This window comes from Haematobacter sp. (assembly GCF_032102465.1).
GTDB lineage: Bacteria > Pseudomonadota > Alphaproteobacteria > Rhodobacterales > Rhodobacteraceae > Haematobacter.
Genome location: NZ_DAMDHB010000009.1, coordinates 1 through 57,367, shown reverse-complemented (window position 1 = coordinate 57,367; position 57,367 = coordinate 1). Strand labels below are relative to the sequence as shown.

General features: G+C 62.1%; 55 protein-coding genes (1 of these 55 cut by a window edge). 23 read left to right on the top strand and 32 right to left on the bottom strand.

Translation table 11 applies throughout. From position 1 onward, the window contains the following. The 5 genes in view from RT513_RS08210 to RT513_RS08190 are tightly spaced (at most 13 nt apart) and all read left to right on the top strand, a layout consistent with a single transcriptional unit that may run on beyond the window. Positions 1-2,535 carry the end of a DEAD/DEAH box helicase gene (locus RT513_RS08210; RefSeq protein ID WP_290685181.1) on the top strand. Its footprint begins 2,646 nt before the window's first position, so 2,535 of the gene's 5,181 nt are visible here — the last part of the coding sequence; its start codon lies off the left edge, out of view; the stop codon is at positions 2,533-2,535. Then, positions 2,532-5,297 (top strand): DEAD/DEAH box helicase, encoded by a 2,766-nt coding sequence (locus RT513_RS08205; RefSeq protein ID WP_290685180.1) that lies wholly within the window; start codon positions 2,532-2,534, stop codon positions 5,295-5,297. The genes RT513_RS08210 and RT513_RS08205 overlap by 4 nt, the downstream gene beginning before the upstream one ends. Positions 5,298-5,300: 3 nt before the next feature. Further along, positions 5,301-9,740, top strand: coding sequence for an Eco57I restriction-modification methylase domain-containing protein (locus RT513_RS08200; protein WP_290685178.1), 4,440 nt, complete (start codon positions 5,301-5,303; stop codon positions 9,738-9,740). Next, positions 9,724-11,703: a hypothetical protein gene (locus RT513_RS08195; protein ID WP_290685265.1), complete on the top strand. Its 1,980-nt coding sequence runs from the start codon at positions 9,724-9,726 to the stop codon at positions 11,701-11,703. Before RT513_RS08200 ends, RT513_RS08195 begins: the two co-directional genes overlap by 17 nt. Positions 11,704-11,716: 13 nt before the next feature. After that, positions 11,717-12,496: an HNH endonuclease gene (locus RT513_RS08190; RefSeq protein ID WP_290685176.1), complete on the top strand. Its 780-nt coding sequence runs from the start codon at positions 11,717-11,719 to the stop codon at positions 12,494-12,496. Between the two features lie 92 nt (positions 12,497-12,588). On the opposite strand, the gene RT513_RS08185 is transcribed toward RT513_RS08190, so the two are convergent. Next, positions 12,589-13,443: a nucleotidyl transferase AbiEii/AbiGii toxin family protein gene (locus tag RT513_RS08185; protein ID WP_290685174.1), complete on the bottom strand. Its 855-nt coding sequence runs from the start codon at positions 13,441-13,443 to the stop codon at positions 12,589-12,591. A gap of 724 nt (positions 13,444-14,167) precedes the next feature. On the opposite strand from RT513_RS08185, the gene RT513_RS08180 reads away from it, so the two are divergent. After that, positions 14,168-14,440 carry a hypothetical protein gene (locus RT513_RS08180; protein ID WP_290685172.1) on the top strand — a complete coding sequence of 91 codons (273 nt, stop codon included), beginning with the start codon at positions 14,168-14,170 and terminating at the stop codon, positions 14,438-14,440. A gap of 18 nt (positions 14,441-14,458) precedes the next feature. On the opposite strand, the gene RT513_RS08175 is transcribed toward RT513_RS08180, so the two are convergent. After that, positions 14,459-15,235: a 2-keto-4-pentenoate hydratase gene (locus RT513_RS08175; RefSeq protein ID WP_290685170.1), complete on the bottom strand. Its 777-nt coding sequence runs from the start codon at positions 15,233-15,235 to the stop codon at positions 14,459-14,461. Between the two features lie 194 nt (positions 15,236-15,429). Here RT513_RS08175 and RT513_RS08170 point away from each other — a divergent pair, with 194 nt between their 5' ends. Next, a complete protein-coding gene (locus tag RT513_RS08170) occupies positions 15,430-16,701 on the top strand; it encodes a porin (RefSeq protein WP_313533871.1) in 1,272 nt (423 codons plus the stop codon). A 289-nt stretch (positions 16,702-16,990) separates the two neighbouring features. Here the strand turns inward: RT513_RS08170 and RT513_RS08165 are convergent, their stop codons facing one another. Then, positions 16,991-17,653, bottom strand: a complete 663-nt coding sequence (locus RT513_RS08165) for a hypothetical protein (protein WP_313533870.1) — start codon at positions 17,651-17,653, stop codon at positions 16,991-16,993. Between the two features lie 227 nt (positions 17,654-17,880). On the opposite strand from RT513_RS08165, the gene dapA reads away from it, so the two are divergent. The 11 genes from dapA (at position 17,881) to RT513_RS08110 (ending at position 29,818) form a co-directional block, all read left to right on the top strand. After that, positions 17,881-18,789 (top strand): 4-hydroxy-tetrahydrodipicolinate synthase, encoded by a 909-nt coding sequence (dapA, locus tag RT513_RS08160; protein WP_290685164.1) that lies wholly within the window; start codon positions 17,881-17,883, stop codon positions 18,787-18,789. Positions 18,790-18,962: 173 nt separating this feature from the next. Next, positions 18,963-19,166, top strand: coding sequence for a hypothetical protein (locus RT513_RS08155; protein ID WP_290685162.1), 204 nt, complete (start codon positions 18,963-18,965; stop codon positions 19,164-19,166). Between the two features lie 54 nt (positions 19,167-19,220). Then, complete coding sequence (locus RT513_RS08150) at positions 19,221-19,469, top strand: hypothetical protein (RefSeq protein ID WP_010395163.1); 249 nt, start codon at positions 19,221-19,223, stop codon at positions 19,467-19,469. Positions 19,470-19,951: 482 nt separating this feature from the next. Then, positions 19,952-20,041: a K(+)-transporting ATPase subunit F gene (gene kdpF, locus RT513_RS08145; RefSeq protein WP_067179871.1), complete on the top strand. Its 90-nt coding sequence runs from the start codon at positions 19,952-19,954 to the stop codon at positions 20,039-20,041. Positions 20,042-20,071: 30 nt separating this feature from the next. Beyond that, positions 20,072-21,775 carry a potassium-transporting ATPase subunit KdpA gene (kdpA, locus tag RT513_RS08140; RefSeq protein WP_290685157.1) on the top strand — a complete coding sequence of 568 codons (1,704 nt, stop codon included), beginning with the start codon at positions 20,072-20,074 and terminating at the stop codon, positions 21,773-21,775. A 227-nt stretch (positions 21,776-22,002) separates the two neighbouring features. Next, the gene (gene kdpB / locus RT513_RS08135) at positions 22,003-24,072 is read left to right on the top strand and encodes a potassium-transporting ATPase subunit KdpB (RefSeq protein WP_290685155.1); all 2,070 of its coding nucleotides are present in this window, start codon (positions 22,003-22,005) and stop codon (positions 24,070-24,072) included. Between the two features lie 72 nt (positions 24,073-24,144). Continuing rightward, a complete protein-coding gene (kdpC, locus tag RT513_RS08130) occupies positions 24,145-24,717 on the top strand; it encodes a potassium-transporting ATPase subunit KdpC (protein WP_003168929.1) in 573 nt (190 codons plus the stop codon). 57 nt (positions 24,718-24,774) lie between these two features. Continuing rightward, the gene (locus RT513_RS08125; RefSeq protein ID WP_290685150.1) at positions 24,775-27,480 is read left to right on the top strand and encodes a sensor histidine kinase KdpD; all 2,706 of its coding nucleotides are present in this window, start codon (positions 24,775-24,777) and stop codon (positions 27,478-27,480) included. Further along, positions 27,477-28,172, top strand: coding sequence for a response regulator transcription factor (locus tag RT513_RS08120; protein ID WP_003168927.1), 696 nt, complete (start codon positions 27,477-27,479; stop codon positions 28,170-28,172). The genes RT513_RS08125 and RT513_RS08120 overlap by 4 nt, the downstream gene beginning before the upstream one ends. Before the next feature lie 46 nt (positions 28,173-28,218). Next, positions 28,219-28,671: a PTS sugar transporter subunit IIA gene (locus tag RT513_RS08115; RefSeq protein ID WP_003168926.1), complete on the top strand. Its 453-nt coding sequence runs from the start codon at positions 28,219-28,221 to the stop codon at positions 28,669-28,671. A 103-nt stretch (positions 28,672-28,774) separates the two neighbouring features. Continuing rightward, entirely contained in the window at positions 28,775-29,818 is a 1,044-nt protein-coding gene (locus RT513_RS08110; RefSeq protein WP_010395146.1) for a LysR family transcriptional regulator, read from the top strand. 28 nt (positions 29,819-29,846) lie between these two features. Here RT513_RS08110 and RT513_RS08105 read toward each other — a convergent pair whose 3' ends face one another. From RT513_RS08105 to trbB, 11 genes are all read right to left on the bottom strand, one after another. Further along, entirely contained in the window at positions 29,847-30,068 is a 222-nt protein-coding gene (locus tag RT513_RS08105) for a DUF2274 domain-containing protein (protein ID WP_290685143.1), read from the bottom strand. Beyond that, on the bottom strand, positions 30,065-31,189 hold the full coding sequence (locus tag RT513_RS08100) for a TrbI/VirB10 family protein (protein ID WP_290685258.1): 1,125 nt from the start codon (positions 31,187-31,189) through the stop codon (positions 30,065-30,067). The genes RT513_RS08105 and RT513_RS08100 overlap by 4 nt, the downstream gene beginning before the upstream one ends. Before the next feature lie 68 nt (positions 31,190-31,257). Continuing rightward, positions 31,258-32,241 (bottom strand): P-type conjugative transfer protein TrbG, encoded by a 984-nt coding sequence (gene trbG / locus RT513_RS08095; RefSeq protein ID WP_010395141.1) that lies wholly within the window; start codon positions 32,239-32,241, stop codon positions 31,258-31,260. Further along, positions 32,238-32,927 (bottom strand): conjugal transfer protein TrbF, encoded by a 690-nt coding sequence (trbF, locus tag RT513_RS08090; protein ID WP_290685140.1) that lies wholly within the window; start codon positions 32,925-32,927, stop codon positions 32,238-32,240. The genes trbG and trbF overlap by 4 nt, the downstream gene beginning before the upstream one ends. Then, entirely contained in the window at positions 32,924-34,282 is a 1,359-nt protein-coding gene (gene trbL, locus RT513_RS08085) for a P-type conjugative transfer protein TrbL (protein ID WP_010395136.1), read from the bottom strand. The genes trbF and trbL overlap by 4 nt, the downstream gene beginning before the upstream one ends. Positions 34,283-34,285: 3 nt before the next feature. Continuing rightward, positions 34,286-34,573 (bottom strand): putative entry exclusion protein TrbK-alt, encoded by a 288-nt coding sequence (gene trbK-alt / locus RT513_RS08080; RefSeq protein WP_010395132.1) that lies wholly within the window; start codon positions 34,571-34,573, stop codon positions 34,286-34,288. 10 nt (positions 34,574-34,583) lie between these two features. Next, positions 34,584-35,363 carry a P-type conjugative transfer protein TrbJ gene (gene trbJ / locus RT513_RS08075; RefSeq protein WP_313533867.1) on the bottom strand — a complete coding sequence of 260 codons (780 nt, stop codon included), beginning with the start codon at positions 35,361-35,363 and terminating at the stop codon, positions 34,584-34,586. Beyond that, positions 35,360-37,816, bottom strand: coding sequence for a conjugal transfer protein TrbE (trbE, locus tag RT513_RS08070; RefSeq protein WP_313533866.1), 2,457 nt, complete (start codon positions 37,814-37,816; stop codon positions 35,360-35,362). Before trbE ends, trbJ begins: the two co-directional genes overlap by 4 nt. A gap of 13 nt (positions 37,817-37,829) precedes the next feature. Beyond that, positions 37,830-38,111, bottom strand: coding sequence for a VirB3 family type IV secretion system protein (locus tag RT513_RS08065; RefSeq protein ID WP_003170524.1), 282 nt, complete (start codon positions 38,109-38,111; stop codon positions 37,830-37,832). Next, positions 38,111-38,443 carry a TrbC/VirB2 family protein gene (locus tag RT513_RS08060; protein ID WP_003170525.1) on the bottom strand — a complete coding sequence of 111 codons (333 nt, stop codon included), beginning with the start codon at positions 38,441-38,443 and terminating at the stop codon, positions 38,111-38,113. The genes RT513_RS08065 and RT513_RS08060 overlap by 1 nt, the downstream gene beginning before the upstream one ends. Continuing rightward, a complete protein-coding gene (gene trbB, locus RT513_RS08055) occupies positions 38,440-39,429 on the bottom strand; it encodes a P-type conjugative transfer ATPase TrbB (RefSeq protein WP_313533864.1) in 990 nt (329 codons plus the stop codon). Before trbB ends, RT513_RS08060 begins: the two co-directional genes overlap by 4 nt. A gap of 331 nt (positions 39,430-39,760) precedes the next feature. On the opposite strand from trbB, the gene RT513_RS08050 reads away from it, so the two are divergent. The 5 genes from RT513_RS08050 to RT513_RS08030 all read left to right on the top strand — a co-directional run bounded on the left by RT513_RS08050 (position 39,761) and on the right by RT513_RS08030 (position 43,540). Then, a complete protein-coding gene (locus tag RT513_RS08050; RefSeq protein WP_313533863.1) occupies positions 39,761-40,210 on the top strand; it encodes a Na+/H+ antiporter NhaA in 450 nt (149 codons plus the stop codon). Positions 40,211-40,271: 61 nt separating this feature from the next. Next, entirely contained in the window at positions 40,272-40,622 is a 351-nt protein-coding gene (locus RT513_RS08045; RefSeq protein WP_313533862.1) for a transposase, read from the top strand. After that, entirely contained in the window at positions 40,571-41,419 is an 849-nt protein-coding gene (locus RT513_RS08040; RefSeq protein WP_313533885.1) for an IS3 family transposase, read from the top strand. Before RT513_RS08045 ends, RT513_RS08040 begins: the two co-directional genes overlap by 52 nt. A 30-nt stretch (positions 41,420-41,449) precedes the next feature. Next, the gene (nhaA, locus tag RT513_RS08035; protein WP_313533861.1) at positions 41,450-42,250 is read left to right on the top strand and encodes a Na+/H+ antiporter NhaA; all 801 of its coding nucleotides are present in this window, start codon (positions 41,450-41,452) and stop codon (positions 42,248-42,250) included. Between the two features lie 45 nt (positions 42,251-42,295). Continuing rightward, entirely contained in the window at positions 42,296-43,540 is a 1,245-nt protein-coding gene (locus RT513_RS08030) for a glycosyltransferase (RefSeq protein WP_313533859.1), read from the top strand. Positions 43,541-43,582: 42 nt separating this feature from the next. On the opposite strand, the gene RT513_RS08025 is transcribed toward RT513_RS08030, so the two are convergent. The 18 genes from RT513_RS08025 to RT513_RS07940 form a co-directional block, all read right to left on the bottom strand. Further along, entirely contained in the window at positions 43,583-44,005 is a 423-nt protein-coding gene (locus RT513_RS08025) for a CopG family transcriptional regulator (RefSeq protein ID WP_313533858.1), read from the bottom strand. A gap of 3 nt (positions 44,006-44,008) precedes the next feature. Continuing rightward, positions 44,009-46,000 carry a conjugal transfer protein TraG gene (locus RT513_RS08020; protein WP_313533857.1) on the bottom strand — a complete coding sequence of 664 codons (1,992 nt, stop codon included), beginning with the start codon at positions 45,998-46,000 and terminating at the stop codon, positions 44,009-44,011. Between the two features lie 29 nt (positions 46,001-46,029). Next, positions 46,030-47,793, bottom strand: coding sequence for a DUF3363 domain-containing protein (locus tag RT513_RS08015; protein WP_313533856.1), 1,764 nt, complete (start codon positions 47,791-47,793; stop codon positions 46,030-46,032). A gap of 250 nt (positions 47,794-48,043) precedes the next feature. Continuing rightward, complete coding sequence (locus RT513_RS08010) at positions 48,044-48,829, bottom strand: lytic transglycosylase domain-containing protein (RefSeq protein ID WP_313533854.1); 786 nt, start codon at positions 48,827-48,829, stop codon at positions 48,044-48,046. Positions 48,830-48,832: 3 nt separating this feature from the next. Continuing rightward, complete coding sequence (locus RT513_RS08005) at positions 48,833-49,171, bottom strand: DUF736 domain-containing protein (RefSeq protein WP_313533853.1); 339 nt, start codon at positions 49,169-49,171, stop codon at positions 48,833-48,835. 68 nt (positions 49,172-49,239) lie between these two features. Then, positions 49,240-49,785: a S26 family signal peptidase gene (locus RT513_RS08000; protein ID WP_137388810.1), complete on the bottom strand. Its 546-nt coding sequence runs from the start codon at positions 49,783-49,785 to the stop codon at positions 49,240-49,242. Then, complete coding sequence (locus RT513_RS07995) at positions 49,782-50,303, bottom strand: DUF2840 domain-containing protein (RefSeq protein WP_003167735.1); 522 nt, start codon at positions 50,301-50,303, stop codon at positions 49,782-49,784. The genes RT513_RS08000 and RT513_RS07995 overlap by 4 nt, the downstream gene beginning before the upstream one ends. Further along, positions 50,300-50,554, bottom strand: a complete 255-nt coding sequence (locus tag RT513_RS07990; protein WP_137388809.1) for a hypothetical protein — start codon at positions 50,552-50,554, stop codon at positions 50,300-50,302. Before RT513_RS07990 ends, RT513_RS07995 begins: the two co-directional genes overlap by 4 nt. After that, positions 50,551-51,189, bottom strand: coding sequence for a ParA family partition ATPase (gene parA, locus RT513_RS07985; protein ID WP_313533852.1), 639 nt, complete (start codon positions 51,187-51,189; stop codon positions 50,551-50,553). Before parA ends, RT513_RS07990 begins: the two co-directional genes overlap by 4 nt. Beyond that, positions 51,186-52,346: a replication initiator protein A gene (locus tag RT513_RS07980; RefSeq protein WP_313533851.1), complete on the bottom strand. Its 1,161-nt coding sequence runs from the start codon at positions 52,344-52,346 to the stop codon at positions 51,186-51,188. Before RT513_RS07980 ends, parA begins: the two co-directional genes overlap by 4 nt. A 17-nt stretch (positions 52,347-52,363) precedes the next feature. Further along, positions 52,364-52,645 carry a helix-turn-helix transcriptional regulator gene (locus RT513_RS07975; RefSeq protein WP_003167739.1) on the bottom strand — a complete coding sequence of 94 codons (282 nt, stop codon included), beginning with the start codon at positions 52,643-52,645 and terminating at the stop codon, positions 52,364-52,366. Positions 52,646-52,780: 135 nt separating this feature from the next. Further along, positions 52,781-53,398, bottom strand: coding sequence for a DUF2285 domain-containing protein (locus RT513_RS07970; protein ID WP_313533849.1), 618 nt, complete (start codon positions 53,396-53,398; stop codon positions 52,781-52,783). Further along, on the bottom strand, positions 53,298-53,552 hold the full coding sequence (locus RT513_RS07965; protein ID WP_313533848.1) for a transcriptional regulator domain-containing protein: 255 nt from the start codon (positions 53,550-53,552) through the stop codon (positions 53,298-53,300). Before RT513_RS07965 ends, RT513_RS07970 begins: the two co-directional genes overlap by 101 nt. A 112-nt stretch (positions 53,553-53,664) precedes the next feature. Further along, complete coding sequence (locus RT513_RS07960) at positions 53,665-53,892, bottom strand: DNA -binding domain-containing protein (RefSeq protein WP_062068710.1); 228 nt, start codon at positions 53,890-53,892, stop codon at positions 53,665-53,667. Between the two features lie 130 nt (positions 53,893-54,022). Then, positions 54,023-54,283, bottom strand: coding sequence for a helix-turn-helix domain-containing protein (locus tag RT513_RS07955; protein ID WP_029371814.1), 261 nt, complete (start codon positions 54,281-54,283; stop codon positions 54,023-54,025). Between the two features lie 283 nt (positions 54,284-54,566). After that, a complete protein-coding gene (locus RT513_RS07950; RefSeq protein ID WP_313533847.1) occupies positions 54,567-54,968 on the bottom strand; it encodes a single-stranded DNA-binding protein in 402 nt (133 codons plus the stop codon). A 705-nt stretch (positions 54,969-55,673) separates the two neighbouring features. After that, on the bottom strand, positions 55,674-56,090 hold the full coding sequence (locus tag RT513_RS07945; protein ID WP_010395074.1) for a hypothetical protein: 417 nt from the start codon (positions 56,088-56,090) through the stop codon (positions 55,674-55,676). Positions 56,091-56,254: 164 nt separating this feature from the next. Continuing rightward, the gene (locus RT513_RS07940) at positions 56,255-57,187 is read right to left on the bottom strand and encodes a DUF2493 domain-containing protein (RefSeq protein ID WP_313533880.1); all 933 of its coding nucleotides are present in this window, start codon (positions 57,185-57,187) and stop codon (positions 56,255-56,257) included. Between the last annotated feature and the right edge of the window lie 180 nt (positions 57,188-57,367).

Below are 57,367 nucleotides of genomic sequence, written 5' to 3'. Positions count from 1 at the left end.
GAGCTCCTCGCCCGCGAGGGATTGGTGTCGCGCATCGACATAGAGGCAGACCTGCAGGGGTGGCGCTTGTCCCCGTCAGCCGTTCGTATCGTGCCTGGCAAAGCCGTCCGGGCCGGCACGGCTCTGGGCAACCGCTACTTTCACGACCTTTATAACGAGATCGCGGCCGATCTGAAGGCCGGGAAAAGCAGCTTCTGGGGGCTCGAGGGCCGCGAGCATACGGCCCAAGTGTCCCAGAAACAGCGCGAGTGGCGCGAATGGCGTTTTCGCTTCGAGAAAGAAGATCGAGAGAACCTCGCTACCAATATCTCCGATCTGAAGGCGGTCGGAGAATCCGAGCAGTTCCTGCCTGCCCTGTTCTGTTCGCCAACCATGGAGCTCGGCGTCGACATCTCGGCGCTCAATGCTGTCTATCTGCGAAACGTGCCGCCAACTCCGGCGAACTATGCCCAGCGCGCTGGTCGTGCTGGCCGCTCCGGACAGGCAGCCGTCATCGTGACCTACTGCGCGGCGCAATCGCCGCACGACCAGTATTTCTTCGAACGGCGCAACGAGATGGTGGCTGGTGTTGTCCGACCGCCAGCGCTCGACATCACCAATGAAGAACTCGTCCGCTCGCATCTGCATGCTGTGTGGCTCGCGGAAACGAAGCTCGCTTTGTCCCCCGATATCCCGGATATTCTCGACCTAACGCAGCCGGGCTATCCGTTGAAGCCGGAAATCCACGACGTCATCGACCGGCCAGAACTCGCGATCGCGGCGCATGGCCCGATGAAGCGCATTCTCGATCAAATCCTCGCTTCCGTGGAAGACCGGAACCCGGTCTGGATGACCGGTCCGGATGAGTTCGTTACTCAGGTGGCTCAACGCGCGCCTCTTGAATTCCATCGGTCGTTCGATCGCTGGCGAGAGCTCTACAACTCAGCCCGTACGCAGCTGATGGAGGCCAATGCCCGTTCGGAGATCGCGGGTCTATCAGGTGCGGACCGTCGCCGGATCAAGGCTGCGCAGATGCAGGCGAGCGACCAGATCACCATTCTCGAACAGGGAAAGGCCTCGAACGGCTCGGATTTCTATTCCTACCGCTATCTTGCAACGGAAGGATTCCTCCCCGGCTACAATTTCCCGCGGCTGCCGCTCTACGCCTTCATACCTGGCGAAGGAAAATCCGGCTCATTCCTCCAGCGCGCCCGCTTCTTGGCCATTTCGGAGTTCGGACCGCGCAGCCTGATCTACCATGAAGGCCGCGCCTACCGGGTGATGAAGGCGAAGCTGCCACCAGAGGTTCGGACCGGAGACGGGTCGGAACTCGCTACTAGGGACATCTACATCTGCTCGAACTGCGGCGCCTGTCATGACAGCGAGGTTGAGCGCTGCCATGCCTGCACCAGCCCGATGGCAGGCGAAGTCCCGGTCCAGCGGACACTCCGAATCGACAACGTTGAGGCCGCGCCGGCGGAGCGGATCACGGCCAATGACGAAGAACGCGTCCGGCAAGGCTTCGACATTCAGACCGTATTCTCCTGGCCGAGGCGGGATGGCCGCGCACAGATAACGGAAGCCGACTTTCGTTGCGACGACACCTCACTTTTCAATCTGCAATATGCCAACAGCGCCGAGATCAGCCGCATCAACAAAGGCCTGAAGCGGCGAGCAAATCAGACCGTTTTCGGCTTCCACATCGATCCGCGTAGTGGCTATTGGGCCAAGTCGGACGATGAAGATCCCGATGTCGATTTGCCGCCCGACGTGGTGAGACCGGTTCGGATCGTCCCGATTGTCCGCGACCACAAGAACGCGCTGCTTCTCCGTTTCAGCGAGCCTGAAGCCTATGCGCCGGAGACGATCGCGACGGTTCAGCACGCCCTCATGAGGGGCATCGAGGTAGTCTTCCAGCTGGAAGAGGGTGAAATTCTCGGCGAGCCGCTGCCAGCACGCGATAATCGCCGCGCCATACTGGCTTATGAGGCGACCGAAGGCGGCGCCGGCGTGCTGAACCGCTTGATCGAGGATCCGCGGGCGATCGGTAAGATCGCGCGCGAGGCGCTGGCTCTGATGCACTTCGACCAAGTCGATAACGCGATCGCTAGAGGTGATGCGAATCTGCTCGTCAGCCGCGAAGGCGAGGCCTGCGTTCGCGGATGCTATCGCTGCCTACTATCCTACTTCAATCAGCCCGATCACGAGCTGATCGACCGGACGCGGGAAGAAGCGAAGCAGTTGCTGATCGATCTGGCGCGCGGACAGGTGGTGCTTGCTTCAGCGCCCGGCGGGTCCGCCGAGGCTGGAGGATGGGAGAGCGCCTTCAAGGATGCGGGGATTCCACGTCCCGATGGGGCCCCCGTCCGCTTTTCCGGCCAGCAGATGAGCCTCGCCTGGCGCAGTCACTTCGTGGCCGCCAGCATCTCCCCGATAGGCGACGCGGCGCGCGAGGAAGCCGAGGCCAAAGGTTGGACTGTTTTCGAGCTGCCGGAAACGCCCTCGGGGGGTGTGCCGAATGAGATGGCCTCGATGTTCGGGGGAACGTCCCGATGACGGTCAACTTTGCCCCCGGAGATCTGGTCCGCGCCCGCGGGCGCGAGTGGGTCGCCCTGCCAGCCCCGCAGGATGGCATTTTGGCACTTCGTCCTCTCTCCGGCAGCGAGAACGACACGGTGATCCTCGATCCAGGGCTCGAGATCCTGCCGGTGCAGCCCGCCCGTTTCGATCTGCCAGTCGACGCCGTGCCGACAGTCCAGGCAAAGGCGGCGCTGCTTGCGGATGCGATGCGCCTGACGCTGCGCCGCGGTGCGGGTCCATTCCGGTCCGCCGCCCAGCTTGCTTTCGAGCCGCGCACTTATCAGCTCGTGCCTTTGCTCATGGCGCTTCGCATGCCGGTGCCCCGCCTGCTCATCGCAGACGATGTAGGCATCGGCAAGACGATCGAAGCAGGGCTCATCCTGCGCGAGCTGATGGACCGTGGTGAAGTAGACGCGTTCTCTGTGCTCTGCCCGCCGCATCTGGTGGAGCAATGGGTCGGAGAGTTGAAGGCGCGCTTCGGGATCGACGCGGTTCCGGTCACGTCGGGCACCGCGAGCCGATTGGAGCGTGGTCTGCCACTCGCGCAGACTCTGTTCGACGCATACCCATTCACGGTCGTCAGCCTCGACTACATCAAAGCTGAGCGGCGGCGCGATGGTTTCGCACGCGCCTGTCCGGATTTCATCATCGTTGATGAAGCACATGCCTGTGTCGGTACGCACCAGGGGCGGCAGCAGCGCTTCGAGCTTCTATCCGGACTGGCTGGGAACAGCGACCGGCGGATGATCCTTCTGACCGCGACTCCGCATTCCGGCGATCAGGAGGCCTTCGCGCGCCTCCTGTCTGTCGTCGACCCGTCTTTTGCGTCCATGGATTTTGATGATGCTCGGTACCGCGAGCGTCTGGCCCGGCATTTCGTACAGCGCCGCAGGATCGATCTCATCTCGGGAGATTGGGACGAAGATCGCGCCTTCCCGAAGCATGAGACGAAGGAAGTCCCCTATCCGCTGTCTGAAGCCCATCGCGAATTTCAGGAAGCTGTAATCGACTACTGCGTCGGCATCGTGTCCCGGGCAGGCTCGGGGCAGCGGGAGCGACGTCTCGCCTTTTGGGGCACCCTGGCCCTGATGCGTTGCGTCGGCTCGTCGCCGGCCGCGGCATTGAGTGCGCTGCGAAATCGCATGTCGAGTGAGAGCGATCGCCTCGAACCCCAGGTTTATGATGATGACGGGGATGACGAGGACGCGGTCGATCTTGAACCGGGCACGGCCTTTGATGTCGATCCGGACCTGCTCGGTTTGGTGACACGCGCCGAGGAATTGGTCGCCAAGCCCGATCCGAAGCTGGCGGCGCTGGTCGAGGCGCTGACGCCCCTCATCAAAAAGGACGCCAATCCCGTCGTCTTCTGCCGTTATCTGGCGACGGCGGAACATGTACGTGATGGCTTGCGCAAGGCCTTTCCGAAACTGACCATCGAAGCTGTGACGGGCGTTCTCACGCCGGACGAACGCCGCGATCGGGTTGCGGATATGGCGACCGCGGAAGATGAGAAACCGATCCAGCGCATTCTGGTCGCGACCGACTGCCTTTCAGAAGGCATCAATCTGCAGCAGCTCTTCGATACGGTCGTCCATTACGACCTGTCGTGGAATCCGACCCGGCACCAGCAACGCGAAGGACGGGTCGATCGCTTCGGCCAGCCGGCCGAGCTTGTCCGCTCGATCATGATGTTCTCGCCGGACAGCGCCATCGATGGCGCGGTGCTCGAGGTCATCTTGCGCAAGGCAGAGGAAATCCGCGAGGCGACGGGTGTGACCGTCCCGCTCCCCGAGGACCGGGGACCGGTTACTGACGCGCTGATGGCCTCGATGATGTTGCGCCGTGGCGTTTCCCGTCAGCTCACGCTCGACCTCCGCCTTGATGACGGGGCCAAGGTCATGGAAGCGCGGTGGCGCGATGCCGCGGAAAACGAGAAACGATCCCGGGCGCGTTTCGCCCAGAACGCGATGAAGCCCCAAGAAGTCGCGCCGGAATGGGAAAAGGTCCGCGCGCTGCTAGGCTCCCCCGCAGATGCACGCCTCTTCGTCGAACGGGCGATGGCGCGCTTCGGCATACCCCTAGAGCCCAGAAAGGCCGTGCTTCTGGCGCATGTCGACGCCCTGGAGGCCGGGCTGCGCCAGCGTTTGGCTGAGCGCGATCTGAAAGGATCGGTGCGCTTGGCGACGACGGAACCCGCACCGTCAGGCACGGCGCTGCTCACCCGAACGCACCCTCTGACGGCGACACTTGCCGAAGCCTTGGCCGAGGCGTCCCTCGATCCTGAGTCCTTGTCGGGTTTGGGCATCGGTCGCGTCGGCTCTTGGCCCACAAATGCTGTCCAGCAAGTCACCCGAGTGGCGCTCCTGCGCCTCCGTTTCAAGCTGACCATTCATGCCCGCAAAGAACGGCTGCTGTTGGCGGAAGAAGCGGCGCTCGTAGCGCTTCAGGGCGACCGCGTCGTGGCGGTCGGCGAGAACGCCCGCGAATGGCTCAATATACCGGCCACGTCCGACCTGGCGCCTGTCGCGCGCGACAGGTTCATCACGAAGGCGCAGGAGGAGTTGCCGAGCCTGCTCGATGGGCCGATCGCCGACTTCGTTCGATCGCGCGCGCATGAACTCATGCAAGACCATGCCCGCCTCCGGATAGCGTCGGGCTCGGCCTCACGCGTCACGGTGGAGGCCGTGCTGCCGCCGGACGCGATCGGCCTGTTCGTGCTGATGCCGGGAGAGGCCTGAGCCATGGCGCGCAAACCCGTCACCGACATGTCGGCCTGGCCATCGCTGACCTTGGAGGGCAATCTCATCGCTCCGGCGATGGTCGCCAGCATCGACCGTCGGCAAGCCCCCGAACAGACCGAGGAGGACTACCGGATCCGCAAGGGGCTGACGATCCGCGAGGAGATCTCGACGGCCTTCCGTGTCGGTCAGTCCCATTTCGACGCCTTCGCGAAAGTTCAGAACCCCTCAGTCGACGCCGCGCGGCGCTTTGTGAGAGCCTTCCTGGCCGAAACCTTCGGGTTCGACGATCTCGCTCCGACCGACGGCGCGATCTCTTTTCTTGCCGGGGGCCGTGTCCCTATCGTCGTCGTGCCGCCCTCCGAGGAAAGGCTTGATCGGCGCAGTCCAACGCTCTCGATAGACCGTTCGCGGTCTCCGGCTTTCGCGCTTCAGGACTATCTCAACGACAACGATAACGCGCTTTGGGGCCTGGCTACGAACGGGGTCGTGATCCGCCTTCTGCGCGATAACGCCTCGCTGACTCGGCCGGCCTATATCGAAGCCGACCTAGCAGCCATCTTCACCAACGACGATGCGGCCTCCTTCGCCGTCCTCTGGTCGCTGATTCATCGGACCCGGTTCGGGGCCGCCGGCACGCCCGTGACGGATTGCGCGCTCGAACGCTGGCGCGAGGCCGGTTCACGCGAAGGTGAGGCTGCACGCAACCGACTGGCAGCTCAGGTCGAAACCGCGCTGAAGGTGCTGGGCTCAGGTTTCCTCGAAGCAAATCCTGACCTCGCCGCGCGCCTGAAATCCGGCGAGGTCAATCTCACCGAGTGGTTCAACGAGCTTCTGCGTCTCATCTACCGTCTCATCTTCCTAATGGTAGCCGAAGACCGAAACCTGCTTCATCCTGAGACTGCAAAGCCGGACGCTCGAAGGCTTTATGCGGAAGGCTATAGTCTTGCCGCGCTTCGGGCGCAGGCGGCGCGCGCCGCGTCATGGGACAAGCACCAAGACCGCTACGAGGGTATCAAGGTCGTCTTCCGCGCCCTTGCTCATGGGCAGGCGGCGCTTGGGCTGCCGGCGCTCGGCGGCCTTTTCAGCGCCGACAAGCTCCCGCATCTCGAAACTGCTCAGCTGCGCAACCACGCCTTCATGGAGGCGCTGTTCCGCCTATCATGGCTCTCTGACAGAACTGGCATCGTGCCGGTGAACTGGCGAGCGATGGAGACGGAAGAGCTAGGTTCTGTTTACGAATCCCTGCTCGAACTCCAACCACAGCTTGGTGACGACGGCAGAACGCTCGTCTTCGCCTCGGAGGCTGCAGAGCAAAAGGGCAACCAGCGCAAGATCACTGGCTCCTACTACACGCCGGACAGCCTCGTGCAGGCGCTCCTCGATACCGCGCTCGACCCGGTTCTCGACAAGGCGGAGGCGAAGGCCGCCGATCCGGCTCAGGCCTTGCTGAAGCTCAGCGTCATCGATCCGGCTTGCGGATCGGGCCATTTCCTTCTGGCAGCTGCCCGCCGCATTGCCACACGCCTTGCCCGCATTCGCGCCGAAGGCACACCCTCGCTGGCCGACTTCCGGCGCGCGCTACGCGACGCTGCCCGCTGCTGCATCTATGGGGTAGATCGCAACCCGATGGCGGTTGAGCTGACCAAGGTTGCTCTCTGGATCGAGACGGTGGACCCTGGGTTTCCGCTCGGCTTCTTCGATGCACAGATCCGATGCGGCGACTCGCTCCTGGGTGTGTTCAATTTGAAGATGCTGGAAGAGGGAGTTCCCGACGCCGCCTACAAACCGCTAACGGGCGACGAGAAGGCGGTGGCGCGGCACTACGCTCAGAAGAATCGGCGAGAGCGAGACGAGAAAGAGCGGATCGCGCAAGGTTTCGGATTCAGCCAGGCACGCGACCTGTTGCGTGACTTTGAGGCACTCCGGGCGATGCCCGAAAATACAGTGGAGCAAATTGAGGCCAAGGCGGAACGTCTAAGAATACTCACTGTAGAAGGTGCATCCGCTTGGCAATTGGAGACAGCATGCGACCTCTACGTCTCGGCGTTTCTGCTACCCAAGCCAAAAGGGACATCTGCGGGACAGGACGGCCTGCCTCGACGCGGGGCCGAGACAGTGCCCACCAGTGGCACCATCTTTGAATGGCTGCGCGGCGTACGCCCCAGCACCTCGATGCTCGATGCGGCACGCGGCGCGGCACGGGCCACGGGTGCCTTTCACTGGCCGTTGGAGTTTCCCGATGTGATGCAAGGCGGCGGCTTCGATGTAGTAATCGGAAACCCGCCTTGGGAGGTTATTCAGTTCAGTGATGAAGAGTTCTTCTCAAACCTTGCGCCTCATATCGCCAATCTCGCGGGAGCTAAGCGAAAAAACGCTATCGCTCAGCTGGAAAATACCAACAAAAATTTGTGGGATAGCTACAGGTCAATAGTTAGGAATGTCGAAGGAACAAAGGAGTTTGTGAAGTCATCAGGGCGTTTTGCGCTCACTGCCTTTGGCAAGCTCAATTTGTATGCGTTGTTTGCAGAGCTAGCTCTAAAAATTGGCAACGCTTCCGGTCGTTCTGGTGTAATTGTTCAAAGCGGCATTGCAACCGACGAAGGCAACAAGCACTTTTTCGAGCACCTTGTTTCAAACAACTTACTTGTCTGCCTATATGATTTTGAAAACAGGGAGAAACTGTTCCCAATTGATAGTCGAATGAAGTTCGCAATTCTCACGGTGGGAAGGAATGTTCCTCAAGCGGATTTCGTATTCTTTGCAACGAACACAGGTCATATCGCCGATCCACGGCGCCGCTTTAAGCTCTCATCGGCAGACATTGACCTCCTCAACCCCAACACCAAGACCTGTCCCGTATTTAGATCGAACGCGGATGCCGAGTTAACAAAATCTATCTATACCCGCTCCGGATCGTTCATAGACAAGAGCTCTGCCGATAAGAGCGGATGGCGCGTTGAGCTAATTCGCATTCTAAATCTTACTGACGACAGTCACTTGTTTAAGACCCAAGAGGATTTTGCTGGGTTAGAGGCAAAGCTTCAAGGCAACATGTGGGTCACAAAGGACGGCCCTGATTTCCTTCCTTTGTACGAACCAAAGATGATCCACCACTACGATCATCGTTGGGCTTCGTACAATGCGCAAAGCGAGACGTTCTCAGACGTCTCGGAAGCTGATCACATATCTCCAGATTATTGCGCGCAGCCGCGCTGGTGGGTTGAAAGCAGTCATATCCATAAGTGGCTTGCCGATCGACAATGGACGGCCGAATGGCTATTCGGCTGGCGTGATACAACAAACGCTACAAACGAAAGAACCGCAATTGCCACGGCTTTTCCCGTGTGCGCAGTCGGGAACAACCTCCCTTTAATAATTCTGAACAAGCAGCACCAACCAAGAGATTATGCTGTTCTGATCGCAAATCTCTCGTCGCTGCCGTTCGACTATGCGTCCAGGCAGAAAGTTGGCGGCACGCACCTGAATTATTTCTTGATGGAGCAGCTTCCAGTTTTACCGCCATCATTTTACGGCGCTGGGGAATTTGCCTTCATCGTCCCTCGAGTGCTTGAGCTCATATACACTAGCCATGCTATGGCTCCTTTCGCACGCGATCTAGGTCACGACGGCCCGCCGTTTGAATGGAATGAGGAGCGCCGAGCACGTTTACGTGCTGAACTTGATGCTTTCTACGCCCATGCTTACGAACTCAGGCGCGACGCGCTCCGCTACATCTTGGATCCAGCCGACGTGAAAGGACCGGACTATCCGTCCGAAACATTCCGCGTGCTGAAGGAAAAGGAAATCCGCCAGTTTGGCGAATACCGTACCCGTCGCCTTGTGCTCGAGGCCTGGGACCGGATGGAGGCGGACGGGACATTCGTCGCTGTCGGACTTGGGGCGGGCCAGGTCGCGGCTACAACGCTCGTCGTTGCAAAGCCCACGCTCGCCATTTTGGCCGATGCAGCCTGGGCGCGCGCAGCGCAGCAACCGAACGATGCCGGGGCCGCCCTGACCGCGATCCTTAAGGCGATCGACAGGCCGATGCCGAGCCGGACCGTCCGCCTAGCCGCCGCGATGATGCTGGAGCCTCACCTTCTGACCGCACTGCTCCAGGAACCACAAGCGCGGGAGTGGCGGCGGTTAGTCCAACAGGAGGCTGAACTGCGCACTGGCAATGTCATTGGCTTCGCGGCCCGCACCAATCAGGGCTGGGGCACGGCCGTTTCCAACCATCGTGGCAATGGCCGTCTGATCGAAAATCTGTCGGCGGGGACGTGGGCGCCGGGGCCTGGCCTCGATGCGTTCGACACTACTGGCTGGCCTGATGGACGAGCGGGATTTGTGCTGGAAGCACTGGCTGCGCTCGACCTGAATACGACCGTCACCGCCATGCCGGACGAGGTTCGGGACTGGATCACGCATGCCGCAGCAGCATGAGATGTTCGATTCCCCAAAACTCAACCTGACCGTTCCGGCAGGCCTGAAAGAGCCGCGCCTCTGGGTGCGGCGCCTGGCGATCTGGGAAGCGCCCGGCGGCCAGAAAATCCGCGACATCGCGCTTCGACCGGGACTGAACATCATCTGGTCGCCGGACGGTTTCGACGACGATAGCGGTGGCGGTGTTCGCGCCATTGGTCACGGTAGCGGCAAGACCCTGTTCTGCCGTCTGCTGCGCTACTGTCTCGGCGAGCAGCGCTTCGCCGATGAAACGCAGCGGGAACGGATTGCGGTCGCCTTTCCGAATGGAATCGTCGGCGCGGAGGTGATGCTCGATGGCGTATGCTGGACCGTTGTGCGGCCATTGGGCATCCGGCGCCGGCATGTCGCCATCGCCAACGGCAACCTCGACGAGATCGCCGGCGGCGATGGCGCGACGACCAGCATCGACCCGCTGATCGAGGCCATTGAACAGAGCATTGTGACGCCAGGTGTCGCGGATCTGGCCCGCCTTCAGCCTAGCCAAAAGGCGTGGCCGGTAGCGCTCGCATGGCTCACACGCGATCAGGAGTGCCGCTTCGACGACGTTCTCGATTGGCGCTCCCCAGCATCCGGGTCCGATGCGCCGCTACCGGCAAGCGGGCGTGAAATTGGGCCTCGGCGCGAGGCGCTTCGGGCGTTCCTCACGGCAATCACCGAAGAGGAGCAGCAGGCTCGACGCACCGAGGAAGCGCTGCGAACAGATGTCGCGAATGTTGAGCGAGAAATATCCTACCTCGATTGGGATCGCGGCCGACGCCACGCGCGATTGATCGATCAACTCGGCCTTGCCGAGCAAACCTTGCCGGAAATGCCCTTGCTCTTGGAAGTGTTTCGGAAGGCCGCCGACGAGCAGCTCGCCGCTGCGGTCCAGCTCCCGACCGGCGACTTGGCTGAATTGGGCCAAGCTAGGAAGGCATCGCAGGACGCTCGAGAGCAACTGAGGCGCACCGATGAAGAGCGCATCCGGTTGGAGGGACAGGTGCCAGCCGAAAAAGAAGTCCTCAGGTTGCTCTCCAGCGAAATACCAAGCCTGTCATTCGCCGCGGAGAATGCGGCAAGTCAGGTTTGCCCAATTTGCGAGGTGCCGATCGAAAAGGCATTGGCCGAAAAATGCGGTCTATCCCACAAGCTGCACGACGAGACGGAATGCCGAGCCCGGCTGGCCACCAAACGTCAGGAAATCGGTGAACAGAAGCAAAAGATCGACGGCCTCGAAGCTCGACTGAAAGAACTTCAGCCCGCCGGTGCTCTCGGGCGCCAACAGGTCGATCAGGCGGAAAGGCGGGTTCAGGCCATCGAAAGCGTCCGCGATGCGCGCGCGTCTGCCTGGCAGGCGGCGACACGACTCAAGGAAGGAGTCGGGCGCTTTGCCGAGCTGTCGACCGAGCGAGATGAGGCGCAAAAGCGGCTGCGCGGCTTCGAAGATAAGCTGACCAAGGAACGGGAAAGGCTCGCGGCTTTCCGCGACAAGCAAGGTCTGACGTTCGGCAGGATAACGGAGAAATTCTCGGCCATCATTCGTCGCCTGGTTAACGAGAATGCGAAGGGGGCGGTGACGCTGAGCGGGGATAGGCTGCAATTAACCGTCGACGTTGATGGAGATCGCCGCACGGCCGCCATCGAGTCCCTAAAGGTTCTGGCGTTCGACCTTGCTTGCCTTTGCCTAAGTATTGAGGGTGCGACCCGCGTTCCCGCATTTCTTGTTCACGACAGTCCCCGCGAGGCCGATCTCGGCCTTTCCATCTACGATGAGCTGTTCCGCCTGATGCGCGAGCTTGAAGAGCTGACGGAAACCACGACCTTTCAGTACATCGTGACGACGACTACCCGCCCCCCTGACGATCTCCGTCGCGATCCCTGGCTGAGACTGACCCTGAAGGGGGCACCCGGCTCAGAGCGATTGCTGGCACGCGATCTGTAGGGAGAAATGGACAGTGCTCGAAGCGCCACAATCCTTTGTCGTCCGCGAGGAATGCCAGAAGGCCGCGTCGCAGAACGGCTTTCGCCGCATCTTGGGGGAAGATGCGGGTTGGGCGGGTTTCGGCTCGACCACCGCGCACGGCACGATTCGTCTCGCCGCGGGCGGACCACAGGGTCCATGGTTTCTTGCACTCGACCATCCAGGCGTCGTCGAAGAATTAGGCCTTCCCAAAGCCGCCGTTTCTGGACCCGGTTGCGCCCGGTTCGCCTTCGACACCCTGGGCGCGCTCTATGCGAGCTTGCGTCGGGCCTACGAGCTGGGCGCAAGCTTGCCCAACGCCCCTTTGCGGGAGTTTGAGCAGCGAATCGCAGGTTTACCACGCAAGACGGAGGCTGAACGGCTGATCGTGCAGAGGATCGGACAGGATGTCTTCCGCAGCCGTTTGATGGATTATTGGCAGGGGTGCTGTCCCCTGACTGGGATCGCCGATCCGGCCCTGCTGCGCGCCTCGCATATCATTCCATGGGCCGGGTGTGCCGACGATGCTGAGCGGCTTGACGTGCACAATGGCCTACTGCTGTCGGCGCTGTGGGATGCCGCTTTCGACCGCGCGCTCGTCACCTTTGACGACCACGGTAGACCCGAGTTCTCATCCAGCCTCAGCGAGCAAGCGCGTGCCGAACTGCGGTGGCATGCCCCCATTCCATTAACAGATGGCCATCGTCGTCGGCTGGCTCGACATCGCGAGTACATACGAATTGAGCACGGTCAGCTGGCGGGTTCGGTGCCCTAGCCACCCGCATTCACGACGGCTTCATGTCGCTAGATTGCGTTCGTTTGGCCAAGATCCGTCCTGCGTGGACCATTCCCTATGGCGGGCTCGATTCATTGTTCTACGCGTCCAAGAAGCACGCGTTCGAGTTTTGCCACCTCGCGCGCGCGGACGTCTGAGCTAAGCTTGTCGTAGTTCTGCTGACGCCACTTTACCGCGGGCAAATCAGCTACATGCGGCAGGCCGAGTAGGTCCCAATCCGGCTCACCTCGTTTGAAAGCAACGAGGAAGTGTCGGTGCGCGTCAGGCATGTTGCCGACTGCGTCAGCGATGATCGCTTCGCGGGCTTCGAGAAGATCATCCAGAAGTACGAGCTCTGCCGTCATCCCGACAAAGCCGCGCTCGAACTCGAGGGCGATATCCCTGCGCGTGGGAGCAAGCACTTCTGACATCGGCCGGTTGTGACTGAGCATGTAGGCGACGAACGCGACGCGAAGATCGTCACTCAAGCCCTCCGTTGCGAGGAGGGCGCGTACGTCAAACAGGTCACGCGGGTGCTGGCGATCGAGTGCGGCGACGATCTTCCCGGCATAGAGATCGGGGAATGACACCACCTGCGTATCCGCGTAGCCGAAATCTTTTTCGACCATTTCCGATACGCTCATCATCGAAGGATCGAACACGCAGCCTCGCGAGACCGGCGTCACCTCGATCTTTATGCGCGCGCCGTCGAACTCAATGTCTAGCTTGGAAGCGATGTTCTCCGGTCGCAGAATGCGAGGCGTGACGCGCGCACCTTTAAGACCTTTGGTGACCGAGTCACCGATCTTCAACATTGCATCGTTGATGCCCTTTAACGAGATATCGCGCGGTTCAATTGGCAGGTAGGTCAGGTCGATGTCGACTGACAAGCGTGGCATGTCTCGGACGAAGAGATTGATTGCCGTTCCACCCTTCAAGGCGAACACGGCCTCCTGAGACCCAGGCCAGGCAGTTCGTTGTCCCAGATGAAGTAGTCCTTCTCCCGCGCTTTGGCGGATTCCGCGGTGCGTTTTGTAAGCTTTGGCATGTGTGTTGTGACCGGCTTTTCCTTTGCGAACGCGCCAAGGAAGCGCCGGAACAAGGAACGCCGAAGAGCAACTCGCTAGTCTGGTCTCCCCCGTGGGATTCGCGGCTTAATTTCAGTGCCTTACACAGGATAGCACGACTGTGATAACCTATGTCGCTGACTACATCCCTCCGAAGGTGGAGGCCACACGTTCGAATCGTGTCGGGCGCGCCATTTCATACCAGAACCATGAACACTTCAGCCGCTGTTCCTAAGATTGAAGTTGAACGGGGGGAGTAAGGTTTTCGATTCTGAGCCTGTGATGCAGTTCCTCTAGCAACGCACCTCAAGCTCCGAAATAGAATCTGCTTATGCAGCTTGCCGACCGTCCCTCTCGAATTCCTATGCGGCGGCATTCTAGAAGTGGCTGCGCATTGGAGCGCCGAGGGAGCGCTCATCGGAAATGGCTGGGAATGATCGGGGCAGGAAGAATCAGAACGAGGCGCCGCGCCCTCAGAACGAGCCAGGTGGGGGTGGGCTTGGCTTGTTGCTTGTCCTTGCAATTACGGCGATCGGCGTCGGGTATGTTGGCTACCGGCTGACTCTCGTCTTCGGCCTGATCTAAAGAACGATCCAGGCGTGTTATGCGGTTAGACGAGCAGTCGCGAGAGCACATTGGACGCTATGGCATCAAGCTGGTCGTCGCTGCGGCAATCGCCCACATTCTGAAGAGCGAGAACTTCCTTGCCACATTTGCGTTGTGGACCGGCATATACGGCGTAATGGCCATCGCTTATGCCATTCGTCGTGGCGAGCGGTTCGGCAGGACCAGCTTCACCTACTGGGATGAAGCACTATGGTTGGCAGCGACGGCATTAGGTCTCTACATTTTCAGTGGCCATCAGTTGGCCGTTTGATCGGCTAAATCTGTTGGTTCAAAGAAAGCGTGCGGCTGCGTCGCCAACGCCTGACAACTCGACCTTCAGTTCCTGACCAGGAAGGATTTGTAGCAGCATCGGGATAATTGATCCGGTCGCTACGATATCGCCGGCGCTGAGAAAATTGCCTCTGGCGATCAGGTCATTCACGAGCCAGAGCGCAGAGTTGATGGGGTCAACCAACCCCTCTCCCGATGCCGACTGAAACACCTGCTCGTTGTTGATCGACGCTCGCATGTCGATCTGATCCATGGCCTCCAGGGCTGTTGGCTCATGATATTTGTCGACGATCGTCGAAACATGAAACGCGTAGTCAGCGATGGCTGCCAGGTGTGGTTGCCCAGTCAGGTGACCACGTCGCCCAACAAGACCAATAGCCGGTTGGTAGCTCAGGATCGCCTTGCAAAATTGATCGCGAGTGATGGGCCATTGCTCCGCCCCTAGGGGACCTCCTATCGTAAAGACGATTTCGCATTGTGCCCCGATGAAGCCTTGGGGAAGCCGGAACGGCCCGTCGGAGTCCTGAAGAACTGTTCCCACAGGGATCGGGCAGTAGATGGGACTGGTAAGGCCAAGCGTGCCGCGGATGGCGGGGCAAGTGCCTATCAGGGCATAGCCCACCGCGTCATTGGCGAAGGCCGAGATTGCTGCTGACTGCACCGCCCAGGCGTCATCCTCGCTTCGAAGCAGATCGAACGGGATATCTGAGGTCAGTCCTTGCCGGCGGTTTCGGCAAAGCAAGTTAGCGAGGTAATCGAGATTCTGGTCAATCATAGAAGCACACTCCCGCACGAGAGAGGGCGCAAAGTCGTGCTCAGTCAAATAAAAATCCGGCTATATGAGTACGTATATTTTTGTCAGGGCTTTTTCTTATGAAAATACTATCGCAGCGCGGCTGAGCTCCCGTCGAAATAATATGCGGCTCTATTTAGCTTGAGGGTCCCACCAAACCGGAAGGATCTGAAGGTATGAAGCCGCTTAAACCGTCCCTCGCACCCGCCGCAACGGCCACAGCCGAGGCCGGTCGTCCAACAAGACCGGGGTCTGGGCGTCGGCGGACGCTTTGCCGGGGCGCGGTCGGCGCGGTCGCGATCATGGCCGGTTCGATGATGGGTCTTGGCCAGGCAGCGGCGGAACCCCTGAGCGCGCCGAGCTTTGGTGGTCCTCTGCGCCCGAACCCCGATCCGATGAGCATGGATGCGGGCGTGTTTGGCCGGCTTCATATCACCGGCCAGATCACAGGCATCGGCAATGCGCAGACGAACGGCATTCCCGGCGTCGATCCCCGAACGACAGATCCCCTCGTCGATATCGGCAATGCCCAGATTCAGGTGCAGACAACCGGGGCGCCTTTGACGTTCTTCGTCCAGGGCGGTGTCTACTCGCTGCCTTCTTTGGGCTCGGCCTACACCCGCGCAACCGACGTCACCGATCAGTTGTACGGGCCGGTGCCGGTTGCTTATGGCAAGCTCGAGCTGTCGCCGAATTTCTCAGTGCAGGCGGGTTTGCTGCCGACGTTGATCGGCGCGGAATCGACCTTCACCTTCCAGAATATGAATATCGCGCGCGGCCTGCTCTGGAACCAGGAGCCGGCGATCAGCCGCGGTGTTCAGGTGAACTATAGCAATGGACCGGTCAACGCCTCGGTGTCGGTCAATGATGGTTTCTACTCAGGGGATTACAACTGGGTATCCGGTCTGGTGTCTTATGCGGCGACGCCGTCGAGCACGATCACGCTTGTCGCCGCAGGCAATTTTGCAGAGTCCGGCAAGGCCGGCGCGGCGACGCCTCTGGCGCAGAACAACAGCAGCATCTTCAATGTGATCTACACCTATGTCGACGGCCCGCTGACGCTCCAGCCCTATCTGCAATACACAACGGTCCGCTCGAACAGGGACATCGGGATTGATCGCTCGGCCGAAACATTCGGCGGAGCGCTGCTGGCTCGATATGCCATCAATGAGAATTTCTCGATCGCTGGACGCGCCGAGTACATCGCTTCAAGCGGAGGAGATTGCGGCGTCGCCGCAGACTGCGCCCCCACCAATCTGCTCTACGGGCCGAAAAGCAGGGCGTGGTCGCTGACGGTGACGCCGACCTACCAGCGCGGGATTTTCTTCGCGCGCACTGAGCTCTCATACACCCGCATTGACCGGGTCACCGAAGGCTACGGCTTTGGGTCCAACTTCGACAAACGCGACCAGGTTCGCGGGATGTTTGAAGCTGGGGTGCTTTTCTAGGACGGGCGCGGGCGGAAATGCGGGGCCACCGGCTCCGCAGACGCTCTGCGAGCTTAGGTGAAACATGGGTTTGGAACAGATCATATCGAAATCGGAGGCGCCTCAAGCCGCAGCGACTTTGTATCCGGTCCTGCCCGTGCTCTGGGTCTATCGGAACTACGACGATCGCTGGACTGTGCATCTGGAAGGTGAAGACTCCGAGTGGTGCCACCCGACGCGCAATGATGCGGTCGTCGCGGCACGGCTGATAGGCGAGAGCTACGGCTGCTACCGCCTCTTTCTTCAACTGTCAGACGGTCGCTTCTGCATGGAGATGCTGAACCTCAGTCGGCGGCGCGAGCCGCGTCAGATTGGGTAGTGAGGGCGAAAATTGAGCCAGGCTGTACCAAGCAAGCGCCAAGTCTCCCGACACCTCATCCGCTGCGGCGTGGAGATCATCGTTCTGGTGGTGATCGCCGGTTGCGCTGTTGTTGCTGCTGCAGGCCCCAGCATCTATCTGGTGCTCAGCAATGGCGGCTGAATGCAGATTTGCAGGCCGTTCTGCTCGCCCCAGGTTGCCGCGGTCGAAACCGAAGTTCAGCAAACGCGAGCGACGCCGTAGATCGGAATACCTGCTCCTGATGTTTGCGGCGAGCTGTGCCGCTGTGCAAGTCGTCGCCATAGTTTTTCTGAGAGCGGCATGACACGCCCTGCTGCGCCCGCTCTCCAACCCGACGATCGAAGGCGCGCTATCGGTGAAAGCCGTCTGGCTGAGTTGCCAGGCCTGAGGACGCAGTTGGAAATGGCCAGAGTCCTCAAGGAGCACCACATCTGGCTGGCTGTGAGGATTATCGAGGAGCGCGAAGACCAGCCGCAGTTTCGACGGCACCGCCGGCTCCGGGATCTGCTCGAAGCGAATGCCTTGCTTGAAGCGGTGATCGAACTGGGAGCGCATTTGCAGCCGAAACGCCACCCGTGGTCGATGGGTCGTTCGGGAGATCGGTGGCGGTGTCGCATGGCCTGGAACGATCGCGGCAATTTACGCAGGTGCGTGGGCCGACATGACGATCTGGCGGCAGCCCTGATGATCGCGTTGCTAGGCTCCCTCGGTCGGCGCCGGGCACGGCCAAAAGATGCTTCGAAAGATGGAGAAAAAGCACCATGAAGCCCAGTGGCGACCCTCCTTTATTTGGCGGGTTGATGACCGCGCTTGTCACTCCGTTTAGGGGTGAGGCTATCGATTTCGACGCCTTGGCGGAGCTTGCCAACTGGCAGATCGACCAGGGCGTGCAGGGGCTGGTCGCCTGCGGCACCACGGGCGAGGCGCCGACCCTGTCTCATCCGGAATGGGCGGCGGTGATCAGGTTGTGCGTCGAGGTTTCCAATGGTCGTGTGCCGGTGATCGCCGGCTCGGGGACAAACGACACCCGGCGGACCGTCGAACTAACCCGCGAGGCGGCTCGGCTTGGCGCCGATGGTGCTCTGGTCGTCACGCCTTACTATAGTCGGCCGAGCCAGGAAGGCCTGTTCCGGCATTTCGAGAGCGTCGCGCAAGCTGCCGAGCTGCCGATCATCATCTATAACGTGCCTTCCCGGACGGCCGTCGATATCAGGATCGAAACGCTTGACCGCCTTGCGCACCTGCCCGGTCTTGTCGGCATCAAGGACGCAAGCGGAGATCCGACGCGGGTAAGCACGATGGCCCTCCGCTTTGGCGATCGTTTCACCCAGCTTTCCGGACATGACCGATCGATGCTGGCTTTCATGACGACTGGCGGCGATGGCGCCATTTCGGTCGTGTCGAACGTCGCTCCGATGCTGACCGCGGCGATGATCAGCGCGGTGCGAAAGAGCGCCTATCTGGAAGCTCGGCGCATCAACGCTCATCTTTTCCCGCTGATCGAGGCGTTGGAGCTTGAAAGCAATCCATGCCCGATCAAGTTCGCGTTGCATTGCGCGCGCGGATACTCGCCCGTCGTCCGCCTTCCGCTGGTCGAGGTCACTGAAGGCACCGCTGCAAGAATACGCGCTGCCGTGGCGGAGATCGACTCCCTGGAGATCGATACGTCTTTGGTCGCCGAGAGGTCTCTCGTCCCCCTCTCGGCCTGATTGGGTCGTCCTTATAAGAACAGCATGATGCTGCTGTGTTCTCCAATGAAAATACTATGAAATCCGGCCGTCCGTGAAATGGAGAACAAATCCCGACATCCTTAAATTCAACGTATCGGCAAAAAGCATCATCTTACTCGACGAGTAGAAGGTCCTGCCGATATCGAGAAAGGATGTCTGCGATGTACCCTCGTGGTTACTATTTCTATACGATGCAACAACAGAACAAGGCCAACCCTAGGCGGACGGATGGCGAAGCCAAGGTTGCCGTGCGCTCGGATGAGCCGATGGCCGACGTTGGAATGTTCCTGCGGCTCGGAGTCGTGATGGCCCTCGTGATTGCGGCCGTCGCCACAGTCACCGCGTTGGCTGGCTAGCGCGCCAACGACGTCCACAGCTCACTCTTCAACGAACAATCAGGATCATCCATCATGGCAAGTGCCGTTCAGCCGAAAGAGCCTCCCCAACCTCTGAACCATTTTTTCGTCGGCCAGGACAACCGAGGATGCTGGACCGTCCGCGATGAGCGTAACCTCGTCGGCGGCTGCTTTGTCAGCAAGGATGCGGCGATTCACTTCGCCCGTCAGGAAACCAATAACGCGCCGGGGGCTGTGATCTGCATGGCCGAAAGCCAGCGCCTGAGCCTTGACCCGCTGTTTGGACGCCGGGCCGCCGCCTAGCCGGTTGCCATCGATCCGACAGACCCGCCTCACACTCGCTGAATTTATCGCGACGATGGCGATGGGAAAGTAACTCTCCCAGTTGAGATAAGCAAAGCCCGCCGCCTCTACCGAGTCGGCGGGCTTTTTGCTTGCTAATGGGCGGTTAGCGGAAATTCCTATGGAATTTTTATGCGTGCCGCCGAAATAACTATTAGATTCCTATTTTTTGAGCCTCGTTCCTCTCTCGAACCTATATGCGGTTCGCGTCCATATTTCCGCCAAATTCCTCCTCCGGCACCCGTGCGTACGCAAGGGCGCGCTGGAAGAATTATAGCTGTGGCTTGCCAGGTTTTTCTCTCTTGGCTGGCCATTCGTATCAACTGCGGCGCCGGAGGCGAAGGCAATGGACGTTATTGTGCTGGCAATAGGTGTTGGATTTTTCGCACTGATGTTTGGATACATCAGAGTTTGCGAAAAGCTCTGACCGGGAGAAATCAATCATGATCTTGGAATACTTCCTTGGAGCAGCCGTCGCGGTCTTTGTGACTGGCTATCTGCTCTATGCCCTCGCTCGTCCCGAGCGGTTCTGATCAAGATAGTAGCTCGGAAAGAAACCACCGATGACAATAAATGGATGGATACAGATCCTGGTCTTTGCCGGGATCATCATCGCGCTGGTGAGGCCGCTCGGCGGCTATCTCACCCGCGTCTTAAACGGCGAGCGTACACTCCTTTCGGTCATTTTTGGACCGCTCGAACGGGGACTGTACCGTGTCGCTGGAACGAATGAGAAAGAGGAGCAGCATTGGACGACCTATGCGCTGGCCATGCTGCTCTTCAACCTCGCCGGCTTCGTGATGCTCTATCTCGTTCAACGCCTCCAGGGAGGGTTGCCGTTCAACCCTCAGGGACTGGGAGCGATTGAGCCGACCAGCGCCTTCAATACCGCTGTCAGCTTCATGACCAATACCAACTGGCAGGGCTATGGCGGCGAGACCACCATGAGCTATTTCAGCCAGATGGCAGGTCTTGCTGTTCAGAACTTCTTGTCGGCAGCGACGGGCATCGCGATTGCAGTTGCATTGATACGCGGGTTTTCCCGGGCATCAGGCAAATCAGTCGGCAATTTCTGGGTCGATCTTACCCGGATCACGCTGTACGTCCTGCTGCCCATCTGCTTCGTCGGCAGCCTGGTTCTGGTCTGGCAGGGCGTTCCGCAGAACCTCAACCCGTACACCATCGCAACAACCGTTGAAGGCGCGCAGCAAACCATCGCTCAGGGTCCGGTCGCATCTCAGATGATGATCAAGCATCTGGGAACCAACGGTGGCGGCTTCTTCAACGTCAACGCTTCGCACCCGTTCGAAAACCCGAATGCCTTCACCAACCTCATCCACATGGTCTCGATCTTCGCCATCGGCGCTGCTCTGACCAACGTGTTTGGTCGCATGGTCGGCAGCGAGAAAAAAGGCTGGGCTATCTTCACCGCCATGGGCGTCCTGTTCCTCGCCGGTGTCGCAATCACCTATTGGGCCGAGGCTGCGGGCAATCCGATTCTCCATTCGCTTGGCCTTGAGGGCGGCAACATGGAAGGAAAGGAAACCCGTTTCGGTATCGTCACGTCGGCGCTCTTTGCAGTCGTTACGACCGCTGCGTCGTGCGGCGCCGTCATAGCCATGCACGACAGCTTCATGCCGCTGGGCGGGATGATCCCGATCATCAACATGATGCTCGGCGAAATCATCATTGGCGGTGTCGGCGCAGGCTTCTACGGCATCATCCTGTTCGTCGTCGTCGCGATCTTCGTTGCAGGGCTTATGGTCGGGCGGACACCCGAGTATCTCGGCAAGAAGATTGAGGCGAAGGAAGTGAAGATGGCCATGCTCGCTGTCTTGTGCCTGCCTCTTTCGATACTTGGCTTCACCGCGATTGCCGTAGTGCTCGACACGGGCGTGGCTTCGATGGCGAACGCAGGTCCACACGGATTCTCCGAAGTTCTCTATGCCTACACATCCGGCACGGCGAACAATGGATCGGCGTTTGCAGGTCTTTCCGCCAATACGCCCTGGTACAACATCACGATTGGCCTCGCGATGTTGATGGGACGCTTCATGGTGATCATTCCGGCGCTGGCTATCGCTGGCTCCCTGGCCGCCAAGAAAACGGTTCCCGAGTCCAGCGGCACCCTGCCTACGACCGGGCCTCTGTTTGTCGGTCTTCTGGTGGGCGTGATCCTGATCGTCGGCGGCCTGACGTTCTTCCCTGCCTTGGCGTTGGGTCCGATCGTCGAGCACTTCGCCATGTTGGCGGGCCAGACTTTCTGAGAACCGCGATGACGGCCAAATGGCTGAGATCGATCCGATTTGTCGTGAACCCTCGCTCCTGGCTTCAGGAGCGAGGGGCGGCCAGACCGCCCAGGGCATCGACGATAATTCTCGGCATGACACTGGCTTTGGGGGGCGTGGTGCTCCTCGCCAAACTTATCACTGAATTGCTCGCGGCGGCGTGACCGAGTGGTTGGCCCCCAAGAACAAACTCGCTGGAGTTTCTTATGAACCAGTCCAAATCCGCGAGCATGCTGGACGCTCGCATACTCGTTCCGGCCATAGGGGATGCGTTTCGGAAACTGAATCCGAAAAGCCTCGCTAAAAACCCGGTCATGTTCGTCGTCGCCGTCGTGTCGGTCCTGACGACGGTGCTTCTGCTCAAGGACATTGCTACAGGAGCCGAAAGCGTCGGCTTCTCTCTGCAGATCGTGCTGTGGCTTTGGTTCACCGTGCTCTTCGCCAATTTCGCAGAGGCCGTGGCCGAAGGACGCGGCAAGGCGCAGGCTGAATCGCTCCGGCGAACCCGCACGGAGACCCAGGCTAAGCTGCTCTCGAACGGCGGCTCCGACTACAAAATGGTGCCGGGCGCCACGCTGAAGGTCGGTGACGTCGTTCTTGTTGAACCGGGCGACATCATCCCCTCTGATGGCGAAGTCATTGAGGGTGTGGCCTCGGTGAACGAAGCGGCGATTACGGGCGAGTCAGCTCCGGTCATCCGCGAGTCTGGCGGGGATCGCTCTGCCGTCACGGGTGGCACCCAGGTCCTTTCCGACTGGATCAAGGTCCGGATCACGGCTGCGGCCGGCTCGACCTTCATCGATAAGATGATTGCTCTGGTCGAAGGCGCCGAACGCCAGAAAACGCCGAACGAGATCGCGCTCAACATCCTGCTTGCGGGAATGACGTTGATCTTCGTACTGGCCGTGGTGACCATCCCGAGCTTCGCGACCTATGCGGGCGGGTATGTTCCCATCATCGTTCTGGTCGCCCTGTTCGTCACGCTCATCCCGACCACCATTGGCGCACTGCTCTCGGCCATCGGCATTGCCGGTATGGACCGGCTGGTCCGCTTCAATGTTCTGGCCATGTCCGGCCGTGCCGTTGAAGCCGCCGGCGACGTCGACACGCTGCTGCTTGACAAGACCGGCACGATCACGCTCGGCAACCGTCAGGCGAGCGAGTTCCGGCCGATCCGGGGCGTCACCGAAAAGGAACTCGCCGATGCAGCGCAGCTTGCTTCGCTTGCCGACGAGACTCCTGAAGGCCGCTCGATCGTCGTGCTCGCCAAGGAAAAATACGACATCCGCGCACGCGACATGGCGAGCCTCAACGCGACATTCGTCCCGTTCACGGCGCAGACCCGTATGAGCGGCGTCGACCTAGAGGGCTCGTCCGTCCGTAAAGGCGCGGTCGATGCGGTCTTGAAGCATGTGGAACTCGCCACGGTCGCGACCGGCAGCCCGCGTGCATCCGCTGAAAGCCTCCGTGAGCTCCAGGCTATCGCCGACGAGATTGCCAAGGCAGGCGGCACGCCGCTCGCCGTGGTGAAGGATGGCCGCCTCCTCGGCGTCATCTATCTCAAGGACATCGTCAAGGGCGGCATCAAGGAGCGGTTCGCCGAGCTGCGCCGCATGGGCATTCGCACGGTGATGATCACCGGCGACAATCCGATGACCGCGGCTGCTATCGCCGCCGAGGCCGGCGTCGATGACTTCCTGGCGCAGGCGACGCCGGAGAACAAGCTGGCGCTGATCCGCGAGGAACAGGCTAAAGGCAAGCTGGTGGCCATGTGCGGCGACGGCACCAACGACGCTCCGGCGCTTGCGCAGGCGGATGTGGGTGTGGCCATGAACACCGGCACGGTCGCAGCCCGCGAGGCCGGCAATATGGTGGATCTCGACAGCGATCCGACCAAGCTGATCGAAATCGTGGAAATCGGCAAGCAATTGCTGATGACACGGGGCGCGCTGACGACGTTCTCGATCGCCAACGATATTGCGAAGTATTTCGCAATCATCCCGGCGATGTTCCTGGCGTTCTATCCGCAGCTTGGTGCGCTCAACATCATGGGCCTTGCTTCACCGCAGAGCGCTATCCTGTCGGCGATCATCTTCAATGCCCTTATCATCGTGGCGCTGATCCCGCTGTCGCTGAAAGGCGTGAAGTATCGTGCGATCGGAGCCGGTTCGCTGCTGTCCCGGAATCTCCTGATTTACGGGCTGGGCGGCATTCTCGTGCCCTTCGCCGGTATCAAGCTCATCGACATGGCCATCACAGCCGCTGGCCTCGTTTAGTCGAAAGCGGTCACCAGAGACACAATCCGCGAAGCGATATCCATCAGCAGCGGACCATTCAGGACAGAAACGATGCTCAAGCAAATCAGACCCGCGATTTTCTTTATTGTCGCACTAACCGTCATAACCGGTCTCATATACCCCCTTAGCGTGACCGGTATCGCGCAGGCCATTTTTCCCCAACAGGCCAATGGGAGCCTCATTGAACGTGAAGGCGTGGTCATAGGCTCCGAACTCATCGGCCAGAACTTTGCCGGCGAGCGCTACTTCCACCCGCGTCCTTCGGCTGCCGGTTCAGATGGCTACGATGCCGGCGCGTCCAGCGGATCCAATCTTGGCCCCACCAGCCAGGCGCTTCGTGATCGCGTCGCAGCCGATACTGAGGCTCAGCGGGCCGCGAACGGTGGCGCAGCGGTCCCCATGAACCTTGTTACGGCCTCTGGCAGCGGCCTCGATCCCCATATTACGCCTGAGGCCGCCTACTTCCAGGTGGGCCGTGTCGCCAGAGCGCGCGGCATCGATGAGGCCACGGTGCGCGTACTGGTCGATCAGCACGTCGAGCAGCGCATACTCGGCTTCCTGGGAGAACCCGTGGTCAACGTTCTCAAGCTGAACCTGGCGCTCGACAGCGCCAATAGAGGCTGAATGAAGTTGTCAGGACGGCTATAATAGCCGTCCTGACCGTTGATCCGGAGTCATGAAGTGTCTGACGACCCAATACGAGAGCAGAGCCGTCCATCGCCCGATGCATTGCTGGAAAGTGCGCAACGGGAGACGCGCGGCCACCTCAAGATCTTTCTTGGGGCGGCGCCGGGTGTGGGCAAGACGTACGAGATGCTCATGTCGGGCCGGGCCCAGCGCGCAGACGGCGTCGATGTTGTCATCGGGGTGGTCGAGACCCACGGGCGGGCGGAGACCGAGGCTCTGGTCGAGGGGTTCGAGATCGTTCCGCGCCGCACTGTGCCGTATCGAGGGCATGTGCTCGATGAGATGGATATCGACGCAATTCTGGCGCGCACGCCGGCGCTGGTCCTGGTGGACGAGCTCGCCCATACCAACGCGCCGGGCAGTCGCCATCCGAAGCGCTATCTCGATGTAGAGGAACTGCTCGCGAACGGCATAGACGTCTACAGCACCCTCAACATCCAGCACGTCGAAAGCCTCAACGACGTGGTGGCGCAGATCACACGGATTCGGGTGCGCGAGACCGTTCCGGATTCGATCATTGACCGCGCCGACGATATCGAAATCATCGACATTACGCCGGGCGACCTGATCAAGCGCTTGAACGAGGGCAAGGTCTATCTGCCCAAAACAGCGAAGCGTGCGACGCAGAACTACTTTTCGCCGAGCAACCTGACCGCGCTGCGCGAACTTGCGCTTAGGCGGACAGCGCAGCGCGTTGACGATCAACTGGTGACGCACATGCAGGCGCATGCGATCGCCGGGCCGTGGTCGGCCGGCGAACGCGTCCTGGTTTGCATCAACGAACGCCCTGGAGCGATGGCGCTTGTGCGCTATGGCCGGCGTCAGGCGGACCGCTTTCGTGCGCCATGGGCCGCGGTTCACGTCGAGACGAGCAAGGACGCCCGACTCTCCGAGCAGGATAAGGACAAGATTGCCAGCGCCTTGCGTCTCGCTGAGCAGCTCGGAGCCGAAGCGGTTACCTTGCCCGGCGAGAACGTCGCGCAAGAAATTCTGACCTACGCATCCACCAACAACTACACACACGTCATCGTCGGCATGCCGACCTCGCCCAGGTGGCGAGAGATTTTCGCGGGCTCCGTTTCGCATGATCTGATCCGCGCCAAGACGGATGTGAGCGTTCATGTCATCTCGCCGGGCAACGGCGAGGAAACGCGATCTCCAGCGACAGTCAGCGCGCGGCCCAAACGACGAATCGACTTCGGCCACTATCTGTGGAGTTCGCTCTACGTTGCCATGGCGTTGGGCACCGGAACGGCGCTGTCGCGCTTTCTGGATGTCCGCAACATCGCCCTCGTCTTTCTAATGGCCGTGCTGGCCTCGGCGATGGGCGGCGGCCTTTGGCCGGCGCTGTTCGCTTCCGTGTTGGGCGCGCTAGTCTTCAACTTCTTTTTCCTCGAGCCCCGTTACACGCTGGATATCGGCGATCCCGAGAGCGTCGTGGCCTTCGCGTTTTTTCTCGGCGTTGCGGTTGTTGCCAGCAATCTGGCGGGCCGGGTGCAAAGGCAAGCCGTGACGGCGCGCCAGCGGGCCAAAACGACCGAGGGCCTTTATCTCTTCAGCAAGAAGCTCGCCGGCGCCGGGACCTTGGGCGACGTTCTCTGGGCCACGGTCTATCAGATCGCTTCCATGCTTCAGGTCAGGGTAGTGGCTCTGTTGCCGGAGAACGGCCGCATCGCGGTCCAGGCGGGTTTCCCGCCCGATGACACGCTCGACGATGCCGATATTGCGGCGGCCCAGTGGGCCTGGGAGCATGACAAGCCTGCAGGGCGTGGGGCGGACACGCTGCCGGGAGCGAAGCGCCTTTACCTCCCTCTGAAGACCGGCAGGACACGGGTCGGCGTCATTGGTCTGGACAATGACAAGCAAGGGCCGGTTCTGACGCCTGTGGAACAGCGGCTGTTCGACTCACTGGCAGATCAGGCCGCTCTGGCGATCGAGCGCATCCAGCTGGTCGCCGATGTCGACAATGCGCGTCTGGCCGCCGAGGCGGACAAGCTGCGCTCCGCGCTTTTGACGTCACTATCGCATGACCTCAAGACGCCTTTGGCGTCGATCCTCGGTTCGGCGGGAACGCTCAGAGACTATTCGACATCCCTGACCGATTCCGGTCGGGTCGAGTTGCTGACGACAATTGTCGAAGAGGCCGAAAGGCTCAATCGGTTCATCGCGAACCTGCTCGACATGACCCGGCTGGAATCCGGCGCTGCGGCGGTATCGCTGACGCCACTGTTCATCGGCGACAGCGTCGGCAGCGCGCTCCGCCGAGCTGAGAAGATTTTGGCTCTCCATAGGGTCGACCTTGCCGTGCCGCCCGATCTGCCGATGGTCCGGCTCGATCCGGTCTTGTTCGAGCAAGTGCTGTTCAATCTGCTCGACAATGCCCGCAAATACGCACCGTCAGGGTCGCGGATCGGGCTTCGGGCGTGGGCCGACGAGAGCCACGTCACATTGCAGGTCGTCGATGAAGGGCCCGGCATTCCGCCCGACGATCTCACCAGGATTTTCGACAGTTTCTATCGCGTCCGGAAGAAGGACCACGTCCAGGCTGGAACCGGGCTTGGACTTTCCATCTGCAAGGGATTTGTCGAGGCGATGGGCGGAACGATTTTCGCGACCAACCGGGCCGACAGACCCGGCGCCATTTTCACGCTGCGGTTTCCGATCGGACCGGAGCCCTCGACTTTGGAAGGAAGGATATGAGTACGTCCGTAGTCAAGATTCTCGTCGTCGATGACGAGCCGCCGATCAGGAAACTTCTGCGCGTCGGCCTGACAGCCGAGGGCTATGCCATGGTCGAGGCTGCAAACGGCGAGGACGCCGTCGCGCTGCTCACAGAGGAGAAGCCCGATCTCATTCTGCTTGATCTCGGGCTGCCCGATATTTCCGGCCATGAGCTGCTTGAAAGGTGGCGGGCCGAGCTTGTCGAACTGCCGATCGTCATCCTCTCCAGCCGGACCGATGAAACGGGCATCGTCAAGGCGCTGGAACTGGGCGCCGATGACTATCTCACCAAACCATTCGGGATGCGCGAGCTGGCGGCGCGCATTCGGGTGGCGCTCAGGCACAAGCTCCAGCAGCAGGGCGAACGCCCGATATTCCAGGTCGGCGATCTCTCGGTCGACCTGGTGAAGCGGATCGTCAAGGTCGCAGACAAGGAGGTGAAGCTCTCACCCAAGGAATACGAAATCCTGCGCATTCTCGTGCAGCACGCGGGCAAGGTCATCACGCACCAGCACATCCTCAAGCATGTGTGGGGCGGCTCGACCGATGTCCAATATCTGCGGGTCTATGTCCGCCAGTTGCGGCAGAAGATCGAGGCCACGCCCGATCAGCCGCAATATATCCTTACTGAAACTGGTGTCGGTTACCGCCTCCGTGAGCCGGAGCAGTGACCACGCGCGCTCGTCTACGGGCGGGCGACTTAACGTGAGTACTCCTATGAACCTGTCATCTGCCATCGCACCAGAGGACGTGATCCTTGATCTATCCATCTCGACAAAAGCCGTCCTGATCAAGAAGCTGGCCGCGCATGCGGCCGCCCGCACCGGGCTGACTGAGGAAACGATCCATACAGCTTTGCTAGGACGCGAGCGTCTGGGTTCGACCGGCATCGGCCATGGCGTCGCCATGCCTCATGCGCCGGTTCCCGGACTTCAGGCATCCTTCGCCGCGCTGATGGTGCTGAAGAAGCCAATCGAATTCGAGGCAGTGGACGACCTTCCGGTCGATGTTGTCTTTCTCCTGCTCTCGGCCCCCGAAGGCAGCAACGAGTACCTGAAGATTCTCGCCGCGGTCGCACGCCGGACCCGCGATGAGCAGGTCATGAAAATGCTGCGCGGCGCGAAGACCGCGACTGCCGCGTATTCGGTCCTGGTAGAGCAGCCGGTATGAGGAGTTTCCGACGACCGGATCGACAGGAGGTCGCGGAAGTCGCCGGCTTCGCCCGAAAGGCGGGGCCGGGACAAATCGTAGTTGTCTTTTTTAAAGGGGACCGTTGCCCAAGGCCAATGGTCTTGAGGGAGTTATCGCTTCCTCCGCCGACAGACTGAAGGTCGAGTGGATGGAGGAGGAAAACCAGGACTCAGAGGGGCCTTCTTTTCCTCCTGTGTCGGCGAAGATCCCGTTTGACCTGAGCTCGCTTCAGTATGTCGTGGCGGCGGCGGACTACCGCTCCTTTCGGCGCGCTGCGGAGGCGTTGGGCCAGTATCCGGCGACAGTGAGCCGGGGCGTGCAACGCATTGAGGATGTGGTGGGCGTTTCGTTCTTCGAGCGATGCCCTTCCGGGATTCGCCTGACGCATGCCGGAGAGCAATTTGTCGCCGCCGTCCGTCCAGCGATTGACCAGATCATGCGAGCGACCCAAACCGCCGGCGCGGCGGGTCGCGGCGAAAACGGCAGCCTGAGCATCGGCGTTCTGACGTCGCTTGCGGGCGGGTTTCTGAGGGAGCTCATCGAAAAGTATGCCTTGCTACATCCAGAGGTGGCCATAGAGATCAGAGATGGGGGACGGGCTGAACACGTCGCCGCACTGCGGGCGCGACAACTGGATATCGCTTTTATCACCGGGAATGGCGCGATCGCCGATTGTGAAACAGCCGAACTCTGGCAGGAACGAGTGCATGTTGCGCTCTCGGCGGATCATCATCTAGCCGAGCGTGAATCGGTCGAATGGTCGTGGCTTCGCGACCAGAAATTCCTAGCGACAAAATGTGCGCCGGGGCTCGAAGTGCATGATTACATCGTTCGTAGGCTGGCGGATTACAGCACCTATCCTGCGATCGAGATCATGCCCTGCAACCAGGAGACCCTGATGAATATGGTCGCAATCGGCAGGGGCATAACCGTTGTGTCGGCCGGCTGGCGCTTTGTCTCTATCCCTCGGCTCGTGCTGCGACCTTTGGTCGAGGACGAAGACATAGTGCCGTTCAGCGCAGTTTGGGCACCCGGCCGGGATAACCCGTCACTTCGGCGTTTTCTCTCGCTGGCCTCGAGACTGGCGTCCAAAGACTCTGGCGAGCGTCCGCGGCGGCTCATCTGATCTTACCGGACCGGGGTCTGGGTCGCGATCACTCGCGATTTCGGCGCGCTTTGGCGAACCCCCGGTCCGTCGCCATGAACCGCTCAAGCATCGGAACAATGAGCTTTTTGGGGTCGATGATGGGCTGGCCGGATTCACGGCCAAGCGCCTCCGCATAGGCACTGAGGTCGCGGTGAAGAGCGCCGGGGAGATCCAGGGTTATCTTCACCGGCTTGTCCTCGGCGATCGGGCCGAGCTTCAGTTTGGTCATTGCGCTGCTCCATAGGGTTCGAGCACCAGGTCGCGAGTGACGATCACGCGGACCGGGAATCCCGGCCGGATTGTCAGGGTGGGCGCGACCTGCAACTGACGGCGGATGATCTGCTGGCCAGCGTCATTGATGGTGTCCTGGGCGCCGTCGCGAATCGCGCGGATCAGGCGGTCCTCATCATCGACCGCGAGCTCGGCGCCCACGGCGAGAAGGGTCGACAACCCGGCGGCTTTCGCAAGGTCCCACCAATGGTAGTCGACGCCGTCCTCAAGGCCGGAATAACCTTGCGTGTCGGCACCGGGCTGGCGTTCCAGGACAATAGAGCGCCCGTTCGGCAAGATCAGCCGGTTCCAGACCAGCAGCACGCGGCGCTGTCCGAAGCCGACATCATTGCTGTATTCGCCGATGATGCGCGTGCCCTGGGGGACGAGCAGGATGCGGCCGGTGGGACTGTCATAGATGTGCTCGGTCACCTGGGCGGTGATCTGGCCGGGAAGGTCGGAGCGGATGCCGGTGATGAGGGCTGCGGATATCACTGCGCCGGCCTGAAGCACATAGGGAGATGCCGGCGCCATGACGCGATCTGGCGACACCGTTCGCCGATCGACGGTGGCATTGAGGAAAGCGCTCTGCCGGTCTTGGGCGGTTGGCGTTCCAACCTGCCCCGGCAGACCGAGGCCCGCCAGTGGCGGATTGCTCATGCCGGGGCTTGCGGGCGGCGCGCCCGTTCCGGGTCCGGTTTGGAAGAACACCCGGCTCGTTCGGGCAGCTTCTTCCTCGGCGAGACGACGTTGCTCCTCGGGATCGACCTGAGGTGTCACCATTGCTGGCGGCACGACGGGCTGGCCGCGGTTCTGGGCGTCGAGGATCGGACCGCCGAGATCGCCCGGCAAAGGCGGGCCGAGTACCGGTCCGGTATAGTCGCGCGGCAGTCCCGCAAGACCATCGGCAGTGGTTCTGTTCTCCGTGGAATAGAGCTCCTCGTTGCCAGGCCCGCCTTGGCGCGTCTGCAACGCATAAATCAGAGCGCTGCCGATGCCGATGCTGGCGACGAGGCCGACACCAGCCAATACCTTGCGGGACAGCCGGGTGACGCGCGGAGGCTCAGCGCGCAGCCGCATGGTCGAGGTTGATTCGACAGTGGGACCGGCGGGCGCCAGGCCGTCATCGCGGTTATCTTCCTTGTTGCTCATGACGCTGGCCTCCCGTCGGTACGGACAATCCTGACGGTTTGCTGGCGGTCGCCGCTGCCGAGTCTCAGCTCGGCCGCGCCGAAGAGGCGATCGACGATCAGGATGTGCTGGAAAATGCGGCTGTTGACGATCTGCGCTTCGCCATCGGAACCAATGACGAAGAGCGGCGGCATCTCGCCCTGGACGATGCCGCGCGGGAACTCAACATAGACCCGCCGTCCGTCATCATAGACCGACACCGGCCGCCAGGGCGGTGAATCGCCGGTCAAGCCATAGCGATAGTTGCGCGCCGAGGCGACGGGGATGACGGGCGTCGCCGGGACGCTCTGCCTCTGACCTGCGGGCGGCTGCGGGTAGGCCCAAGCGACGGCTGGCATATAGGGCGCTTCGCCGGAGCGCAGCTCGATCATGTAAACCCGCCGATCGGTCGTGATGACGAGGTTGGTCGTGATGTCAGCGCGACTTGGCTTGACGAGGATATGGACGCGACGGGTCGCGCCGCTGCCGCTTTCGGTATCGCCGATGATCCATCGTGCCGTGTCGCCGGCGGCGATGGGACCGGCCCCTGTCAGGCTCTCCCCTGGCTCCAGCGCGATATTGGTGATCTGCCCGGGCGCGGCATAGACCTGATAGAGCGCGCCTTCGCTCCACGGATAGATCTGGATCGAGTTGAAATAGCCTTCGCGGCGAGGCTGAACGCGGGCGGCCGAGTTGGCGTTCTGGACGCGCCCCTCCGGGGTGTTGGCGGCTGTTCCCCCTCTTGCCGGCGTCCATGCCGGAGGGACATGCAATGGCCTCGGCTGCGCGTCCGCAACGACTGCCGGCACGGCGGGCAGCGGCGGCACGTCCGAGTCGTAACTGATTTGCGGCGGCCGATTGGTCGCGCAACCGGCAAGTACGGTCGCGGAAAGCAGAACGACCGCCAGGCCAGATTTGGGAAAACCCTGAAACGCGGATTTGCTCATCGGAGGGCGGCTCATTGGCTCATCTCCCGCGACCAGTTGATGGCATTGACATAGATACCCAGGGGATTGGCGCGGAGGCGTTCTGCGTCGCGCGGCGTCTGGATGACGATGGTCAGGATGGCGGTCCAGCGTTCTGTCCGGGCGAGCTGGCCGTTTTCATAGTGACGCTCTATCCAGGCGACACGGAAGCTATCGGGGGAAGCCCGGATCACACTTGAGACTTCTACGGCGACTTGCTGGCGGCCGACCCGTGTGAAGGGGTCGTTGGAGCGGGCGTAATCGTTCAGCGCTGCGGCGCCGCGATCAGTGGTCCATTCATAAGCGCGAAGCCAGTTCTGGCGCACGATGATGGCGTCAGACGGAATCGCGCGGGTCTGTTCGATGAAGCGAGCAAGGTGGAAAGCGATCTGAGGGTCGTTGGGCCGATAGTCCGCGGAGGCTGGCGCGACGGTTTGCGCCTGGCCGAGATTATCGACCTGCACGACCCAAGGCACGACGGTCCCGCGTGCTGACTGCCAGACCAGGGCTGCGGCAAACCCCGTTGTGAGAATCAGGCTGCCGAACGCCATGTAGCGCCAGTTCTTCGCCTGCACGCGGGCCGAGCCGATGCGTTCGTCCCAGACCTGAGCAGCCTTCTGATATGGTGTTTCAGGCTCGGGTGTCTTGCCATAGTGGGTAGCGGGTCGTTTGAAGAGGCTCATGAGCGATCACTTTCAGAAAGGTTGACGGAAGAGCCGCCGCCATGGCTGTCGCCGGAGCGCACGGCGTGACCGGCCGCTGAGACGCCGTGGCTGAGGGCCTGGCTGCGTTTCATGCGCTTTGCCCAGTCAGGGGCTCCATCTCGCGGAGGGCTGGCGGAAGCGTGGGCAGCGTCGGCGCCGCCGATGGTCCCCATGGTCGAGGACCCGCCGGTGGCTCCGAAACCGGCCTTCGCGCCTTCGGCGAAGCTGGACTTGACGCTTTCGCCAGCTTTCGTTGCGGCGCGCTTGAGCGGCGATGCGGCAGCCGAACCTGCTGCGCGTGCGACGCCTCCGAGGCCCGAGGCCACGCCCGACGCGCCAGTCTGACCAAGAGAACCGAGACTGTAGGCCGAGGATGCAGCGCCGGCAGCGGCAGCGCCACCACGCACGGCGGCGGCTCCACCGGACATGGCGGCGGCGCCGCCTTTGACGGCCAAGCCCGCTGCACCACCTGCGGCCAGCGCCGCGCCGCCGACGGCAAGCCCCGTGCCGACTGCGGCGCCGGCGCCGAGCTGCGGACCGCCTGAGACAAGGCCGCTGGCGATGCCAGGACCGAAGATTCCCAGGCCGAGCAGCGAAAGCGCAGCGAGGACCACGGCCATGGCCTCGTCAATCGTAGGGGTCTCGCCGCCGAAGCCAGCGGTAAACTGGGAGAAGAGGGTCGATCCGATGCCGATGATGACGGCAAGCACCAGGACCTTGATGCCGGATGACACGACATTGCCCAGCACGCGCTCGGCCATGAAGGCGGTCTTGCCGAACAGCCCGAAGGGTATCAGCACAAAGCCGGCAAGCGTCGTGAGCTTGAACTCGATCAGCGTTACGAAGAGCTGCACAGCCAGGATGAAGAAGGCGAGAAGCACCAGAGCCCATGCGAACAGCAGGCAGGCGATCTGGATGAAGTTCTCGAAGAAGGCGATCCACCCCATCAGATCGGAAATGGATTCGAGCAGTGGACGGGCGGCATCAAGACCGGTCTGCGCCACCTTGCCGGGGCGCAAAAGATCCTGAACGGTGAAGCTGGTGCCCGAACCCTTCAGACCGAGGCCGGCGAAACTGTCGAAGACGATGTTCGCCAGATTGTTCCAGTTGCCGATGATGTAGGCGAAGACGCCGACGAAAAGTGTCTTCTTTACAAGGCGCGCGATGATGTCGTCGTCAGCTCCCCAGGACCAGAAGAGCGCTGCCAGCGTCACGTCGATGACGATGAGGGTTGTGGCGATGAAGGCGACTTCGCCGCCAAGCATGCCGAAGCCGGAATCGATGTAGCGGGTGAAGGTCCCGAGGAATGTGTCGATGACGCCGGTGCCGCCCATGGATCACTGTCCTTGATTCTGAGGTGGTGCTGTGGGCGCCGGCGCACGGCCGAGGAAGCGGTCGCGGGTTTCGGCCCAGACGCGCATGCAGTCCGCATCGCTAGCGGCGCTCTGACCAAGCTGCTGGCACCGGCGTTGAGCCTCGCGCAGGGGATCGCGCACGGGCTCTGCAAGACCCGCGGGCTCCTCTGCGGGAGCTTCCTCCTTCCGGGTCATCTCGATCGCCGTCGCAGTGATCGCGATGGCGACGAAGACGACCGCGCCGAGCCGTGCCAGCAGCTTGCCATCCATGCTCGCGCCCTCAGTTGCCGTTGTTGAACATCTGGGCGTTGCCGGGCTGATAGCCGGAGCCAGGCGTCAGGAACCGGCGGCGTTGTTCGCGCCCCTGTTCGGCTGCGGCAGCCCTTTCTGCTTCGGTCAGCGCCCCGGCACGTCCATCGGCCGCAAGCAATGCGACAAGATCGGAGAGCTGCTGCGACTGGAGAGCGAGAAGCTGGTTGCCGGCCTGGGTCGCCTGGAGCGCGCCTGTCGCCCCCTGGCTTTGGCCGACCAGCGTCGAAACTTCGGCGCGGTTCGTGTCGATGTTGCCGACCACGCCGGCCTGGACGCGCATGGCGTCCTGCAGTCCGCCCACGGTGTTCTGCCAGCGTGAGCGCGCATCGGCGACGAGCTGTTGTTCCGTCGTCGACAGTGAGACATTGCCGTATTGTTGCTGAAAGGCCCGATCGATGCTCTGAACATCGAAGGCGATGTTCTGAGCCCGGCTCAGAAGCTGTTGCGTGCGCTGAAAGCCCTGTTGAAGCTGCTGGAGCGAGGAATGCGGCAGGCTCGCGAGATTGCGCGCCTGATTGATGAGCATCTGCGCTTCATTCTGGAGCTGTGTGATCTGGTTGTTGATCTGCTCCAGCGTGCGCGCGGCAGTGAGCACGTTCTGCGCGTAATTGGACGGATCATAGACGATCCGTCCGAAGCCAAATTGAGCATGCGCCGGAGAGATGAAGATCGGCGACAGGGCGACAGGCATCGCCAGCATTGTCGCGGCCATGAATAGTGCGCGCGAGCGGGAACGATGGATGGTCATGACGTAGTCTCCTTGGGGGCTGGGGGAACGAGATTGGCGAGGTCGGGGATAAGGTCGGCGGCCCAGTCGACGCCGCGCAGGCGCAGCCATGCGAGGAGGAATCCGTCCGGCCCATGCTCGGCGAAAATCCTGGCGATGGCCGTCTGATCGGTTTTGGAAGAAGCTGCGGTAAGCGCGAGCCCCACTTCGGAGAGGCCCAGGTCGAACAAGCGATTGCCGCGTCGCGACTGGCAGTAATAGTCCCGCTTCGGGGTGGCCCGCGCGAGGATCTCGATCTGCCGATCATTCAATCCGAAGCGACGATAGATTGCGGTGATCTGGGGCTCGATCGCCCGCTCGTTAGGCAACAGCAGCCGCGTCGGGCAGCTTTCGATGATGGCCGGGGCGATCGCCGAGCCATCAATATCGCTGAGCGATTGGGTGGCGAAGATGACCGATGCGTTCTTCTTGCGAAGGGTCTTTAGCCATTCGCGGAGCTGACCTGCGAAGCCTTCGTCATCGAGGACGAGCCAGCCTTCGTCGATGATCAGCAGTGTGGGCGATCCGTCGAGGCGGTCGCCGATGCGGTGAAAGAGATAGGCGAGAACGGCGGGCGCTGAGCCTGTGCCGACAAGGCCCTCGATCTCGAACGCCTGCACCGCTGCATGCCCAAGATGCTCGTTCTCGGCATCAAGAAGCCGACCATAAGGCCCGCCGACGCAATAGGACCGCAAGGCTTGCTTGAGATCGTTCGATTGCAGCAGCACGCACAGGCCGGTGATGGTCCGTTCTTGGACAGGGGCGGAGGCGAGCGACGTTAAGGCGGACCAGAGGTGTTCCTTGACCTCTGGCGTGATCTGGATGCCTTCGCGCATGAGGATGGCGATGAGCCAGTCAGCGGCCCAGGCGCGTTCGGGCACGTCATGGACGCGCGCGAGAGGCTGAAGTGATACGGAAGACTCGGCACCGTCCGTCAGATCACCGCCAAGGTCGTGCCAATCGCCGCCCATCGCCAATGCCGCGGCCCGAATGGAGCCGCCGAAGTCGAAGGCGAAAACCTGAGAATTTTCGTAGCGGCGGAATTGGAGCGCCATCAGCGCCAGCAGCACGGACTTGCCCGCACCAGTCGGACCGACGACGAGCGTATGGCCGACATCTCCGACATGAAGGGAAAACCGGAACGGGGTGCTTCCTTCGGTCTTGCCGAACAGCAAGGGGGGCGACCCGAAGTGCTCGTCCCGTTCCGGCCCCGCCCACACCGCTGAAAGCGGGATCATGTGGGCGAGATTGAGCGTGGAAATCGGCGGCTGCCGAACATTGGCGTAGACATTGCCCGGCAGCGAGCCGAGCCATGCGTCTACGGCGTTGATGGTCTCGGGCATGGCGGTGAAGTCGCGGCCCTGCACCACCTTCTCGACCAAACGCAGCTTTTCGTCAGCGATCCGCGGGTCGTTGTCCCAGACGGTGATGGTCGCCGTGACATAAGCCTGGCCGGCATAGTCGGCCCCGAGTTCCTGAAGTGCGAGATCGGCGTCTGCGGCCTTATTGGCTGCGTCGGTGTCAACGAGGGCGGACGCCTCGTTGGTCATGACCTCTTTCAGGATTGCGGCGATGGATTTGCGTTTGGCGAACCATTGCCGCCGGATCTTTGTCAGCAGCTTGGTGGCGTCGGTCTTGTCGAGCAGGATTGCCCGTGTCGACCAGCGATAGGGGAATGCAAGACGGTTCAGCTCGTCCAGGATTCCGGGTGTCGTCGCGGTGGGGAAGCCGACGATAGTGAGGATGCGCAGATTGGAATGTCCCAGACGGGGCTCAAGCCCGCCGGTGAGCGGCTGATCGGCGAGCAGCGCATCCAGATAGATCGGCGTTTCGGGGACCCGCACCCGATGACGGTTGGTTGAAACGCAGGAATGCAGATAGGTCAGCGTCTCGGCGTCACCGAGCCAGCCGCATTCCGGCATGAAACCATCGAGCAGCGACAGCATCCGGTCGGTGCGATCGATGAAGCCGCGCAGGACCTCATGCGGATCGACGCCGCTTCGGTCGCGTCCCTCATAGAGCCATGCTTCAGTCCGCGCAGCATCTTCGGCCGGCGGGAGATAGGTGAAGGTGAGGAAGTAGCCGGAAATGAAATGGGCGCCGGCTTCCTCGAAGTCCGCCTTGCGCTCGGCATCGACCAAGGCCGACGCTGGATCGGGAAAACGGCTCTCGGGATAGGTCGAGGCTTCGTGCCGTTGCGCTTCAACGAAGATTGCCCAGCCGGAGCCGAGCCGACGGAAGGCGTTGTTGAGGCGTCCCGCGACCGCGACTAATTCGGCCGCAACGGCACTGTCGAGGTCAGGGCCGCGGAAGCGTGCGGTGCGCTGGAACGAACCGTCCTTGTTGAGGACGGCGCCCTGGCCCACCAAAGCCGCCCAAGGCAGGAAATCCGCCAGGCGGCTGGCAGTGCGGCGATATTCAGCTAGGTTCATCATGGGCGGTGCTCCCTCAGACCGACAGGTGGCCGGGGATGCGCAGATGCCTCCGGCCGACCTCGACGAAGAGCGGGTCGCGCTTGGCGGCCCAGACGGCGGCGAAGTGGCCGACAACCCAGATGGCGAGACCGACAAGCCAGAGGCGCAAACCGAGGCCAACGGCTCCGGCCAAAGTGCCGTTCATGATGGCGATTGAGCGCGGTGCGCCGCCGAGCAGGATGTGCTCGGTTAGCGCCCGGTGGACCTGCACGGTGAAGCCCGGCACCTCGTCGAGCTGTTCCAGCCTCCCCGCCATCACACAAGCGCCCCGCCGCCGAACGAGAAGAAGGAGAGAAAGAAGCTGGATGCGGCGAACGCGATCGACAGACCGAACACGATCTGAATCAGACGGCGGAAGCCGCCGGACGAGTCGCCGAAGGCCAGTGTGAGGCCGGTAACGATGATGATGATGACCGCGACGATCTTGGCGACCGGGCCCTCGATCGATTGCAGGATCGACTGAAGCGGCGCTTCCCAGGGCATGGACGAACCGGAAGCGTGAGCGGCCGGGGTGAGGATCAGGGTCGCATAGGTGACGGCTGCTGCCGCCGTGACATGGCGACGGATGCGCCGGGCGTGACGGATCATGAGGGATCTCCTGTTGGGCTTGAGGCTGAGGTTGCGGGAGTGACGCGGTAGTCGCCGTCCGGGCCGAGGCCATCGACGCGCGCAAGTTCGGCGAGCCGGCGTTGCGAGCCGCGACCAGCGAGAACAGCGACGAGGTCGATGGTTTCGGCGATCAGCGCCCTTGGGACGGTGACGACGGCCTCCTGGATGAGTTGCTCGAGGCGGCGCAGCGCACCGATCCCTGTGCCGGCATGGATGGTGCCGATGCCGCCCGGATGACCCGTTCCCCAGGCCTTGAGCAGGTCGAGAGCTTCGGAGCCGCGGACCTCTCCGATCGGAATGCGGTCTGGGCGCAATCGCAGCGAGGACCGCACCAGATCCGACAAGGTGGCGACACCGTCTTTGGTGCGCATGGCGACCAGGTTGGGAGCGGAGCATTGCAGCTCGCGCGTGTCCTCGATGATGACGACGCGATCCGTGGTCTTGGAGACCTCGGCGAGCAACGCATTGGTGAGTGTGGTCTTTCCGGTCGAGGTGCCGCCGGCGACAAGGATGTTGGCCCGGGCGGCGACCGCCCCGCGAAGCGTCTCGGCCTGGTCCCCCGACATGATTCCGGCGGCCACATAGTCGTCGAGCGTGAAGACTGCGACAGCAGGTTTGCGGATCGCGAAAGCCGGCGCCGCCACAACTGGGGGCAACAGACCCTCAAACCGCTCCCCCGTCTCGGGTAGTTCGGCTGACACCCGCGGATTGCCGGGATGGACCTCGGCGCCGACATGGTGCGCGACGAGTCGCACGATCCGTTCGCCATCTGCGGGCGCCAGACGCTCTCCTGTGTCGGACAGTCCTTCGGACAGCCGGTCGATCCAGAGCCGGCCGTCAGGATTGAGCATCACCTCGACGATCGACGGATCTTCCAGAAACCGCGCGATGGCCGGTCCAAGGGCCGTGCGCAGCATGCGCGCGCCGCGCGTGATCGCTTCCGATTTCTGGTGAGATGCCGCCATGTCGTCCCCTTGCGGCCAGGGACCGTTTAGCCGGCCCTGGATCGGGGACGATTAAAAGAGCCCGAAGTTGGGCTGATTCAACAAGTCTTTGTCGGAGTAGTAGCGTGGCGTGCAAATACAGGAGAACGGCGGACGTTGCTTTACTGAAAAGCATGTGCGGTCAGGGAGTGGTCGCGAGGCGAATCCAAAAAATGCGACGCAATCGACACGGTTTCGCTGGCGATACCGGACGGTTTGGGTATGATAGGAACATCATGGCGTGTGCTGCGTGCGCCAAGGTCTCGCCCTCATACGGAGAAGAGAATAACTCTTACCCAGAGGACGCAGCCCTATGGCCTCAACGCAGCCTGTCAGCCCCAATCGCGGGCGTATCAATTCCACGCTTCGGCAGTTTCTCGACAATGAGGCCTCTGGCGGCATCATTCTCATGGGCGTTGCAGCGCTCGCCATCCTGACGGCGAATTCGCCAGTCGCCGAGAGCTACTTTGCCGCGCTACGCGCCTACATCGGTCCATTGAGCGTCCAGCACTGGATAAACGACGCGCTGATGGCCGTGTTCTTTCTGTTGGTCGGGCTTGAGATCAAGCGGGAGATGCTGGACGGGCAATTGTCGAGTTGGAGCCGGAGGCTGCTTCCCGGCGCTGCGGCCGCGGGCGGAATGGCTGTTCCCGCATTGATCTATGTTGCCTTCAATCTCGGCAACACTGCCGCTATGCGTGGATGGGCGATTCCGGCCGCAACCGATATAGCTTTTGCACTCGGTGTGGAGTGCGCCCCTTGAGGCGGACAGCGTGACGGCGAGCAATTGACCGGGGAGCCGGGCTTTCGAAGGATGGAAGCCCATGGCCCGACACCGCACCCACAGCATCGAGTTCAAGCGCCAGGTGACCCAGGACTACTTGGCTGGCGAGACGCTCCACAGCCTCGCTCGGCGGCACGACCTGTCGCGTAACCTGATCCGTATCTGGATACAGAAGTTCGAAGCCGGCGCCTTCGACGACGAGGCCGCCGCCGCCGATACGATCGAAGCCTACGAGGCGCGCATCGCTGCGCTGGAGCGGCTCGTTGGCAGACAAGCTCTGGAGATCGAGTTCCTAAAGGGGGCTCTGAAGCACGGACCGCGGCCGAGAAGCGCGACTACATCCGTCGTTATCGGTCCCGCGGCATCGCCGTCGCAGAAGGATGTCGGCTGATGGGGATTGCGCGCTCGACCTATTACGACAAGCCGGCCACCAGCATCGACAACACGGCGCTCGTCGAGACGATGGCGGCGATCTCGGACAGTTTCGAGGCCTATGGCTACCGCCGGATGCAGGCAGCGCTGCGGCACCGCGGCCTTATCGTCAATCATAAGAAAATCCGACGCCTGATGCGCGAGCATGGTCTTCAGCCGCGTCGGCGCCGGCGCTATGTCGCCACCACCGATGGCGATCACGAACTGCCGATCTTCCCGAACCTGGCGAAGAACATGGCCCCGGATGGGCCGAACCAGCTCTGGGTGGCCGACATCACCTACGTCGCGATCATCGCGGGCTTCGTCTACGTTGCCGTGATCCTCGACGCCTGGTCGCGCAGGGTCGTCGGTTATGCCATCGGCCGCTCGATCGACGTCAGGCTGACGCTGGCCGCCTTGCGCTCGGCCATCGAAAGGCGAAAACCACCACCCGGCTGCGTGCATCACGGCGACCGCGGATCGCAATATGCAGCTGCGCGCTACCGGCAAGCCCTCGCCGAACATGGCCTCGTCGGATCAATGGGGCGCCGCGGCAATCCATATGATAACGCCAAGGCCGAGAGCTTCATGAAAACGCTGAAGGTCGAGGCCGTCTATCCGATGGCCTACGAGACCTTCGAAGACGTCGCAGCCGACCTTCCACGCTTCATCGATCAGGTCTACAACGCCAGCCGATTGCACTCTGCGCTCGGTTATCTCAGTCCGCAGCAGTTCGAGGATCAACACGCCCGGCAACCGGTCAAAACCGCGGCCTGATCCTGTCTACCCGCAGGGGCGCACTCCAGTGTGCTGTCGCTGCTCGGGCCAAAGGTGCCAGCGTCTTTGAAAATCTTCCTCGCGGCGCTCGCAATCATCGACGATCTCGGGGCCGTCATCGTGATTGCCCTGTTTTATACCGCCGATTTGAGTCTTCCCGCGTTAGCCGGTGCGATGCTGGTTGTCGGTGCGCTGACTGTGATGAACAGGTCCGGCGTCATGCGCCTTTGGCCCTATCTGATTCTTGGGGCCGTGCTCTGGGTGCTGGTGCTGCGCTCAGGTATTCATGCCACCCTGGCTGGCGTTGTACTGGCGTTGACCGTTCCCATCCGCCTCACACCCGGAACCCCTGAAGCCTCGCCGTCGGCTTCCCCTCTGCATCAGCTCGAACATCTTCTGCAAAAGCCGGTCGCCTTTCTGATCGTCCCGATTTTCGGCTTTGCCAATGCTGGGGTTTCCTTCGCGGGCGTGACGCCGGGGGTCTTGATCGAGCCGCTCACATTCGGCGTGGCGGCTGGTCTAGTTGTCGGGAAGGTGGTCGGCGTGTTCGGTACCGTAGCCATTCTGGTAAAAGCCCGGCTTGCCGATCTCCCTGCCGCCGCAAGCTGGGGGCAGACGCTTGGCGTTGCGCTGCTATGCGGAATAGGCTTCACGATGAGTCTGTTCATCGGCTTATTGGCGTTTGACGATCCTGCACTACAGGACCGCGCCAAGTTCGGGATTTTGTTTGGTTCGCTGATCGCCGGATTGGCGGGTTACTTCATCCTGAGGATTTCTAATCGCAGGCGGGCGAGTTCCGCCTTGGCCCAGTCGTGGGAGCGCAAATCGTAACACTCAATACGTTGCATTATCGGCGACCTTTACAGGGATAAGAGGATGCGTCTTTCCATCCACACGCTCGGCACGCGCGGCGACATTCAGCCTTATCTCGCCCTTTCTCGTGGGCTCAAAGCGCGCGGGCATGAGGTGCTGATTGTTGCGCCTGCCCAATTCGCCGAGATGGCAACGGCCGAAGGCGTTGCGTTTGCGCCTTTGCCATCTGAGTTCCTAGAGCTGCTCGAAACCGCCGAAGCGAAAAAGGCTATCGGCAGCTCGGGCGTTGGTTTTGGTGCCGGCTTCAAGCTGCTGCGGTACTATCGCGAGATAGGCCGAAAGCTGCTTGATGCCGAGTGGGATGCCGCTCGTATGTTCGCTCCTGAAGCGATTTTGTTCCACCCCAAGGCGCTCGGCGCACCCCATATCGCGGCGAAGCTCGGCATTCCGCTCTTCCTCGCATCTCCGCTGCCGGGCTTCACCTACACGTCATCCTTTCCAACACCTATCCTTCCGTTCGGTTCGCTTGGACCGCTCAATCGGGTAAGTCATGCGCTGATGATCCACGGCGGACGCATCCTGTTTGCAAAGACAATCCGGGCATGGCGAGCTGAGGCGCTGGGGACTTTTGCTCGCGGCAAATCAGCTCCGCTGAGTGGAACACTCTATGGTTACAGTCCGCACGTACTGCAAAAGCCGAAAGACTGGGGCGCAGACGTTGCAGTGACCGGCTATTGGTTCCTCGATACGCCGGATTGGAAGCCCGACGCGGAGCTTGCTGATTTCCTCGCGGCTGGCGATCCGCCGATCTATATCGGCTTCGGCAGCATGCCCGGTGTTGATCCGCAACGGCTGGCAAGTCTCGTGGTCGACGGTTTGAAGCGAGCGGGCAAGCGGGGGTTGCTCGCGACCGCGGGCGGTGCGCTCGGGCAGATCGAGCCGAGTCGGCATATCCATGTCATCTCGGGCGCTCCGCACGACCGGCTCCTTCCGCTTATGCACGCAACGCTACATCACGGCGGTGCTGGGACCACTGGCGCTGCTTTGCGTTCGGGCAACCCCACGGCCATTTGTCCATTTCTCGGTGATCAGCCCTTCTGGGCGCGTCGCGTCGTTGCTCTTGGGGTGGGGCCAAAGCCCCTCGTCAAGGATACGATGACAGCCGAGGACCTGGCTTCCGCCTTTCTGGCGATGGACGATGTCGGCATGCGCGCCCGTGCCGCCGAAATTGGAACAGCTATCCGTGCCGAGGATGGGGTCGGGGCCGCCATCGACTTTATCGAGAGAAAGCTGAACCAAGCCAGATGACAGCAATGTGCTCAAAAGCCGTCGCTGCCGCCCCGCCACTCTTCAGCTCTCGCGTTGATCGTCCGAACCGATATCGTCGGGTATCTCACGCAAGAAGCTCTGACCCTGTTGGAGGCGCCGTCCGATCGTCTCGATAAACCCTTCGTAGCGTTCGCGGCCCTTCGCCTGCGCAGCTGAGTTGGCGTCGCCGGTCAGCGGCGGCGTGACCGACAGCCAGAAGCGAACGTATAGGGCAAGCGTCTCGGCCGTGATGCCGAGATCGCGTTCCATGCGCTGGATCTGCCTGGTCATGCGGTCGAGACGGCGTGTGAGGGCGGCTTCGCGCTTGTCTGCTCCATCAGGCGAAAGAAACGATGCGACCGCAGCCTCGACGATCGCCGAGCGCGAGATCTTCTTGCGGTCCGCGAGGTCGGCGATCTGGCGCAGCATCTCAGGCGGAAAGTACACATTCATGCGGTCGCGCATGGCTCATAGCTCCATATTGTCGTTGGGGTCCATGGCGACCTGGCGGGCGATTCCAGTCATGTGGCGGCGAAGCGCTTGCCGTTGGCGCGCGGCGTCCTCGGGTTCGTCGTCGAGCAGAGCTTTGAACTCGTCGGCAGGGTTCGGATCGGTCGTTTCCTTGACGATGGCGACATGATCGGGAAGCTCGGGTTCTCGACGAAGGCCGCTATTGGCCGCGTCTTGCTCGGCCCTCTGGATCTCGGCGAGCAGCGCAGCGTCCGGCGCCTGCGGCTTCAGCTCTGTCCAGGCGTCCTTGCGCGTCGTGCGACTGGTTTTAGCCGGGTCCGGCGGGGGCAGTACGCGCTCGACGAAGCGCTTGTCCTCGAAGTAGCGCGCCTTGTTGGCCCGGATCGGCGGGGTCGCCGCCAACATGACGATTTCATCGTTGGGCGGAAGCTGCATGATCTCACCGGGGGTCAGCAGCGGACGCGCGGTTTCAGAGCGCGACACCATGAGATGACCGAGCCAGGGCGACAGACGGTGCCCGGCGTAGTTTTTCATCGCCTTCATTTCGGTGGCTGTGCCGAGCGCATCCGAGACGCGCTTTGCGGTGCGCTCGTCATTGGTCGCGAAGCTCACGCGGACATGGCAGTTGTCGAGGATCGAGTTGTTGGCGCCGTAGGCCTTTTCGATCTGGTTGAGCGACTGGGCGATGAGGAAGGCTTTCATGCCGTAGCCGGCCATGAAGGCGAGCGCGCTTTCGAAGAAGTCGAGGCGGCCGAGAGCCGGAAACTCGTCGAGCATCATCAGCACGCGGTGCCGCCGGGCCTTGGTGTGCAGATCCTCGGTCAGGCGGCGACCGATCTGGTTGAGCACAAGCCGGATCAACGGCTTGGTGCGCGAGATGTCGGATGGCGGGACCACCAGGTAGAGGGTGGCCGGCCGCGCATCCTCGATCAGGTCGGCGATGCGCCAGTCGCAGCGGCGTGTCACCTCGGCGACAACGGGATCGCGATACAAGCCTAGAAAGGACATGGCGGTAGACAGGACGCCGGAGCGCTCGTTGTCGGACTTGTTGAGCAGTTCGCGGGCCGTCGAAGCGATGACAGGATGCGGGCCGGCCTCGCCGAGATGTGGCGTGGTCATCATCGCCGCCAGCGTGGTTTCGATAGGGCGCTTCGGGTCGGACAGGAAACCTGCGACGCCGGCGAGGGTCTTGTCCTTCTCGGCATAGAGGACGTGAAGGATGGCGCCGACCAGCAAAGAGTGACTGGTCTTTTCCCAGTGATTGCGTTTCTCCAGCGAACCCTCGGGGTCGACCAGGACGTCAGCGACGTTCTGGACGTCGCGCACCTCCCACTCGCCGCGCCGCACTTCGAGCAGAGGATTGTAGGCGGCCGATTTCGGATTGGTGGGGTCGAACAGCAGCACCCGACCGTGCTTCGAGCGGAAGCCGGCGGTGAGCTGCCAGTTTTCGCCCTTGATGTCGTGGACGACGACGGAGCCCGGCCAGGTCAGCAGGGTTGGGACGACGAGGCCGACACCCTTGCCGGATCGGGTCGGAGCAAAACACAGAACATGCTCCGGTCCGTCGTGGCGAAGATAGTCACGATCGAGCTTACCAAGGACGACGCCGTCAGGGTTGAGCAGCCCCGCCGCCTTCACCTCCTGCGGCTTCGCCCATCGAGCCGAGCCATAGGTTTCGATGTTCTTCTGTTCGCGGGCGCGCCACACCGACATGCCGATGGCGACCGCGATGGCGATGAAGCCGCCTGATGCGGCGATGACGCCGCCCTTGGCGAACACGCCCGGCGCATATGCGTCGAAGAAGTACCACCACCAGAAAATCGCAGGGGGATAATAGATCGGCGTCCCGGCAAGCTCGAACCATGGTGTGCCGAGCTGGGCCTGATAGCCAAGTTGCCAGGCGACATATTGCGTCGCGCCCCAGGTGGTGACTAGGATGATCAAAAAGACGGTAAGGATCTGGCCCCAGAGGATTTTGGTGGCGGACATTCGCCGGTCCTTTCTTGCTGCTTGTGGTGCTAGAGGCCCAGGCCGCGCTGGCGGCCCAGGCTCCACTCGATGCCGCCATGCCCCTTGGCGACGCCGGCGATATGCTGGCCGAGCTTCTTTTCGAGCGGCGGTGTCCAGGGCACGAGCTGGAAGCCGAGCCCGTTGTCGATCATGGCGAAGCGGCCCGAGGTGAGCGCGATACGCTGGCGATAGACACCGGCGACATGCTCGCCGGCCTGCGCTTTCTGGTACGGCAGTCCGTGTTCGCTCTGGAGCTTCGTGCCAACGGCATCGAGCTCGCGCTGTCGCAGCGTATTGAGCAGATCGCGTTGCAGCAGGATGCGTTGGCCCTGCCGGCGGGCAAGGCCCTCATCGGCCAGATGCTCGGCGCGCGCCTGCATGGCGTCGCGCACCTCGGCGCCGAAGCCTCCCATCGACATGGGCATCGCCTCGCGCTCAACCAGGCGATGATCCAGCCAGGTCGCGCCCGGCGCCGTGATCTGGCGGTTGAGATCGAAGTCCGATCGGTTGGCGAGCGCCAGCGTCGGCCGGGAATCGTCGGGGCCGCCGAAGCGACGCACCTCGACGATGCCGCCAATCGGGGGCGCATGCTCGAAGGCCTCGATCCCGCGGAAGCGGACATGGTGCGCGCGGCCGTCCGTGCCGTCGATCACCGCATAGGCTTCGCCGGTCAGCTCGTCATGCAGGCCGCGATCGACCAGGCGGCCGATAACGGGTGAACCCGCCCCGCCGCCGTCGATCGTGTAATCGCTGACGCCGCGATCCTGACCACGCTCGGTGAAGGCGCGGTGCATGGTCTTGATGATGTCGCCGCGAATGCCGAGATCGCGCAGTGTGCGTTCGGCCTGCAGCCCGACGGTCCATTCCCCTGGAGAGCCTTGTGCCGCGAGCTCCATCCTTTCGAGATGCTGGAGTCTGCCGATCATCAGGCGGCGCAGCGAGGGATCGGCCTTGCCGTTCGCCTCGGGGCGCAGGTCGATAAAGCCGGTCTCGTCGGCGGCGATGCGGATTTCAACATCGAGCCGTGTCCAGCACTCGGCGGTGACTTCCTTTTCCAGCGCGTTGCGGATTTCATGTTCGGGCTTGGGGCCGAGTTCGATGGAGACAAGATCCTCGGCGCGGGAGCGCAGGCCGCGGCTGATGTAATCGCGCGAGATCACCAGATCGGCGCCGGTCTCGTCGACGCCGCGCACAAGCAAATGCACATGCGGATTGTCGGTGTTCCAGTGATCGACGGCGACCCAGTCGAGCTTGGTGCCCAGATCCGATTCCATCTGGTTGGCGAGGTCGCGGGTGAACTCTCGCAGATCGGTCATGTCCCCCGCGTCTTCGGGCGAGACGATGAATCGAAAATGATGCCGGTCATCCCTGCATCGGTCGGAGAAGGCGAGATCGTCGGCGCGCTCGTTCGTCGCGTCGAACAAGACCCCCTTCTCCCCATCACGGCTGACGCCTTCGCGCTTCAGGTAGGACACATGAGCCGAGAGTGGCGCGGAGCGGAATGACTTGCCCTGGTGGCGGACCACGCGCGCCTTGATGACGACACGGCGCGAAGCGCTGAATATGCGCGAACGGCTGAAGCTGGTTCGTCCACGCCCGAAGGTTGAATGACCACGGCCGGCGCTTCTCTTGGCGGTCTGCCCTTCGCCAGAGCTGTGCCCGGCCTTCTTCGAGGCCCTCAACACTTGATTGATGAAGCTCTTGGACTTGGGTGCCCGCGTGGATTTGATGCGTCCTGGGCGGACGCGGAAATCGCTGTCGCCCTCGCTCATGGGAGGGCCTCCCGAGACGGTGCGAAGGCGCACAGTGCCGCAAACACTGTTGAAATCGCTGGGTAAAACAGCAGTCGCGGCACGCGACCCGACCGACCGGCACGCCAAAAGCCAAGCCATGTCAATGGCTTGTGCGAATTTGGCGAGGCCCTTTTATCTCGCCGTCCTGCTGTCGCTGCTCTCTGCTCCTCCCACCCTTCCGCACAACGCTCTCGGGAACACGCCAAGCTGCGCCATGATGCGAACCGGCTCATTGCGGGTCTCCATCATCGGCACGGGCAACGAAAATGCTGCCGTATTGCGCAGAATTGGCGGGACCTTCGCCCGATGACGGCGCAGTCGGGGCGTCGTTGTCTTGCGGTTCGGATGTCGTTTTGCGCGCATCCAGACCGTGGGCTGACGGCGTGACGAAGAGCGGCGCTCGTCGCCAAGCGTGCGGGTCGGCGGCGGCAACGGCGACGGTCCCCGGTGCGGGTGGCGACAGGTTTGCCCCGCCGATCAATGGCGCGAGCGTGGCGACATAGGCGCGGGTTTCTGCCGGAAGAGGGCGGCCCGCGAGGTATTCCTCATAGCGTCCGGGTCCAGCGTTATAGGCTGCAAGAAAGCCCGGCGACCCGTAGCGATCGTACATTTCGCGCAGATAGGCCGTACCAGCGATGATGTTGTCGCGCGGGTCGAACGGATCGCGTCCAAGGCCATAACGGACGCGCAATTCCGCCCAGGTGGCGGGCATGACCTGCATCAGGCCCATTGCGCCCGCCGATGAGACGGCGCGCACGTCATCGGCGCTTTCGACGCGGCGCACCGACCTGATCCAGTGTTCGGGAATGCCGAAACGCTGCGAGGCTTCGGTCACGAAGGCGGCGTGAGGGTCGCGGATTGGCTGCGCGATCGACGGGGCGCTCTGCGCGAGTACGGCGAGCGGCGGCGCGGCGGAAACAGACAGGCCGGAAAGGAGGAAGAGGATGACGCACCGGGCAGCGCGAGGCCGCCCGGTTGACATCGGCGATGCGGGCTTGGTGCGAGCGATCCGCATGCGCTATTCCCGTTCGCCGCGCTTCTGAGGGCGGCTCCAATGCAAAGACCAGGAGGTCGTATCAGCCCCGTTCTGGAACAGGCGGGCACGGATCGGCTGCGCAAAGCTGAGGTCGTCGATCAGCAGTGAGAGATATTCGCCAGCCTTTTCGCTGGACTCCGTCCAGGCCGCGCCGATCTCTGGTGCGTTGTCATCCGCGCCGTGATGGACGCGGTAGCTCGGCGCGTTCTCGACGTCCGAAGGATCGACGGGAACGATGGTAATCTCGCGAAACAGGGTGAGCGTATGAATGCGGCCGGTGAAGCCGGATTCCTCGCGGGTGAATTCGCCGATTTGCGGCATGGCGGTTTCCTTTCAAGATGCGGTGGAGAAGGATTGGGCGAGCAGTACGCCCGCCCCAGGCTGGGCGATCACCGCGTTGGCGCCCGCCATTCGAAGCGGCCGTGGCCGTCCTCGTCGGTCCACAAGGGAACCGCGCGGCCGATGACGGCGCTGGCCGGGATCGGGCCGAAATAGCGGCCGTCCAGACTGTCGGGAATGTCCCAGTTCATGAGGAAGACCTCGCCGTCCGCGACGATGCGGCAGCCCTGCCAATCGGGGAGCGGGCGGTCGATGCGGTCGCGTTGGAGAGCCGTTCCCATCGCGACGCCGTCGACACTGATCAGGACGCCGGAGCGGCAGACGGTCTGCCCGGGAAGGCCGAGAACCCGTTTCAGGAGCGGCGTGTCGCGCGGCAGGTATCCGCCGTCGGCGAGAAAGCTCGCAATCGGTTCCGGCGCAGCGACGGCGACCAGATCGGTGACTTCGAGCCGCTTTGCAGGTTCGACCGAATAGAAACCGATCGGGGTGCTGGCCGAGGCATTCCAGATGAGTTTGGTGGGGGCGTCGATCCACGTCGTCACGGCGATCGCGCTGGACGCTACGAACGTCGCCATGGCCCATTTGAGGTCGGTCATGGCGCGATCCTCCGGCGCTTAAGCCACGCCTGGTGCTGATCGCGCGAGTAGCGGCGTGCGTCCTGGCCGGCGCTCAGTCTGTTGTGTACATGCCGCCAATAGTCTGGCGCGGCTTCGGCCGGATCGAGCGAAAGGGCCTCGATCGCGTCGATGAGCTGCAGCACGCGTTCGACCTTCGGCCAGCTTTCGATCTTGAGCAGGATGTCGCCGCCGGGGCGCACAAAGGGCAACGTCTGATAGGCTTCGCCGGGCGTGATGGCGCGCACGATATCGATGCGCGAGATGATCGTGCCGAAGTCGTTGGACGCCCATCGGACGAAGGCGAAAGTCGTGCCGGGCCTGAAGGAGAGGACGCGGCGGCGGCGATCAAGGATCGTCTCCTGCACGTCTTGGCCGAACCTGATCCAGTATTCGATCTGCTTTTCCACCCATGTCAGCTCGACGTGGGTGAGACGGTCGGTTTGGAAAGACGACGGCATCGAGCCGCCGCGCATGCGGGGGGCCGCGATGCCGGTCATGACGGGTCTCCTGGCGAGTGGGGGAATTCGCGCGCGAGCAATTCGCGAAGCATGTCGGCGACGGTGACGCCGCGTTGAAAGGCGGCGATCTTGATGCGACCGCGCACCTCCGGCGTGACGTCGATGGTCAGCCTTGCGGTGAAGCCCGTGCTGGAAGCTGGACCGGGCGACACCGGTTCAGCGGACTTGATCCAGTCGTCTGGGTCGGAAGGACGGGCGACGAAGCCACGCCGGGCGCTGGCTTTGGTCATGGCGCCAACCTCCCGACTTCCGCAGTCAGGGCGGCGATCTCGCGCGCGGCCGCGCTATTGTCGTCGGCCTCAAAAACGAGGCGTCCGGACTGCGCCAGGTCGGCGAAGGCGACACGCTGGCCGATCGTCGCCGACATCAGGGGCGGATCGTGATCGGCCAGTGTCTCGGCGGTCTCGCGGGCGATGACGGTGCGTGCAGCGCAGCGGTTTAGTACGAAGCGGGCGAGGAGTTGCGGCCGATAGATTCGGGCCTCTGCGAGCAGCGCCAGCATTTCGGCCGAGGCCCAGCCATCGAGAGGTGACGGCTGCACAGGGATCAGGACAAGATCGGCGGCGAGCAGCGCCGAACGCATAAGACCTGCAACGCGCGGTGGTCCGTCGATGACGATGTGATCGGCGTCACGCGCGAGTTCGGGCGCCTTGAGATGAAGTGTGTCGCGCGCCAGGCCGATGACGCCGAACAGGCGAGGCAGGCCCTCGCGGGTGCGTTGCTGCGACCAGTCGAGCGCCGATCCCTGCGGGTCGGCATCGATCAGGGTGATGCGCTTGCCTTCACGCGCCCATTGACCGGAGAGATGCAGCGCGAGCGTCGTTTTGCCGACGCCGCCCTTCTGATTGAGAAGCGCGACGATCATTTCGCGCCTCCAGGCTCGTCGCCGAAGGTGCGACGCGCGTGGCCGGAAGAGCGGTCCGTACAGGCGGAGCTACGAAGAGCCTGATCGGTTACATGCGCTTGAAGTGATGGCTTTTTGGCCTGGTTCGACCGCCTTCCGGCGATGTTTTCCACATCGCGCGCGCGCTCTTCAAAGTTAGATTCTTGGTTAGACTCTAAGTTAAGGGCGCGATTTCGCTTTTTGTTTCCAGAGCTTACACCCTGTTTCGGTTCCCGATAGCACGAGCCTCCGGTTCCCGATAGCACGATAGGTCGGGTTCCTGATAGCACGAGGCCGTCCACAGCTTGTCCACAGGCCGCCGATGGTTCGAAAGCAAGCAGCAACCGGCCGCCGACTTCGACCTCAAGGAACAGCGAGTAGCCGGGCAATGGCTGGCGGCGAATGATGTCGCGCAGCTCGAACGCGAAGCGCTTGAATGGCGAAAGACTGCCGGATTTCTGATGCAGGTGGCGGAAGTCGAAGCGCCAGCCATTGCGTTGTTTGCCGCCATGCTTGCGCACAACTCGGTAGAGCCAGCGATCGAGGCCTCCAGTGAGACCGAAATAGTCCCGGTCGATGGTCAGGACGAGCGCATCGTCGAGAACGGCGCGGTAGAACCAGTCCGGCACGATCAGCTCGATGCCGGCGGGACGCCCCTGGCGATCGGTGCGCTCCTGCCATTCATTGATCCAGGAGAAACGGTGGCGGCGGCCTTCGGCTGCTTGCCGTATCGAGGTTGCGACCGTGGTCGACTGCAGCCGGTCGAGGGCAGCCTTGAGGCGCTGATAATCGCGCATCGATACGCCGCGGCCGATGAAATTGAGGATCTCGTAGGGGGTGGCGGCCATCAGGCGTGAAGTGCGAAGACCTTTGTCGCGCGCTTCGACGATCTGGCTCGCCGCCCAGATGAGGATGTCGGCATCCCAGATTGTGGCCATGCCATGATCGGGAACCGCCTCGACGCGGATGCTCACGTCGCCGGCGACGAAATCGATCGGCGCGGTGCGGTGTGACTTGGAGAGGGAGAAGAACGGATAGGCCATGAGGTCCTGCGCGTCGCGGGGCGCGAAATCGCCAGGGAGCGCGTGGAACAGATCGAGTTGTCCGCGCTCCGGAGATGGGCGATGCCGCGTCGTCATTGAAAAGACCGCGCGGATCAGCGGGCGTGACGGCCGGCATGGGATGCCGGTGCGGGCTCATGGCGTTTCGCGGGCAGCACGCTGCCCCGCGGATCGGAGGTGGACGTCACGGCGCCGCGTTCAGCCCATGCCTCAAGCTCATTGACAGAATAGACGACGCGCCCGCCAAGCTTGCGATAGGCCGGCCCGGTGCCGTAGGTCCGGTGCTTTTCGAGGGTGCGGGCCGAGAGACTGAGGAATTCGGCGGCTTCCTTGGTGCGGAGGAAGCGCGGCGGCAGGGTCGCGAGATTGGCGTTCATGGTGGCCTCCGTGGCTTTCGCGGGAGCCGCTGGCGATCAGCGGCGAACGAAGGCCACGGTGGCGAAGAAGAATAGCGAAGGGGGAGTGCGAACTTGGGGGGGCCTAATTCGCACACCTTGCCCTAGTAACGCAGGTTACGAACGACGGCGGTGGCGAAGAAGCTTGCGGTAACCGCCGTCGATCATCGCGAAGCCGTCCTTGACCAGATCGAGGACAGCGTCCCGGAGCGCGGACGTTTTCCAGGGGTCGCTGGCAACGCGTTCAACGCCGAAAATCGCTTCGGCGATCTCGCGATAGTCGGCATTGTGCAAACGGCCGTCAGCGGCGCGTAGCATGTTTTTGAGACGACGGCGCTGCTGCGCCGTCATCCGGCTGTCCTGTGGAACAGGCAGGCCGTGAAGGCTTCGCCAGAGTCTGATCAGTGACTGGACACGATCCAGGCTGTGGGCGTCGAGCGGAATGATGGCGGCGATGGACTGCGTCGGCTCGAGACCCGCTCTCGCGACAAGGTGCAGGCGACCGCTTCCGGTGAGAACCGATATATGCCGTCCTTCCTCTGAACTGCGGCTGATTTCCGAGCGAATATTCTCGAAAATGCGAGGGCTGACCTGCTCAATTTCCGGGGCGGGTCCGATATGGACTACGCTTGTGTCAGCTTCCGGCGTCCAGAAAACAGGCTGTTCGAGTGCATTCAGGCTGGGCCTGGCGGGGAAATCGGAGACCCCAGCGATCGCCGATCGCTTCGGTCTCAAGCCCGAGTTCGGAGGCCGTGCGGATGGAGTTTGCGTAGTCGCGCTGGTAATCGAGATTGCGCCGAAGGCACTCCCACGCCAGTGCATCCACATCTGCCCGATCGAGATAGTCGTATGTAGTTGATGATCGCCATTCTCTTGTATCGGGCGTCATTTAATCCTCCCCGTTCAGCGAATACGCGTACAGAGCGAATTGATTCCGGGGATTCTATTGCTTGGGAAGGTTGCAAGGCGCAACAGGCGTTGCACTTGAGACAACACGGGATCTAATGAGGCCGGCCGCGCCTGAGCTGCCTGTAGCCATGCTCGGTCATCCAGTGTGCGCGAGCCAGATGGCTGTCGTGGACGCGGCGAGCGCGGTCCGGCTCAGTCCTTGGACAGATGCCGAAAAGAACCTCGGCCGCTTCCCGCCAGTCTGCTCCATCTGCCTCTGCGTCCAGCAGACGAGCATAGAGTTTGATGTGCTGTCGGTCATATTCGGTGAGCGACAGCATGGAAGGGGCTTCGTCGAGGAAATCAATTGTGGTCATTAGTCGGCACGTGACACTCTGGGATGGCGGTTGCTATTCTTAAGCACCATTACAGCGCGACGATGACAAGCGGGAGGCGGTAGGAAGGTGGGAATTACCGGACTCTGCTGCGTTCGGCTGCTTCGTGCACATCGACAAGCATAACCCCTTCATTGCGGCCCGATCTGATGAAGGCGATTCCTTCGGCCTCAAGCGCTCTGCGGACTTGGTCGCTGGTGCTTTCATACACTCGCAGTTCAGCGGCCGACTCCATGCGCTTGAGCGCCGTCAGCGAAACCTTGGCCTTGTCAGCGAGCATCTCCTGTGTCCAACCCAGTAATGCGCGCGCGGCCCGTGTTTGTCGGGAAGTGATCATGCATGATCACCTCCCACCGTGCGTCAACGTCACGCCAGAACTACGGCTATTATAGACGGAGTTTGAGTGGAAAGCGACCCAGAATCGGTGTTCCTAGAGATTTGACGTCGGGTCAGTTGCGGGGGCGATTCGGGCGGTGCTGGGTTCTCTTTCCGCAAGCCAAGGCGGGCAGGAAAGATTGTTCGAAGCTTATCGTGCTGCCGGGAGACGACTACTCATGCCAGGAACGCCAGACAATTAGGAAATCCCGGCGGCTTACGCCGCCGGGCTCCCGGTATCCCGCTCAGAACGGGATGTCATCGTCGTCGATGAACTTGCCGTCGTCGTTCTGGGCCTGCTTTGCCCGGCTGAGGAAGTCCACCGTCTCGGCGATGATCTCGCAGCCGTAGCGCTCAACGCCCTGCTGATCGGTCCACTTGGTGTAGTGGATGCGGCCGCGAACCAGAACCTTCATGCCCTTCTCGCAATGCTGCTGGATCGTCTTGCCGAGGCCGTTGAAGGCGGTGATCCGGTGCCACTCGGTGTCCTGGACGCGGTAGCCGTCATTGTCTCGGACAACCTTGCCTTCCGAGTAGCGGGGGCGCGAGGTGGCCAGCGTGAAGTGGGTGATCGAGGTGCCGCTCTGGGTGTTGCGGGTTTCGGGGCCCTGGCCGATGTTGCCGGCAAGAATGACGATGTTCTGCATTGTAAGTCTCCGTTGCTTCTCGAAGGGACCATCCCTCCGACGAGACCCGGCCAAGGCCGTCGGGAGACGCCAGCAAGTGCCGCCTTGGCGGCACCTCGCCCTTAAGGCCCGGAGTGGAGCGGGCAGCCGCGCTTGCGCGGCAACACGGTCCGGAGCCGCGGGGGTTGCGGTCGGAAACCGAACGGACTTAGGGGATCAGTCAGTCGGAGGGATTGGCGCCTCGGAAAGCTCACACCGGGGACGCACAGCAGAACCGTTCGTCCTTCCCGGCAACGAGGGCGCTACAGGCCCCGATATGAAACCCGCATCAGCAGGGTGTGCGCCGCCGGGATCTCCGTCACGAGCCACAGCACGCGGTCAGTCGGAAGGCGAGCCGGGACCAGGACGAAACGGCTATTGGGCTCCAGGATGTATGGCGTTGTTCCACCCCGTCGGCCGAAGGTGCGATCTGGTGAATTGCAGGGCTGGAGAGCATGAAGGTGTTCGCGGACGCCACGATACGGAGGGGAACGAAGCAGAGAGTGGCGACCTTGCTAAGGCTGGGAGGGTATCAGCCGATGACCGACTTCCACAGCGGGGCCAATCGGAGCGAAGACCCTGGCCGTTACAGCGCCGGTGGCGCCATTCCTCAGAGCAGGATGCCGGAAGCCCAACAGTGCAAACCGGCGCAGATTTTTTTGTGACGAGCGGCGATTCGCGATCGCATCAGCGAGACAGGACGCCTGTACCGAGCGCATTGAGATTGAGCATCGCCGCTATGCCGATGAAGAGACCGCCGGCGCCGCCGAGCAGGTTCAGCATAATCGTCGAGTCGACGAAGTTCTTCGTGACGCCATGCACGAGCGCATAACCGGCGATCATCGCCGGCACCGCGAATACGGCGAGGGCGATAAGCCGCAAGGCCGGGTTCTTGGCAAAGCCTACGACGGCGATGACCAGCGCCACGGATAGCAGCGCCGCGCCGAGGGCGGCGAGCGCCGACAGCAGGAAGCCGGCCTCCATTCCATAGACATATTGAAAGGCCGTCAGCCCGACCATGAACGGCAAGGCGTAGATGGCAAAGTTGTAGGCGATGACGCAAAGCGCGATCGTCAGGGAGATGGCAAGCAGGATGAGGGTCACGGCAGCCTAAGCATGAACGATTGAGGATCACCACAGGCTGCCGGGTAATACGCTCCGCCTGCGACTATGCCAGTTCGCCGTTGCTGCAAATATTCTTCAAGAAAGCCATCAACATCGTGTTCAGTCAAGTAGAGGCGGCTGGCAGGCCGCCGAGCGGCGGCGCTTTACGCGCCGCCGTCGAACTTCATGACTGGAATGCCGAGCTTGCGCGCCTTATCCGCAAGGTTCTCCTGAATCCCGGTGCCGGGGAAGACCAGGACGCCGACCGGCAGGACATCGAGCATGGCGTCGTTGCGCTTGAAGGGCGCGGCCTTGGCGTGCTTCGTCCAGTCGGGCTTGAAGGCGACCTGCGGCACCTTCCGACTGTCAGCCCAGCGGGAGGCGATCAGTTCGGCGCCCTTCGGCGAGCCGCCGTGCAGGAGCACCATGTCCGTGTGCTTGGCATGAACCTGATCGAGCTTCGTCCAGATCAGGTTGTGATCGTTGAAGTCCGCACCGCCCGTGACGGCGACTCGGGGACCGGCGGGCAGCAGCACCTCGGTTTCGGCCCGGCGCTTAGCGGCGAGGAAATCGCGGCTGTCGATCATTGCCGAGGTGAGGTTGCGATGGTTGACCATCGAACCGCTGCGCGGCCGCCAGGGCGTGCCGGTGTGGTGCTCGAAGGCGTCCGCCGAGAGGTAGCGGAAGAGTTCCATGCTGTTGCGCCGTTCGACCAGGGTCTGTCCCTCCGCCGTGAGGCGTTCGAGTTCGACGCTCTTGACCTCGCTGCCATCCTGTTCCCGCTGAAGGCGGCGCTGCCCCTGCTCGTTGTCGTCGAGTTCGCGTTCGACCCGGTCGGCGGCGCGATGGAAGAGATTGACCGTCGACCAGAGGAGATCGTCGAGATCGGGTTCGAGGCGGGTGTCGCCGAGCGTCGAGACGAGGGCGTCGAAGATGTCTGCGACGGCTGCGGCGACGGTGTTGCCCTCCGGTAGCGGACGCGGATCGGGTTCGTCCTGGAAAGGGCGGTAGCCATAGAGCTGGAGTTCGGTGAGGACGTGATCGGTGGGGGATGAGGTGTGGAACGGCTCGAAGCCTGCGTCATCGTCTTCGTTCATCATCGGGAGCATCCTTCGTCTGGAGACCGCGCCCATCGCGGCCTTCGCAGGCGTCGAAGCTCACGGGCGGGACGGCCTGGCAGCCCTCGTGCTCCCGCGAGGGCCTTGATGGCCAAGCCGGCTATTTTGATGATGTGGACACCCCCACCCCAACCGTCGAATCTGGTTTCAACGGTTCCC

Coding starts and splice junctions, on each gene's coding strand:
- RT513_RS08205 (WP_290685180.1), top strand. CDS start 2,532: ATGACGGTCAACTTTGCCCCCGGAGATCTGGTCCGCGCCCGCGGGCGC.
- RT513_RS08200 (WP_290685178.1), top strand. CDS start 5,301: ATGGCGCGCAAACCCGTCACCGACATGTCGGCCTGGCCATCGCTGACC.
- RT513_RS08195 (WP_290685265.1), top strand. CDS start 9,724: ATGCCGCAGCAGCATGAGATGTTCGATTCCCCAAAACTCAACCTGACC.
- RT513_RS08180 (WP_290685172.1), top strand. CDS start 14,168: ATGCGGTTAGACGAGCAGTCGCGAGAGCACATTGGACGCTATGGCATC.
- RT513_RS08175 (WP_290685170.1), bottom strand. CDS start 15,235: ATGATTGACCAGAATCTCGATTACCTCGCTAACTTGCTTTGCCGAAAC.
- RT513_RS08170 (WP_313533871.1), top strand. CDS start 15,430: ATGAAGCCGCTTAAACCGTCCCTCGCACCCGCCGCAACGGCCACAGCC.
- dapA (WP_290685164.1), top strand. CDS start 17,881: ATGACCGCGCTTGTCACTCCGTTTAGGGGTGAGGCTATCGATTTCGAC.
- RT513_RS08155 (WP_290685162.1), top strand. CDS start 18,963: ATGTCTGCGATGTACCCTCGTGGTTACTATTTCTATACGATGCAACAA.
- RT513_RS08150 (WP_010395163.1), top strand. CDS start 19,221: ATGGCAAGTGCCGTTCAGCCGAAAGAGCCTCCCCAACCTCTGAACCAT.
- kdpF (WP_067179871.1), top strand. CDS start 19,952: ATGATCTTGGAATACTTCCTTGGAGCAGCCGTCGCGGTCTTTGTGACT.
- kdpA (WP_290685157.1), top strand. CDS start 20,072: ATGACAATAAATGGATGGATACAGATCCTGGTCTTTGCCGGGATCATC.
- kdpB (WP_290685155.1), top strand. CDS start 22,003: ATGAACCAGTCCAAATCCGCGAGCATGCTGGACGCTCGCATACTCGTT.
- kdpC (WP_003168929.1), top strand. CDS start 24,145: ATGCTCAAGCAAATCAGACCCGCGATTTTCTTTATTGTCGCACTAACC.
- RT513_RS08120 (WP_003168927.1), top strand. CDS start 27,477: ATGAGTACGTCCGTAGTCAAGATTCTCGTCGTCGATGACGAGCCGCCG.
- RT513_RS08115 (WP_003168926.1), top strand. CDS start 28,219: ATGAACCTGTCATCTGCCATCGCACCAGAGGACGTGATCCTTGATCTA.
- RT513_RS08105 (WP_290685143.1), bottom strand. CDS start 30,068: ATGACCAAACTGAAGCTCGGCCCGATCGCCGAGGACAAGCCGGTGAAG.
- RT513_RS08100 (WP_290685258.1), bottom strand. CDS start 31,189: ATGCGGCTGCGCGCTGAGCCTCCGCGCGTCACCCGGCTGTCCCGCAAG.
- trbG (WP_010395141.1), bottom strand. CDS start 32,241: ATGAGCCGCCCTCCGATGAGCAAATCCGCGTTTCAGGGTTTTCCCAAA.
- trbF (WP_290685140.1), bottom strand. CDS start 32,927: ATGAGCCTCTTCAAACGACCCGCTACCCACTATGGCAAGACACCCGAG.
- trbL (WP_010395136.1), bottom strand. CDS start 34,282: ATGGGCGGCACCGGCGTCATCGACACATTCCTCGGGACCTTCACCCGC.
- trbK-alt (WP_010395132.1), bottom strand. CDS start 34,573: ATGGATGGCAAGCTGCTGGCACGGCTCGGCGCGGTCGTCTTCGTCGCC.
- trbJ (WP_313533867.1), bottom strand. CDS start 35,363: ATGACCATCCATCGTTCCCGCTCGCGCGCACTATTCATGGCCGCGACA.
- trbE (WP_313533866.1), bottom strand. CDS start 37,816: ATGATGAACCTAGCTGAATATCGCCGCACTGCCAGCCGCCTGGCGGAT.
- RT513_RS08065 (WP_003170524.1), bottom strand. CDS start 38,111: ATGGCGGGGAGGCTGGAACAGCTCGACGAGGTGCCGGGCTTCACCGTG.
- RT513_RS08060 (WP_003170525.1), bottom strand. CDS start 38,443: ATGATCCGTCACGCCCGGCGCATCCGTCGCCATGTCACGGCGGCAGCA.
- trbB (WP_313533864.1), bottom strand. CDS start 39,429: ATGGCGGCATCTCACCAGAAATCGGAAGCGATCACGCGCGGCGCGCGC.
- RT513_RS08050 (WP_313533863.1), top strand. CDS start 39,761: ATGGCCTCAACGCAGCCTGTCAGCCCCAATCGCGGGCGTATCAATTCC.
- RT513_RS08045 (WP_313533862.1), top strand. CDS start 40,272: ATGGCCCGACACCGCACCCACAGCATCGAGTTCAAGCGCCAGGTGACC.
- RT513_RS08030 (WP_313533859.1), top strand. CDS start 42,296: ATGCGTCTTTCCATCCACACGCTCGGCACGCGCGGCGACATTCAGCCT.
- RT513_RS08025 (WP_313533858.1), bottom strand. CDS start 44,005: ATGCGCGACCGCATGAATGTGTACTTTCCGCCTGAGATGCTGCGCCAG.
- RT513_RS08020 (WP_313533857.1), bottom strand. CDS start 46,000: ATGTCCGCCACCAAAATCCTCTGGGGCCAGATCCTTACCGTCTTTTTG.
- RT513_RS08015 (WP_313533856.1), bottom strand. CDS start 47,793: ATGAGCGAGGGCGACAGCGATTTCCGCGTCCGCCCAGGACGCATCAAA.
- RT513_RS08010 (WP_313533854.1), bottom strand. CDS start 48,829: ATGCGGATCGCTCGCACCAAGCCCGCATCGCCGATGTCAACCGGGCGG.
- RT513_RS08005 (WP_313533853.1), bottom strand. CDS start 49,171: ATGCCGCAAATCGGCGAATTCACCCGCGAGGAATCCGGCTTCACCGGC.
- RT513_RS08000 (WP_137388810.1), bottom strand. CDS start 49,785: ATGACCGACCTCAAATGGGCCATGGCGACGTTCGTAGCGTCCAGCGCG.
- RT513_RS07995 (WP_003167735.1), bottom strand. CDS start 50,303: ATGACCGGCATCGCGGCCCCCCGCATGCGCGGCGGCTCGATGCCGTCG.
- RT513_RS07990 (WP_137388809.1), bottom strand. CDS start 50,554: ATGACCAAAGCCAGCGCCCGGCGTGGCTTCGTCGCCCGTCCTTCCGAC.
- parA (WP_313533852.1), bottom strand. CDS start 51,189: ATGATCGTCGCGCTTCTCAATCAGAAGGGCGGCGTCGGCAAAACGACG.
- RT513_RS07980 (WP_313533851.1), bottom strand. CDS start 52,346: ATGACGACGCGGCATCGCCCATCTCCGGAGCGCGGACAACTCGATCTG.
- RT513_RS07975 (WP_003167739.1), bottom strand. CDS start 52,645: ATGAACGCCAATCTCGCGACCCTGCCGCCGCGCTTCCTCCGCACCAAG.
- RT513_RS07965 (WP_313533848.1), bottom strand. CDS start 53,552: ATGACGCCCGATACAAGAGAATGGCGATCATCAACTACATACGACTAT.
- RT513_RS07960 (WP_062068710.1), bottom strand. CDS start 53,892: ATGCTGTCGCTCACCGAATATGACCGACAGCACATCAAACTCTATGCT.
- RT513_RS07955 (WP_029371814.1), bottom strand. CDS start 54,283: ATGATCACTTCCCGACAAACACGGGCCGCGCGCGCATTACTGGGTTGG.
- RT513_RS07950 (WP_313533847.1), bottom strand. CDS start 54,968: ATGCAGAACATCGTCATTCTTGCCGGCAACATCGGCCAGGGCCCCGAA.
- RT513_RS07940 (WP_313533880.1), bottom strand. CDS start 57,187: ATGAACGAAGACGATGACGCAGGCTTCGAGCCGTTCCACACCTCATCC.